Source organism: Polyangium sorediatum (assembly GCF_029946465.1).
GTDB lineage: Bacteria > Myxococcota_A > Polyangia > Polyangiales > Polyangiaceae > Polyangium > Polyangium fumosum.
On record NZ_JARZHI010000017.1, the window covers coordinates 114199 to 170413 of the forward strand.

General features: G+C 69.6%; 51 protein-coding genes (1 of these 51 cut by a window edge). 29 read left to right on the forward strand and 22 right to left on the reverse strand.

The window, feature by feature from the left end:
- A protein-coding gene (gene polA, locus QHF89_RS20635; RefSeq protein WP_136926981.1) for a DNA polymerase I crosses the window boundary here: on the forward strand, window positions 1-2478 show its 3' portion. Its footprint begins 219 nt before the window's first position; only the last 2478 of its 2697 coding nucleotides appear in the window; its start codon lies beyond the left edge, outside the window; the stop codon is at window positions 2476-2478.
- A gap of 197 nt (window positions 2479-2675) precedes the next feature.
- Here polA and rpsT read toward each other — a convergent pair whose 3' ends face one another.
- The 4 genes from rpsT to QHF89_RS20655 all read right to left on the reverse strand — a co-directional run bounded on the left by rpsT (window position 2676) and on the right by QHF89_RS20655 (window position 5324).
- Complete coding sequence (gene rpsT / locus QHF89_RS20640; protein WP_136926982.1) at window positions 2676-2945, reverse strand: 30S ribosomal protein S20; 270 nt, start codon at window positions 2943-2945, stop codon at window positions 2676-2678.
- 11 nt (window positions 2946-2956) lie between these two features.
- Entirely contained in the window at window positions 2957-3139 is a 183-nt protein-coding gene (locus QHF89_RS20645; protein ID WP_136926983.1) for a hypothetical protein, read from the reverse strand.
- Window positions 3140-3258: 119 nt separating this feature from the next.
- The gene (locus QHF89_RS20650) at window positions 3259-4740 is read right to left on the reverse strand and encodes a hypothetical protein (protein WP_136966510.1); all 1482 of its coding nucleotides are present in this window, start codon (window positions 4738-4740) and stop codon (window positions 3259-3261) included.
- Window positions 4737-5324 carry an RNA polymerase sigma factor gene (locus QHF89_RS20655; RefSeq protein WP_136926985.1) on the reverse strand — a complete coding sequence of 196 codons (588 nt, stop codon included), beginning with the start codon at window positions 5322-5324 and terminating at the stop codon, window positions 4737-4739. The genes QHF89_RS20650 and QHF89_RS20655 overlap by 4 nt, the downstream gene beginning before the upstream one ends.
- Window positions 5325-5742: 418 nt before the next feature.
- On the opposite strand from QHF89_RS20655, the gene QHF89_RS20660 reads away from it, so the two are divergent.
- The gene (locus tag QHF89_RS20660; RefSeq protein WP_284720731.1) at window positions 5743-7074 is read left to right on the forward strand and encodes a S41 family peptidase; all 1332 of its coding nucleotides are present in this window, start codon (window positions 5743-5745) and stop codon (window positions 7072-7074) included.
- Here the strand turns inward: QHF89_RS20660 and QHF89_RS20665 are convergent.
- The 5 genes from QHF89_RS20665 to QHF89_RS20685 all read right to left on the reverse strand — a co-directional run bounded on the left by QHF89_RS20665 (window position 7071) and on the right by QHF89_RS20685 (window position 13881).
- Complete coding sequence (locus QHF89_RS20665) at window positions 7071-8330, reverse strand: hypothetical protein (RefSeq protein ID WP_136966508.1); 1260 nt, start codon at window positions 8328-8330, stop codon at window positions 7071-7073. The two genes, QHF89_RS20660 and QHF89_RS20665, sit on opposite strands and share 4 nt — an antisense overlap.
- Window positions 8327-10042, reverse strand: coding sequence for a glycerol-3-phosphate dehydrogenase/oxidase (locus tag QHF89_RS20670; protein WP_136966507.1), 1716 nt, complete (start codon window positions 10040-10042; stop codon window positions 8327-8329). The genes QHF89_RS20665 and QHF89_RS20670 overlap by 4 nt, the downstream gene beginning before the upstream one ends.
- A gap of 67 nt (window positions 10043-10109) precedes the next feature.
- Complete coding sequence (locus QHF89_RS20675) at window positions 10110-10820, reverse strand: glycosyltransferase family 2 protein (protein WP_136926989.1); 711 nt, start codon at window positions 10818-10820, stop codon at window positions 10110-10112.
- 5 nt (window positions 10821-10825) lie between these two features.
- Window positions 10826-12154, reverse strand: a complete 1329-nt coding sequence (locus tag QHF89_RS20680; RefSeq protein ID WP_136966506.1) for a protoporphyrinogen/coproporphyrinogen oxidase — start codon at window positions 12152-12154, stop codon at window positions 10826-10828.
- A 95-nt stretch (window positions 12155-12249) separates the two neighbouring features.
- Entirely contained in the window at window positions 12250-13881 is a 1632-nt protein-coding gene (locus QHF89_RS20685; RefSeq protein WP_136966505.1) for an N-acyl-D-amino-acid deacylase family protein, read from the reverse strand.
- 32 nt (window positions 13882-13913) lie between these two features.
- On the opposite strand from QHF89_RS20685, the gene QHF89_RS20690 reads away from it, so the two are divergent.
- Window positions 13914-15083 (forward strand): hypothetical protein, encoded by a 1170-nt coding sequence (locus tag QHF89_RS20690; RefSeq protein ID WP_136966504.1) that lies wholly within the window; start codon window positions 13914-13916, stop codon window positions 15081-15083.
- A 137-nt stretch (window positions 15084-15220) separates the two neighbouring features.
- Window positions 15221-17209: an aconitase family protein gene (locus QHF89_RS20695; RefSeq protein WP_136966503.1), complete on the forward strand. Its 1989-nt coding sequence runs from the start codon at window positions 15221-15223 to the stop codon at window positions 17207-17209.
- Window positions 17210-17213: 4 nt separating this feature from the next.
- Here QHF89_RS20695 and QHF89_RS20700 read toward each other — a convergent pair whose 3' ends face one another.
- Window positions 17214-18488, reverse strand: coding sequence for a response regulator (locus tag QHF89_RS20700; protein WP_136966502.1), 1275 nt, complete (start codon window positions 18486-18488; stop codon window positions 17214-17216).
- A gap of 204 nt (window positions 18489-18692) precedes the next feature.
- Between QHF89_RS20700 and QHF89_RS20705 the strand changes: the two genes are divergently transcribed.
- The 5 genes from QHF89_RS20705 (at window position 18693) to QHF89_RS20725 (ending at window position 22132) form a co-directional block, all read left to right on the forward strand.
- Window positions 18693-18926, forward strand: coding sequence for a TIGR04563 family protein (locus QHF89_RS20705; protein ID WP_136926995.1), 234 nt, complete (start codon window positions 18693-18695; stop codon window positions 18924-18926).
- Window positions 18923-19831 (forward strand): alpha/beta fold hydrolase, encoded by a 909-nt coding sequence (locus tag QHF89_RS20710; protein ID WP_136966501.1) that lies wholly within the window; start codon window positions 18923-18925, stop codon window positions 19829-19831. The genes QHF89_RS20705 and QHF89_RS20710 overlap by 4 nt, the downstream gene beginning before the upstream one ends.
- The gene (locus QHF89_RS20715) at window positions 19828-20955 is read left to right on the forward strand and encodes a hypothetical protein (protein WP_136966500.1); all 1128 of its coding nucleotides are present in this window, start codon (window positions 19828-19830) and stop codon (window positions 20953-20955) included. Before QHF89_RS20710 ends, QHF89_RS20715 begins: the two co-directional genes overlap by 4 nt.
- Window positions 20956-21020: 65 nt before the next feature.
- Window positions 21021-21734 carry a sensor histidine kinase gene (locus QHF89_RS20720; RefSeq protein ID WP_136926998.1) on the forward strand — a complete coding sequence of 238 codons (714 nt, stop codon included), beginning with the start codon at window positions 21021-21023 and terminating at the stop codon, window positions 21732-21734.
- 11 nt (window positions 21735-21745) lie between these two features.
- On the forward strand, window positions 21746-22132 hold the full coding sequence (locus QHF89_RS20725) for a YbjN domain-containing protein (protein ID WP_136966499.1): 387 nt from the start codon (window positions 21746-21748) through the stop codon (window positions 22130-22132).
- An 8-nt stretch (window positions 22133-22140) separates the two neighbouring features.
- On the opposite strand, the gene QHF89_RS20730 is transcribed toward QHF89_RS20725, so the two are convergent.
- Window positions 22141-23376: a formylglycine-generating enzyme family protein gene (locus QHF89_RS20730; RefSeq protein WP_136966498.1), complete on the reverse strand. Its 1236-nt coding sequence runs from the start codon at window positions 23374-23376 to the stop codon at window positions 22141-22143.
- Window positions 23377-23449: 73 nt separating this feature from the next.
- Between QHF89_RS20730 and QHF89_RS20735 the strand changes: the two genes are divergently transcribed.
- Window positions 23450-24406 carry a prepilin peptidase gene (locus QHF89_RS20735; RefSeq protein ID WP_284720745.1) on the forward strand — a complete coding sequence of 319 codons (957 nt, stop codon included), beginning with the start codon at window positions 23450-23452 and terminating at the stop codon, window positions 24404-24406.
- A gap of 352 nt (window positions 24407-24758) precedes the next feature.
- On the opposite strand, the gene QHF89_RS20740 is transcribed toward QHF89_RS20735, so the two are convergent.
- On the reverse strand, window positions 24759-26933 hold the full coding sequence (locus tag QHF89_RS20740; RefSeq protein WP_136966497.1) for a prolyl oligopeptidase family serine peptidase: 2175 nt from the start codon (window positions 26931-26933) through the stop codon (window positions 24759-24761).
- A 309-nt stretch (window positions 26934-27242) separates the two neighbouring features.
- Here QHF89_RS20740 and QHF89_RS20745 point away from each other — a divergent pair, with 309 nt between their 5' ends.
- The 4 genes from QHF89_RS20745 (at window position 27243) to QHF89_RS20760 (ending at window position 31305) form a co-directional block, all read left to right on the forward strand.
- Window positions 27243-28898 (forward strand): S41 family peptidase, encoded by a 1656-nt coding sequence (locus QHF89_RS20745; RefSeq protein ID WP_136966496.1) that lies wholly within the window; start codon window positions 27243-27245, stop codon window positions 28896-28898.
- A gap of 376 nt (window positions 28899-29274) precedes the next feature.
- Window positions 29275-29730, forward strand: coding sequence for a hypothetical protein (locus tag QHF89_RS20750; RefSeq protein WP_136927004.1), 456 nt, complete (start codon window positions 29275-29277; stop codon window positions 29728-29730).
- Entirely contained in the window at window positions 29685-30182 is a 498-nt protein-coding gene (locus QHF89_RS20755) for a hypothetical protein (protein ID WP_284720732.1), read from the forward strand. Before QHF89_RS20750 ends, QHF89_RS20755 begins: the two co-directional genes overlap by 46 nt.
- A 61-nt stretch (window positions 30183-30243) precedes the next feature.
- The gene (locus tag QHF89_RS20760) at window positions 30244-31305 is read left to right on the forward strand and encodes an AraC-like ligand-binding domain-containing protein (protein WP_284720733.1); all 1062 of its coding nucleotides are present in this window, start codon (window positions 30244-30246) and stop codon (window positions 31303-31305) included.
- A gap of 64 nt (window positions 31306-31369) precedes the next feature.
- Here the strand turns inward: QHF89_RS20760 and QHF89_RS20765 are convergent, their stop codons facing one another.
- Both QHF89_RS20765 and QHF89_RS20770 read right to left on the reverse strand, forming a co-directional pair.
- Complete coding sequence (locus tag QHF89_RS20765) at window positions 31370-33508, reverse strand: LamG-like jellyroll fold domain-containing protein (RefSeq protein WP_284720734.1); 2139 nt, start codon at window positions 33506-33508, stop codon at window positions 31370-31372.
- Window positions 33509-33682: 174 nt separating this feature from the next.
- Window positions 33683-34720 (reverse strand): D-alanine--D-alanine ligase family protein, encoded by a 1038-nt coding sequence (locus QHF89_RS20770; protein ID WP_136966494.1) that lies wholly within the window; start codon window positions 34718-34720, stop codon window positions 33683-33685.
- Between the two features lie 69 nt (window positions 34721-34789).
- Between QHF89_RS20770 and QHF89_RS20775 the strand changes: the two genes are divergently transcribed.
- Together QHF89_RS20775 and QHF89_RS20780 are read left to right on the forward strand one after the other, a co-directional pair.
- Window positions 34790-35098 (forward strand): hypothetical protein, encoded by a 309-nt coding sequence (locus QHF89_RS20775; RefSeq protein ID WP_136927006.1) that lies wholly within the window; start codon window positions 34790-34792, stop codon window positions 35096-35098.
- Window positions 35099-35111: 13 nt separating this feature from the next.
- Window positions 35112-35810: a hypothetical protein gene (locus tag QHF89_RS20780; RefSeq protein WP_136966493.1), complete on the forward strand. Its 699-nt coding sequence runs from the start codon at window positions 35112-35114 to the stop codon at window positions 35808-35810.
- 5 nt (window positions 35811-35815) lie between these two features.
- Here QHF89_RS20780 and QHF89_RS20785 read toward each other — a convergent pair whose 3' ends face one another.
- On the reverse strand, window positions 35816-36373 hold the full coding sequence (locus tag QHF89_RS20785) for a phage holin family protein (RefSeq protein WP_136927008.1): 558 nt from the start codon (window positions 36371-36373) through the stop codon (window positions 35816-35818).
- A gap of 13 nt (window positions 36374-36386) precedes the next feature.
- Complete coding sequence (locus tag QHF89_RS20790) at window positions 36387-36659, reverse strand: hypothetical protein (RefSeq protein ID WP_136927009.1); 273 nt, start codon at window positions 36657-36659, stop codon at window positions 36387-36389.
- Window positions 36660-36794: 135 nt separating this feature from the next.
- Here QHF89_RS20790 and QHF89_RS20795 point away from each other — a divergent pair, with 135 nt between their 5' ends.
- Genes QHF89_RS20795 through QHF89_RS20805 form a run of 3 tightly spaced genes read left to right on the forward strand, consistent with a single transcriptional unit; the run spans window position 36795 to window position 39807 of the window.
- Window positions 36795-38243 carry a phosphomannomutase/phosphoglucomutase gene (locus tag QHF89_RS20795; RefSeq protein ID WP_284720735.1) on the forward strand — a complete coding sequence of 483 codons (1449 nt, stop codon included), beginning with the start codon at window positions 36795-36797 and terminating at the stop codon, window positions 38241-38243.
- On the forward strand, window positions 38240-39136 hold the full coding sequence (gene prmC, locus QHF89_RS20800; protein WP_136966492.1) for a peptide chain release factor N(5)-glutamine methyltransferase: 897 nt from the start codon (window positions 38240-38242) through the stop codon (window positions 39134-39136). The genes QHF89_RS20795 and prmC overlap by 4 nt, the downstream gene beginning before the upstream one ends.
- Window positions 39133-39807, forward strand: a complete 675-nt coding sequence (locus QHF89_RS20805) for a DUF4272 domain-containing protein (protein WP_136966491.1) — start codon at window positions 39133-39135, stop codon at window positions 39805-39807. The genes prmC and QHF89_RS20805 overlap by 4 nt, the downstream gene beginning before the upstream one ends.
- Before the next feature lie 17 nt (window positions 39808-39824).
- Here QHF89_RS20805 and QHF89_RS20810 read toward each other — a convergent pair whose 3' ends face one another.
- The gene (locus tag QHF89_RS20810; protein WP_136966490.1) at window positions 39825-40595 is read right to left on the reverse strand and encodes a hypothetical protein; all 771 of its coding nucleotides are present in this window, start codon (window positions 40593-40595) and stop codon (window positions 39825-39827) included.
- Window positions 40596-40625: 30 nt separating this feature from the next.
- On the opposite strand from QHF89_RS20810, the gene QHF89_RS20815 reads away from it, so the two are divergent.
- Window positions 40626-42980, forward strand: coding sequence for a radical SAM protein (locus QHF89_RS20815; protein ID WP_136966489.1), 2355 nt, complete (start codon window positions 40626-40628; stop codon window positions 42978-42980).
- Here the strand turns inward: QHF89_RS20815 and QHF89_RS20820 are convergent.
- Entirely contained in the window at window positions 42913-43767 is an 855-nt protein-coding gene (locus tag QHF89_RS20820; protein WP_284720736.1) for a ZIP family metal transporter, read from the reverse strand. The two genes, QHF89_RS20815 and QHF89_RS20820, sit on opposite strands and share 68 nt — an antisense overlap.
- Window positions 43768-43895: 128 nt before the next feature.
- On the opposite strand from QHF89_RS20820, the gene QHF89_RS20825 reads away from it, so the two are divergent.
- From QHF89_RS20825 to QHF89_RS20850, 6 genes are all read left to right on the forward strand, one after another.
- Entirely contained in the window at window positions 43896-44255 is a 360-nt protein-coding gene (locus QHF89_RS20825) for a hypothetical protein (protein ID WP_136966488.1), read from the forward strand.
- The gene (locus QHF89_RS20830) at window positions 44252-44614 is read left to right on the forward strand and encodes a hypothetical protein (protein ID WP_136927016.1); all 363 of its coding nucleotides are present in this window, start codon (window positions 44252-44254) and stop codon (window positions 44612-44614) included. The genes QHF89_RS20825 and QHF89_RS20830 overlap by 4 nt, the downstream gene beginning before the upstream one ends.
- A 78-nt stretch (window positions 44615-44692) precedes the next feature.
- Window positions 44693-45112, forward strand: coding sequence for an encapsulin-associated ferritin-like protein (locus tag QHF89_RS20835; RefSeq protein WP_136927017.1), 420 nt, complete (start codon window positions 44693-44695; stop codon window positions 45110-45112).
- Window positions 45113-45115: 3 nt separating this feature from the next.
- A complete protein-coding gene (locus QHF89_RS20840) occupies window positions 45116-45925 on the forward strand; it encodes a family 1 encapsulin nanocompartment shell protein (RefSeq protein WP_136966487.1) in 810 nt (269 codons plus the stop codon).
- 77 nt (window positions 45926-46002) lie between these two features.
- Entirely contained in the window at window positions 46003-46332 is a 330-nt protein-coding gene (locus QHF89_RS20845) for a hypothetical protein (RefSeq protein ID WP_136966486.1), read from the forward strand.
- A 20-nt stretch (window positions 46333-46352) separates the two neighbouring features.
- Complete coding sequence (locus QHF89_RS20850) at window positions 46353-47009, forward strand: hypothetical protein (protein ID WP_136966485.1); 657 nt, start codon at window positions 46353-46355, stop codon at window positions 47007-47009.
- Window positions 47010-47045: 36 nt separating this feature from the next.
- Here the strand turns inward: QHF89_RS20850 and ggt are convergent, their stop codons facing one another.
- Both ggt and lpxC read right to left on the reverse strand, forming a co-directional pair.
- A complete protein-coding gene (gene ggt / locus QHF89_RS20855; protein WP_284720737.1) occupies window positions 47046-48968 on the reverse strand; it encodes a gamma-glutamyltransferase in 1923 nt (640 codons plus the stop codon).
- An 82-nt stretch (window positions 48969-49050) separates the two neighbouring features.
- Window positions 49051-49884 carry a UDP-3-O-acyl-N-acetylglucosamine deacetylase gene (lpxC, locus tag QHF89_RS20860; RefSeq protein WP_136966484.1) on the reverse strand — a complete coding sequence of 278 codons (834 nt, stop codon included), beginning with the start codon at window positions 49882-49884 and terminating at the stop codon, window positions 49051-49053.
- A 145-nt stretch (window positions 49885-50029) separates the two neighbouring features.
- On the opposite strand from lpxC, the gene QHF89_RS20865 reads away from it, so the two are divergent.
- Together QHF89_RS20865 and QHF89_RS20870 are read left to right on the forward strand one after the other, a co-directional pair.
- Window positions 50030-50980 (forward strand): diacylglycerol/lipid kinase family protein, encoded by a 951-nt coding sequence (locus tag QHF89_RS20865; RefSeq protein WP_136966483.1) that lies wholly within the window; start codon window positions 50030-50032, stop codon window positions 50978-50980.
- A 63-nt stretch (window positions 50981-51043) separates the two neighbouring features.
- Window positions 51044-52255, forward strand: a complete 1212-nt coding sequence (locus QHF89_RS20870) for a ketopantoate reductase family protein (protein ID WP_136966482.1) — start codon at window positions 51044-51046, stop codon at window positions 52253-52255.
- Here QHF89_RS20870 and QHF89_RS20875 read toward each other — a convergent pair.
- Complete coding sequence (locus tag QHF89_RS20875) at window positions 52250-53848, reverse strand: dipeptidyl-peptidase 3 family protein (RefSeq protein ID WP_136966481.1); 1599 nt, start codon at window positions 53846-53848, stop codon at window positions 52250-52252. The genes QHF89_RS20870 and QHF89_RS20875 overlap by 6 nt on opposite strands.
- A 207-nt stretch (window positions 53849-54055) precedes the next feature.
- Window positions 54056-54187 carry a hypothetical protein gene (locus QHF89_RS20880; RefSeq protein WP_269749841.1) on the reverse strand — a complete coding sequence of 44 codons (132 nt, stop codon included), beginning with the start codon at window positions 54185-54187 and terminating at the stop codon, window positions 54056-54058.
- An 84-nt stretch (window positions 54188-54271) separates the two neighbouring features.
- Here QHF89_RS20880 and QHF89_RS20885 point away from each other — a divergent pair, with 84 nt between their 5' ends.
- Complete coding sequence (locus tag QHF89_RS20885) at window positions 54272-56188, forward strand: DUF4139 domain-containing protein (RefSeq protein ID WP_284720738.1); 1917 nt, start codon at window positions 54272-54274, stop codon at window positions 56186-56188.
- The last annotated feature ends 27 nt before the right edge of the window (window positions 56189-56215 follow it).

Genomic DNA, 56215 nt, shown 5'->3' on the forward strand with positions numbered 1-56215 from the left:
CCCGGGCGCACGTTCCGCGACGATCTCGACGAAAACTACAAGGCGCATCGCCCCCCGGCGCCGCCCGACCTTCACGTGCAGATGGCGCGCTGCAAGGAGATCGTCGAGGCGTACCGCATCCCGATCTACATCGCCGACGGCCTCGAGGCCGACGATCTGCTCGCGGTCGCGGTCGCGCGCGCGAAGGAGCGGGGCCTGCGGGTCGTGATCGTGAGCAGCGACAAGGACCTGATGCAGCTCGTCGACGCGGACCGCGTGATGCTCTGGGACGGGCGCGACAAGGTCTACGGTCCGGCCGAGGTCGAGGAGAAGTTCGGCGTGCCGCCCACGCAGCTCCGCGACCTGCTCGCGCTCGTGGGCGACACGAGCGACAACGTGCCCGGCGTGCCCGGCGTCGGCGTGAAGACCGCCGCGGACCTCTTGAAGGAGTTCGCCACGCTCGACGGGATCTACGCGGGCCTCGATCGCGTCAAGCGCCAGAAGATCCGCGACAACCTGCGCGAGCACGAGGCGGACGCGCGCCTGTCGCAGAAGCTCGTCAGCTTGCACATGGAGGCGCAGGTCGACTTCGACTTCGAGGCGCTTCGGTACGGCGGCGCGGACGTCGCGCGGCTCCGAGCGCTCTTCACGGAGCTCGGCTTCACGCGCTTCATCAAGGCCGTGCCCGCCGCGGCGCCCGTGGGCGGCAGCAGGCGCGCGATCGCCACGCGCGACGAGTTCGCTGCGTTCGCCGCAGAGGTGCAGAAGGCCGGCAAGCTCGCGATCGAGGTCCACGCGACCTCACGCGAGGCCATGCGCGCGCACGTCTGTGGCCTCGCGCTCGCCTACGAGCGTGGCCAGAGCGTCTACGTGCCGATCGGCCATCGCTATCTCGGCGTGCCCGCGCAGCTCGGCATGAGCGACGTCGCCGTGGTGCTCGGACCGATCCTGAGCGACCCTGCGATCGCGAAGCTCGGCCATGATCTGAAGTTCGTCGACGTCCTTTTGCGCCGCCACGGTCTGTCGCTCCGCGGCGCCACATTCGACACGATGCTCGCGAGTTACTTGCTCGACTCCGAGGCGTCGCACGAGCTCGCCGACGTGGCCGAGCGCGACGCCGGCGTGAAGATGCAGCCGTTCGAGGAGCTCGCGCCGAAGAAGCGCGGGCAAGCGCAGCGCGCGCTCGACGACGTCGAGATCGAGCTGGCGACGGGGTACGCCGCGGCTTTCCCGGAGGTCGCCCTCACGCTCGTCGAGCAGCAGACGCCGCGCCTTGAAGCCGCGCACCTCGGCGACCTCTTCACGAAGATCGAGCTGCCCCTCGCTTCGGTGCTCGCGCAGATGGAGTACACGGGCGTGCTCGTCGATCCGAAGGCGCTCGCCTCGCTCGGCGAGGAGATGGCGAAAGAGCTCGCGGTCCTCGAAAAACGCGCGCACGACGCCGCCGGCAAGGAGTGGAACCTCGCGTCGCCGCGGCAGCTCGAGACGATCCTCTTCGACGAGCTCAAGCTCCGCAGCCTGCGCAAGACGAAGACCGGCCGCTCGACGGACGCGGACGTGCTTGAGCAGCTCTCCGAGGATCACCCGCTGCCGGGCATCGTGCTCGAACATCGCGCGATCGCGAAGCTCAAGGGCACCTACGTCGACGCGCTGCCGAAGCTCGTGCACCCGGAGACCGGGCGCATCCACACGCGCTGGAGCCAGGCGGTCGCGGCCACGGGGCGCCTCTCGTCACAGGATCCGAACCTGCAGAACATCCCGATCCGGACCGAGCTCGGCCGCCACATCCGGCGGGCGTTCGTGGCGCCGCCGGGGTTCGTCGTGCTCTCCGCTGACTACTCGCAGATCGAGCTACGCGTACTCGCACATCTGTCGAAGGACCCGGTGCTCGTCGATGCCTTCCGCACGGGGCAGGACGTGCACACGCGCACGGCGATGGAGATCTTCAGCGTCGAGGCCTCGGAGGTGACGGTCGAGATGCGGAGGCGCAGCAAGACCATCAACTTCGGCGTGATCTACGGCATGGGCGAGGCCGCGCTCGCGAGGCGACTCGACATCCCGCGTGTCGAGGCCGCGCGCTTCATCAACGCCTACTTCCAGCGCTACCGCGGCGTGCACGAGTTCATGGAGCGCACGATGACGGAGGCGCGGCATACGCAGGTCGTGCAGACGATGCTTGGTCGTCGACGCATGGTCCCGGACGTACACAGCTCCGATCGTGGCCGCCGCGCGTACGCCGAGCGGATCGCGCAGAACACGCCGATCCAGGGTTCGAGCGCGGATCTCTTGAAGCTCGCGATGGTTCGTCTTGGCGAACCCGTCGTGCCGGGCGCGCGCATGGTGCTGACGGTGCACGACGAGCTCACGTTCGAGGTGCCCGCCGATCGCGTGGAGGAGGCGAAGGCGAAGGTGCGCGAGGTGATGGAGACGGTGTTCCCGCTCGATGTGCCGCTCGTGGTGGACGTGGGCGCGGGTCCGACCTGGGCCGACGCGCATTAACGAGCGCCCGCACCCCTGACCCCGTGTTCACCGCTTGGGGGCCATGCTCGGACAAGTCGAGCTTCGCCCCCAATCGCTCTGCTGGGAGACGGGAGGGGAGCCGAATACGGCGAACAAAATGCAACAAACCGCCGCACGCCTCGAAATTTCGAGGTGTGTAGCGGTCCGATGCGTGCTCGGCCGAGGCCGAGGATCAACTATGCGGCCTTCGTGGCCTTGTGCAGCGCGCGGGCGAGGCGGCCCTGCAGGCGCGAGGCGCGCTTGCGGGGGATCGTGCCCTTGTGCGCCGCGCCGTCGAGTGCGCCGATGGCCTCACGAACGGTCTTGGCGGCCTCCGCGGGGGTGGCCGTGATGGTCGCGCGCGCCTTCTTCAGCTCGGTGCGGAGGGCGGACTTGGCGGCGCGGTTACGAGCCGTCCTCTTGATGCGCTGGCGGTTGCGCTTGTCGGCAGATGCGTGATTGGCCATGGAGCAAATCCCTACTTCTTCGCTGCCGCGCTCGCCGCCGTGCGGGGGGCATCGGGCGCGTTCGGGTCGTAACCCTCGAGGTGGATCGGAAACTTCGGCGTGCCGTGCGCGCGGAGCTCGCGCTTGCGGGCCGTGCCTTCGCGCCGCGCCTTCCGCTTGCGGATGCGGCTGCTTTGCTGCGTTGCGGAGACCATGGGGGGGCGGAGTCTATTCGGAGGGTCTCGCCTGTCAAGACAAGACACACGTTTTCCGCACGATCCGTCGCGCCGGCCGAACCTCGAAAGCCCAGGCCCGGCCGGCGCGGTACGGCCGTTCAGGGCCGGATCGTCACACCGACGGTAAACGAGGGCTTCGAGAAGGCGCCGACGTTCGCGCCCTTCAGCGCTCCCTTGACGCACCCGCTCTGGCCGTTGCTCGCGGCCCAACCCGTCACGCTGACGTTCGTTACGGTGCCGCCCGACGAGAACGTGATCTGCGCGCGAGACACGTCGTCTGCGCCCGCGACGCACGCCTTCGCGCCCGGCATCACCGCGCCGACCGCGCTCGCGACCGAGCCCTGCGACGGCTGCTCCGGGATCGTCTGGTTGCCGCCCTTGTTGCCGCCGGCCGCCGGGACCATCTCGCCGGTCGCGTCGTTTTTCTCATTGGAACCACCCACGGCCTGCGCCATCGCGCCCGCAAGATCGCCGGGCTTCGCGCCGATCGTCGGGGCCGGACCGGCAGGCGCCGTCGCCGCCGGCGGCGTGTCCGCGCCGCCCGCAGGAGGCGTGGCCGCGGCGGCCTTCGAATCGGTTGCAGCGCCGCCGCCCGTCGGTTGCGCGGCCTTCTGCGCGTCCGCCGAGGGCTCCGTCGGCAACGAGTCCAACGACAAACCCGTCGACGCCGGCGGCGGTGCCTCGGCGATCTTCTGCTCGACAGCCTTCGGCGCCTCGGCTGCGACCTGGGGTTTGTCCTGCCCGACGTTCGCCGTGGTCGTGTCCTGCTTCGACGGCTGACCACGCATCACGATCGCGACGCCCGCGGCGATGCCGACGACCGCGACGAGGATGCCCCACGTCGCGCCGCTGCCCTTCTTTTCGGCCTTCTTGTCGCGCGCCTCGGCGAGGCTCTTCACGTTGCCCGCGCTCGCCGCCGCGACCTTCTCGTCACCCTCGAACGCGAGGTCGTGCGTCGCGGGCTTGGCCTTCTCCGCCGCCGCGATCTGCTCGGCCGTCGCCGTCTTGTTGATGAGGTTCAGGTCGACGACGCCCGAGTCTTCCTTGCCGGCCTCCGAGGGCCTCGGCGGCGGCGCGGAGGGCATCGGCGTGCGCGAGACGGGCGCAGGCGGCACCTCCGACGGCGGCCTGCTGATGGCTGCCGGCGGGATCGAGCTCGGGCCCGGGATGCTCGGGCGGGACGCACCCGCTTGGCTGGCCCGCGCGGCGAGCTCCTTGAGCGAAGGGCGCTTCGAGGTCGCGGCGCTCGTCGGCATGCTCTCCGGGGGCTTGACCGACGACGACCCGGGGTTCGAATCCTGCTGAGACATCGTTCTTTCTCCTGAAAGGAGAGGCCGCGCGGGGCTCTCCGAAGCAACCAAGCGTTCTGCCTCTCCCGCCTCGGGCGAGAGCGATGGCGGCGCGAGCAGCGCCGTGAGCGCCGCGTCGTCCGCGCGGGGAGCGGCTTGCGCAGCCGCGACGATCGAAGCCGCTCGTTCTTCCCAAGCCGCGTCGTCGAGTGTCGGCGCAGGCCAGGTACCGAGGAGCTTGTCGACCTTGGCACCGAGATCGGTCTTGTCGGTCTTGTCTTGGGGGCTCATGCCGCGTCCCCTCCAAACCCTTGCTTTTCGAGGTGCTCGCGCAGCTTGCGCCGCGCTTCGTGCACGCGCCACGCGACCGTGCCCTCGGGACAATCGAGCACCCGCGCGGCCTCTTCGTGGCCCATGCCGTCGATGCACACGAGGACCAGCGTGGTCCGGAGCGTGTCCGACAGCTTGTCGATGCCCTCGCACAGCGCCTTCGTGAGCTGACGCTCCTGCGCGCTCCGCGCCGGATCCGAGCCGTGTGACGAGCGGTGCTCCGCGAGGAGCGGCTCGATGCGCGGGTCGTCCGCGGGCACCGCGTCGCGCTTCGTCTTGCGAGCGCGGATGGCGTTGAGCGAGAGGTTGACGGCGATGCGGTAGAGCCAGGTGAAAGGCTCGCTGCGGCCGTCGAAGCGGTCGAGCGCTTGGTAGGCTCGGACGAAGGTTTCTTGCGTCACGTCCTCGGCCTCCGCGCCCGTACGCACGAGGTGGAACGCGAGGCGGAAGATGCGCCGCTGGTGACGCTGCACGAGCGTCCCGAACGCTTGCGCGTTCCCGGCGCGTGCCTGCTCCACGAGCTCACGATCCGTCGGTTTGCCCATCTTGGCTGGCTCGCTGGTGCGTGAAACGAAGGGAGGGCGCCCTGGGCGGGTCCCGCCACGGTCGGACCACGCACGACATCCGTGAGTCCGATGAGGAGCGCGAAGGTGTGATGTGCCCGAGGTCCGTGGCCGGGAGCGAGGGGTCGCCGAGAGGAAGGCCCCACGCCAGGCGCGGGCCGTGCCCTCGACGGTCTCCCCAATGAGCGCCCCGAGCCACGTTCAGGCGCGCGAACATAACCGAACATGGCCGGTTGGACAAAGCAACGCGCCGTTGCTTGGGACGAGCTTCTCCCTGGCACGCCTGGATTTTGCTCTCCCAGGCGGGGCGCGCCACGAACCTGGGTCCCTCGCCCGGCTTCTGGCCCCGTCCGCCATGCCCGTGATCCAGGCCGCGGGCTGCTATGGTCGGAGCATGCGCATGTCCGCTCCCCGATGGCTCCGGACCGCCGGCCTCGTGCTTGCCGCCTTCGCCGGCGGCGCGGTGACGAGCCAGGCCGTACACGCGAGGAACCAATCGAGTAGCCCGTACGACCCCTTCGACCAGCTCTCCTGGGTCCTCGTGCTCGTCGAGAACCACTACGTCGATCCAGCCCAGCGAAATAAAATTGTCGAAGGCGCGATCAAGGGGATGGTCGCCGAGCTCGATCCCCACTCGGCGTACATGACCCCGCAGGAGTACGCGCTCTTCCAGAGCGACACCGAAGGGAAATTCGGCGGTATCGGCGTCGAGGTCGACTTCCGCGACGAGCGCGTGATGGTGCTCGCGCCGATGGAAGGCTCGCCCGCCGCGCGCGCCGGCATGAAGCCGGGCGACGAGATCGTCGCGATCGAGGGCAAGCCCGTGCGCGGCGAGCGGCTCGAGAAGATCATCGGGCTGATGCGTGGTCCCGCGGGGTCACGCGTGCGCATCACGCTGCGCCGGCAAGGCGTCTCGGAGGCGATCCAGCTCGACCTCGCGCGCGAGGAGATCCACGTGGCGAGCGTGGTGGGCAAGCGGCTCGACAGCGACGTCGCGTACCTGAAACTGCGGCAATTTCAGGCCGGGACGCACGAGGAGCTTCTGCGCGTGACGGCGAAGCTACGCGCGGAGAGCACGCGGCCGCTGCGCGGCGTGTTGCTCGATATGCGCAACAACCCCGGCGGGCTCGTCGACGAGGCCGAGGCGATCGCCGACGAGATGCTCGACACGGGGGTCATCTACACGACGCGGCATCGAGGCAAGGTGATCGACGAGGTGAAGGCGAACAGCGGCGGCGCGCTCGCGGGCCTGCCGATCGTGACGCTCGTGAACGAGTACTCCGCGAGCTCGTCCGAGCTCGTCGCAGGCGCGCTGCAGGACAACCGGCGCGCGTCGGTGATCGGGTCGTCGACGTTCGGCAAAGGGAGCGTGCAGACGATCTTCGATCTGCCGGGCGGCGCAGGGATGCGGCTGACGACGATGCGGTACTACACGCCGAGCGGTCGATCGATCCAGGCGCAAGGGATCCAGCCCGATGTGCGCGTCGAGGCGAGCCGGCCGCTGCAACCGGGCGAGGTGGTGCGCGAGAGCGATCTCGACGGGCATCTGTCCGCCGAAGCAGGAGGCGGGACCGCGAACACGAACGTGGCGCGCGGGCCGATCGTGCGGGCGACCGCCGACGATACGGGGCCGGCGCGCGACGTGCCGGCGGACCCGACGAAGGGCTCCGATTTCGTGCTGGCGACAGGCTACAAGATGCTGATCGAGAAACTCGGCGCGGCGCCGCGTTAAACCGGCTGAGCAGCGGCGTGGCCCGCGCGCAGGCCCGAGGCGACCGCTTCGAGCAGGGTGCGCGGGCGAGCCGCGAGGACATCGCCCGCGGCGAAGACAAAAGGCGCGGCGCGGCCGCCGGGCGCGTGGATGCCGACAGCCTCGAGCGTGGAGGGCGCGGCGTCCTTGGGCCACGCGGTTTGATCGAGCTCGGGGCCGTGCATGGAGGCGACGACGTCGAGCGGGCCTCGCGCGAGCGCGAGCGCGACGGGCGCGTCGATCGAGAGCGCAAAGGGGATGGCGCCACGCGCAGGGAGATCGTCGCCGGCTCCGTGCTCGGGCGGCTCGTAGACGATGCCGCCGCCCGCGACGCCGCCCATCGCGATCACGGCGGCGTCCGCGGCGATCTTCGTGGTGTCGCGCGCACGCGTGAGGAGGAGCCGATCGCCGTCACGGACGAGCGATACGGCGCGATCGGCGATGCGCTGCACGCCGAGCCTGTCGAAGAACTTGCGTTGCGCCGCATCGAAGCGCAGGCCCGCGGCGGAGCCCACGCCGACGAGCGCTTCGCCGACGGAGACACGGGCACGCTCGGAGAGCTCTTCTGCACGGGCCGCGCGCGCGCCGAGCCAGGAGCCGAGCAGCACGGCGGAGGCGGGTTCGTCCGGGTGAAGCCGCGCGTCGGCCGTGAGCGCTTCGCGCAGGCGCTCGGCGAGCCAGCCGATCCGCGCAGGGTCGTCGTGCCGCGTCGCGAGGTCGCCGTCGGAGATGCGCGCCTCGTCCGCGAAGCGCAGGATCGATGCGTCGATGGCCTCGAAACGAAGGCCCGTGCGGCGCGCGAGCGGGTCGTCGGAGAGCGTCGCGGCGATGGCGTCGGCGTCCCAGCCGGCGCGCGGGGCGCGGGGCAGAAGGACACGTTTGCCGCGGAGCGCCCCGAGATCGAGCAGGCCCTTGTCTCGGCCGCGCGCAGGGCGCAGCCGGCCCGCGATCGTCGCGACGAACGGCGGCGGCGCCCGATCCGGGAGGTCCCAAATGCCGAGCGCGTTCGAAAATGCGACGACCTCTGGCGGCAACGTGTGGAGCTCGATGGGGCTTCCGAGCACGCGCGCGGCGTGGATGCGTTCTTCCCAGGGGACGTCGTCGACAGCGCCTCCGCCGAGCGAGCTCGCGCCCGCGCCGGCCGAGACGAGGACGATGTCGGCGCCGCTGTTTCGCGCGGCAAACGCAGCCGAGAGGCCGGCAACCCCCGCGCCGAGGACAAGGACGCGGCGGCTCACGCGGCCTCGCCTTCGTCGAGGTCGCGCACGTCGACGCCGAGCTCGGCGCGGACCGCCGCGATCGCCAGCGCTTCCTGCTGCGCCTGCTCGGGCCCGAGCGCGACGGCGCGCGTCTGCGCCTGGCGCGCGAGGAAACGCGCCGCTTGCTGGAGGCCCTCGCGCGGCGGGAGGTCGAGCTCCTGCGCCACGATCTGCCCGCACCGCGCGGCGCATCGCATGCCGCCGCACGCGCCCATGCCGAGCCGCGTCCGGCGCGCGACGTCGGAGACCGAGCGGGCCCATTCGGTCCGCACGACGTGCCGCACCTCGGCCTCGGTCACCGGCTCGCACGCGCAGACCGTCGCCGCCTCGCGCGGCCGCTCTTGCACACGCTCGGCGATGTGGAGCGAGCGCGAGCCGTGACGGAAGACGAGGCGACGCGCCGCGACCGGATCGATCTCCATGCGCGCGGCGAGCTCGATCGCGTCGACGGGCTTGTCGCCGCCGGGCAGCGGTCGCTCGTGCGTGGCGCAGCGCGCGCCGATGTCGAAGCGCGCCGCGAGGACGTCGGTCATCTCCTCGGCGAAGATGCGGTAGCTCGCGAGCTTGCCGCCGATCATCGAGTAGACGCCCGGCGCGTCGTGCGCGGCGTGGTCGATGATCTGGTGCTCGCGCGAGAGCCGATCCTCGTGCGGGCCGTAGGCGTAGAGCGTGGGCCGCACGCCGGCGTAGGTGCCGATCGCGCGCGCCGTGTGGATCTGCGGGAAGACACGCGCGACGCCTTGCACGAGGTAGCGCACCTCCTCGCTCGTCGCGCGGACCTCGTCGAGGTCGCCGTAAAAGTCGTCGTCGGTCGTGCCGACGATCGTCATGTTCTGCCAGGGCGCGACGAAGATCTGCCGGTCGTCGATGGTCTGCGCGGCGACGGCATAGTTCAAAAGCCGCCGGTCGTAGACGATGTGGATGCCCTTGCCGGGGCGGACGCGCGCGCGCGTCGGCGCGATGCGGCCGAGCGAGGCGGTGATCGGGGCCCACGCGCCCGTCGCGTTGATGACCGTGCCCGTGCGCAGCTTGCCCGTCCCGCCCTTGCGCCGATCGCGGTAGTGGACGGCGACGACCTCGCCCGTGTCTTCGCGCCGCTCGATGCGCTCGACCGTGCAGCCGACGAGGATGCGCGCGCCGCGTTCGCCCGCGTCCACGGCGTTCGCCGCGCAGAGCCGCGCGCCGTCGATGCCCCACTCGTCGAAGCTGATGCCGCCGACGATGTTGCCGCGCAGCCCCGGTTCGAGCTGCTGCATCTCCTCGGCCGTGAGTAACGCGTGTTTTTTGCCGCGCTTGAGCGGCTGGTAGCGGTCGTACGCCTCGAAGAAGGCGTCGATGAGGGCGAACATGATCTTCGCGCGGCCCTTGTTCTCGACGGGCATCAAGAACGGGACGCGGTGCAGCATGTGCGGCGCGATGCGCTGGATGTAGCCCGAGTCGCGGCACGAGGTCGCCGTCACGTTCGGGTCGTTCAGCATGTACCGCGGGCCGCCGTGAATGAGGCCGCTGTTGTTGCCGCTCGCGCCGAACGCGAGGTCGTTGCGTTCGATCAACGCGACGCGGAGGCCGCGCATCGACGCGTCGCGGGCGACGCCGGTCCCGTTCACGCCGCCGCCGATGACGACGAGGTCGACGTCGTGGTCGGATCGTCGAGGCTCTACCTTTGCGGAACTGTTGACGGGACGCGGCATGGTGCGCGTCATAGCACGCCGCGTCGCGGGTCGCAGAGGCGCGCGAGGGGCTCGCGCGGCCCGAGGACTAGCCCTTGATCCGGATCGCCCAGGTGAGCTTCGCGAGGCTCTTGAGCACGTTCGGCACGCGCTTGACGAGGTTGATCGAGGGGGGACGCTTTTCCTTCACGCGGACGGGGATCTCCTGGATCGAGAGGCCCGCGCGGTAGGCGCGGATCACGAACTCGCTCGCGAAGACGTCCTTCTCGACGACACACGCGCGCGCGATCGGCAGGAGCGCTCGCCGCGTGAACGCCTTGAGTCCATGTGTGTCCGTGCCCTGGAAGCCGAGCGTCACGCGGAGCAGGCCGTTGTAGAAAATGCTGGCCGCGTGCCGGGCGAGCGGTCGTTCGTCGGCCGAGCCGTCGAGGAGCTTGGAGCCGATCACCATGTCGACGGAGCCGGCGTCGAGCCGCTCGACGGCGCGGCGGTGGAAATCGGCGTCGCAGAGGTCGATTTCGTCGCAGATGATGATCTCGCCGCGCGCCTCCTCGACGATGCCGCGCCGGAGGGCGCCGCCGTAGTTCGGCTCGCCGAACGAGAAGAAGCGGACCTCGGGGTATTTCGCGGCGAGTTCGGCGGCGATCTCGACCGTGCGGTCGCGCGAGCCATTCTCGGCGAGGACGATCTCGTACGACCAATCGAAGGGGCGCAGCCGCTCGCGCAGGTCGACGACCGCGGCGTGCAGAATGGCCTCCTCGTTGTAGACCGGGATGACGATCGATATCCGGGGATCCATCGGGCTCAGGGCTCCTTCGCCGCCCCTCCGCCGAGGGAGGAGATCGCCTTCGCCGCGGCGTCACGGCCGAAACGCAGGGCGTCCTCCATCGACGAGTAATTCCATCCGCCGTAGCGGCCCGCGGTCACGATGCCGTTTCCTTCGAGGAACGGCAAGACAACCTCGAGCGAGTCGAAGTACGCGTGGTCGAAGATCACGTACGCGTGGTCGATGCGGCGGACCCGCGCGAAGCGGATCTGCTTCGGCGAATCGATGAGCCGCATCTCGGTGAGGCCCTCGGCGACGCGGGGCAAGAGCGCCGGGAGATCCGGCTCGCTGCGGTCCGCGAGCTCCACGTAGAGGCTCGCTTTGCCGGGCGGCGCCATTGCATCGGAGAAGTTCGAGTAACAACCGACCCGGTAAAACGGATACTTTTCCTCGGGCACGTACACCCAGTGGAGCGGCTCTCCGCAGGGGCCGTCGAGCGCGACGTCGAGGTAATACAGGTGCGTGCAGCGCAGGCGCCGCGCCGCTTCCACGACGTTCGCCGGCGCGCCCGCGAGGCGCTCGACGAGCACGGGCAAGGGCGCCGTGGAGACGAGCACGTCGTACGGGACGGTTTCGTCCTCGAAATGGAGCTCGCGCGCCTGAACATCGATCGACGCGGGCGCACGGCCAAGCTCGATCCGCGTCGGCAGGCTCTTCGCCATCCCCTCGGCGAGCTTGCCGATGCCGAGCCGCGGATAGACGAACCGCGCGTTGTACCCGAGCTCCCGGTCGTTCAGGCCCACCGCGCCCGCGAGCACGTCTTCGAGCTTCGGCAAAGGCACGAACCGCGAGCACCACGCGGCCGTGATCTCCCGCGGCGAGACGCCCCAGAGCCGCGTGTTGTAGGGGATCATGAAATGCTTGCTGAACCCCTCGCCGAAATGCTGGAGGCAAAACTCCTCGAAGTTCTTCGGCGCGGGTTTGTCGGGGTTGTGATGCGCCCGGACGAACCCGTGCAGGCATTCGTAGGCGACCTCGGGCGGCAGGCCGTAGGTGTTCGCCTGGAAGGGATACCGGGTGTAGGTGCCGTGCGACCAGATGCGCGAGCGACGCTCGACCTCGACCCAGTCCTCGCCGATCCAGCCGAGCGCGAGCGCGCGCAGATCCGGGTCGCGCAGGTGCAGGAGGTGGCCCGTCCGATCGAAGCGGTAGCCCTCGTCCTCCAGGGTGATCGCATGCCCGCCCGGCCGGCCGAGCCGCTCGAAGAGGCGATGCGACGCACCCGCGCGGCCGAGGTGGAACGACGCCGACATGCCAGTCAGGCCAGCGCCCAGGATCGCGACGGAGGTGCGGGGAGAACGAATCATCCGGTCGAGTCGGAAATCCCCGCCGCCAAACCGCAGGGAGCGCCGGACTCTAGCAGGCCTTCGTCGGACCGGGAGAGGCGTTCCGCACGATCCGGCTAGCGCCGGCGCAAGACGCGACCGCGCGGCCGGTCGAGCCGCATCGCGCCACGATCCACGACGACGTGGCCGCCGAGGACGACCTTGTCGATGCCGACGGGCGGCGCGTTCGGGCCGCCCTCGCCGACACGGAGCGGATCGAAGAGCACGAGATCGGCCGCATGGCCGGGCGCGAGGCGGCCGACGCCCGGCAGGCCCACGCGCTCGGCGGGGAAGGAGGTCATGCGGCGGACGGCCTCTTCGAGCGAGAAGAGGCCGAGATCGCGGCTGTAACGGCCGAGGACGCGCGGGAAGGTGCCGAAGGAGGCGGGGTTGTGGAAGCGGCCGCGGCGCGTGAGGATCGCGTCGGTTTCGAAGGCGCAGAGCCGGTGCGAGAGGACGGCGCGGAGGGGTTCTTCGTCGGTGTCGTCGCCGGAGTAGGTGCCGATGAGCACGCGCGCCGCGCCCGAGCTCTCGCGCGAGACGTGGACGTACGCGTCGAAGGGCGAGACGCCGAGGCGGCGCGCGATCGCGGCGATGTCGAGGCCTTCGAGCGGCTCGAGCGAGGCCTTGCCGCCGCCCCAGGTGACGGTGATGTCGGACCAGTCGAGGCCAAGCGCGAGGCGGAACATCGCAAACTCGCGACGGAGCCGCGCGAGGACCTTGGGGTCGCGGATGCGCTCCTCGAAATGGTCGAGCACCCACGCGGGCAGGATCGCGTTGATGGTTGTGTTGCCGACCGTGTACGGGAACGCGTCGAAGGCGACGTCGACGCCGGAAGCGACGGCCTCCTCGATGCGCCGGAGCACGGTGGGATAGGTGCGCCAGGTGCGGCGGCCGATGAAGATCTGGTGCGAGAGCTGGAGGCGCGCGCCGCCGCGCTTCGCCGCGGTGACGAGCTCGTCGACGGAGCGCACGTTGTGCGGCGCGCCGAGGAGCATCGGCTTGTAGAAGGGCGAGATCCACACGTAGGCGCGGCCGTGCACCGTGAAGATCGCGCCTTCCTCGGCGACGACGTTGCAGAGCGAGGCGAGCTCGTCCGATGGCGCGAAGACGCCCGGCTTGTAGGCGAGGCCCGCGGAGAGGCCAAAGGCGCCTTCCCGCAGCGCGTCGCGCGTGGCGCGCCGGAGCGCGTCGAGCTCGTCCGGCGCAGGCGCGCGGGGCGCGTTGCCCATCACCGACTGACGGATCGTCCCGTGCCCCGCGAGGAACGCCACGTTGAAGGCCACGCCGCGCGCCTCGATCGCGTCGAGCATCTCGGCCGTCGAGCGCCAGGCGTAGGGGAATGCGCGGTCGCGCAGGATCTCCGAGGAAACGTCGGCGAGGCGCGTGGAATCTTCCGTGACCGGCGCGAGCGAATGCCCGCAGTTGCCCACGACGAGCGAGGTCACGCCCTGGCGCAGCATCGGCGCGAGGATCTCGCCGTGGTCGTCGAGCGGCAGCAGCCAATCCGCATGCGAGTGGATGTCGACGAAGCCGGGCGCGACCACGAGGCCGCGGGCGTCGAGCGTCGCCTTGCCCGTGATCGCCCCGGGGACCGTCAGCGCTGCGACCTGGCCTTCCTTGATGCCGACGTCGGCCGCGAAGCGTGGCCTGCCCGTGCCATCGATGACGTCGCCGCCGCGGACCACGAGGTCGAATTCGTCGGTCATCTCGGGCAGGTTACCACGCTAGGATAGGCCTCGTGCTTGCCGTTGCCCTTGTCGTTTGCCTCGGCCTCGCGGCTGTCCTCGTGCTCGTTTTGCTGGGGCTCGGGCGCAAGCAGGACGCGGAGCGCGCAGAGCTCGATCGACGTTTCCTCGCGCTCGGTCAAGCCCTCGGCGCGGAGAGCGAAAGCGGCGCGCTGCGCGTGACCGCGCAGGGACAGCCGTTCGTGTTGCGGCTCCGCCATGGGCGTGGGGGAAGGGCGGAGATCGAGGTCGAGGCCACGGGGAGCGGCGCCGCGGCGCGGCTGCCGATCGTGATCCGGCGCGAGACGTCGGTCGACATGCTCGGCAAGAAGCTCCGGATCAACCGCGAGGTGCAGACGGGCGACGCCACCTTCGACGCCGCGGTGTACGTGGAGTCGGACGCGCCGGATGGAGACGTCGAGCGCGTGCTCGGCGAGGCGCGCGTGCGGCAACGTGTCCTCGCGCTGCTCGACGCCGGCTTCTCGTCCGTCGCGATCCACGATGGCGGCGGCAAGCTGCTCGCCGTGCGGGACGCGGGCGAACGCTTCGATGACGGCGCCCTGCGCACGGCGTGCGGCGAGCTCGGCGCGATCACGGAGGCCTTGCCGGCGCCGAGCGCGAGGCCCGGTCCGCCGGCGCTCTGGCTCGCCGGGCCGGTCGCGGCCGTGGTGTCCGTCGTGCTCGCGTTCGTCGGGTTTTACCTGCTGTCGTGGGCGCGCGGCGCGTACTACCCGCTCGGCAGCAGCGCGACGATCGTCGGCGCGGCGCTCGGGCTCGTCGCGTGGCTCTGCGCGCTCCCGCTCGTGGGCGTGCTCGTGCGCGGCCGCTCGGTGAGCTTCCGCCTGTTCGGCGCGTGCTTTTGTTTCTTGCTCCTCGCCATGCCGCTCTCCGGCGCGGGCACCGCGATCGCCATGAACGGCCGCATGGATGCGGCTCCGCCGACGTGCCTGCAGGCGCGCGTCTCCTCGAAAGGATCACGCACGTACAAGACGAGCACGTCGTACTTCGTGCACCTCGACGGCCTGCCGAGGGAGGCCGCGCCCGTCGAGCTGCCCGTGCAGCGCGAGCTCTACGCGTCGCTGCACGAGGGGCAGGATGTGTTCGTGGAGGTTGGGCGCGGCCGCTTTGGCTGGGCGTGGCTGAAGGGGATCCGGCTCGACGACATCGACTGCGGCGGGTGGTAGATGCTCTCGTGCCACGACGCGTCAAGGTGCGCGAAAAATTTGCGGAAAGACCGCATTGGATCCCGCCTCGGGATCGGGATAAATCACCGGCACGGCGCTGCAGTTCCCGTCTTTCGCCGAGGGAGGTCGAGAGGAACATGCCCATCCCCCGTCGCACATCGGTCCGCCCGAGCGGACGCACCCTGTACCTGACCGAGGATCCCGAGACGCTGCGCGCGCAGCTCGGCGGAGGTTCGATCGCGTTCGACCCCGAGCGCCACGCCCTCGTGAACAACATCTCGACCGACGAGCTCACGCCGGGCTGGGTTTGTTACTACTACGACGAGACGCTCGCCCGGTACTGCCTGGTCGGCCTGCGCGGCGGGCTCATCGAGCGCGACGCCATCAAGAACGGCGGCTTCGGCGTGATCGTCAGCGGCCGCTCGAAGGGCTGCGGCTCGTCGCGCGAGACGGCGCCGTACTCCGAGCGCGAGGCGGGCATCCAGATCGTCGTCGCCAAGAGCATCGAGAAGATCTACGGGCAGAACTGCCAGAACATCGGCCTGCTCACGACCACGGACTTCAGCGTGCTCGACCGCGTCCAGCGCGGCGAGGAGATCCCGATCTCCGAGTTCACGCGCGGGCTCGACCCCATCAGCCGCGACGTCGTCGAGTACGGGGGCCTGTTCACGTACAACAAGGCTCGCCTCGCCGGTGAAGTCTCGCCGCCGACGCTCGACACCCCGGCGCGGCCGATGACGCTCTGCGAGAAGATCCTCGCCTCGCGCGCGATCGTCGACGCGAGGACGGGCGCGATCGGCGTGAAGGCGGTCAAGCCCGGCGACTCGCTCTTCGTGCGCACCGACGTCCGCTTCTCGCACGAGTACGTCACGCCGATGGCGGAGTCGCTCTTCCGCGCAGGTTTCGGCCCCGACGCGAAGGTCGAGGCGCCGGAGAGCGTGTACGCGTTCCGCGATCACCTCACGTTCCTCGACCTCGTGATGTCCGAGGCCCACAAGAAGATGGGCCTCAAGGAGCAAGCCGCCTCGCTCGCCACGGTGCAGGAGGCGTTCACCCAAAAGCACCACGTCAAGCTCTACGGCGAGGTCGTACGCGACGGAAAAACCGTCGGATCCGAGGCGATTTGCCACAACAAGGTGATCGAGGAGATCGCCCTGCCCGGGCAGGTCGTGGCGGGCACGGACTCGCACACGTGCATGGCCGGCGCGCTCGGATGCTTCGCGTTCGGCGTCGGCTCGACCGACATGGCGAACGCCTGGCTCACGCGCGACATCCGCGTCGCCGTGCCCGAGTCGGCGCGCTTCAACCTGCACGGGAAGCTCCGCCCCGGCGTCACCGCCAAGGACGTGATGCTCTACCTGCTCTCGCAGCCGTTCTGGAAGAGCGGCGAGGGCATCGGCAAGGTGCTGGAGTTCGCGGGTGATGGCGTGCGCGCGATGGGGCTCGACGAGCGCGCGACGCTCACGAACATGGCCGTCGAAGCCGGCGGCTTCACGGGCATCATCGAGGCCGACGAGGTCGTCGTCGAGTACCTGGTCAAGCAACGTGGCCTCGACGCGGACACGGTGCGCGCGCAGATCGTGCGAGCCGACGAGGGCGCGACGTACATGGCTGTCTTCGACGTCGACCTCGGCGTGATCGAGCCGATGGTCGCGACCCCGGGCGACCCGCGCAACGGCGTGCCTCTGCGCTCGCTCGCCGAGGTCGCGGGCGGCGACGTGAAGATCCACGTGGCCTACGGCGGCTCGTGCACGGGCGGGAAGAAGGCGGACATGGACATGTACGCCGAGGTGCTCCGATCTGCGGTCGCGCAAGGCAAGCGCGTCGCCGACGGCGTGCACCTCTACATCCAGTTCGGCTCGCAGGACATCCGCCGTTATGCCGAGCAGAAGGGCTACATCGAGATCTTCGAGCGCGCGGGCGCCGAGCTCGTCGACCCTTCGTGCGGCGCGTGCATCAAGGCCGGGCCGGGCGTCTCGTTCACCGCGGACGAAGTCACGGTCTCTGCGATCAACCGCAACTTCCCCGGGCGATCGGGCCCCGGGAAGGTCTACCTCGCGAGCCCGCTCGTGGTCGCGGCGAGCGCGATCGCCGGGCGGATCGTCGAGCCTGCGGCGATCGCCTGAGCGCCTAGCTCCCGCCTCGTGACGACTTGATCACCTGCTCGACCTCGAGCCCGCGGAAGGTGCCTCGCATGGCCGCCTTCTCGGCGGAGAGGTCGGGCTTCGGCGTGGTGCGCATGCGCGTGGACGACCGCTCGGACGGCGGCTGCGACGGCGTGGGCGTCGTGCGTTGATCGAAGCTCGTCAGCGTGCTCGTGAGCTCCTCCGGGGCCGGCGCGGGCGCGACCTTTCCGCTCGTCGTGGTGCCCATGCGGATCCCGGCCGCCGTGTCGCCGAGCTTGAGCCCCGCGACCGACTCCGCGATCCGCGCCCCCGCGATCGTACTCGCGAGCCGCAGCCCCGCCGCCGTGTCGCGCAGGAACTTCCGCCCCGCGGCCGTATCTTCGAGCCGGAGCCCCGACGCCGTCTCGCCGAACCGGAGGCTCGCCGCCGCGCGCAGCCCTGCGATCGACTCCGTCAGCTTCAGGCTCGCCGCCGTCTCGCTGAAGAGCCGCTGGCTCGCCTCGATCTCGTGCGCCAGCCGATCGCTCGGCTCGGTCTCGTTGAACGCCGCGATGAGCAGCGCCCCGAGCTGCTGCGCGTCCGGCGGCGCCGGCAGCGGCTCCCGCGGCACGAAACCGAACTGTGTCCCTGACCACGTGAGCGCCGCTTTGAGGGCTTCGAGCGGGGAGATGCTCGCCTGATCGAGTGTCCCGCCGACGATCACGCCGGAGGCGATGGACATGGCGAGGCGGCTCGGGCTCGTGGTGCTGGAGAAACGCAGCTCGCCGCTCCGTTGTTCGAGCTCCAGGGCGCCGAGCACGCTCGCGATCGACATCTTCGTCGGGTCGCCGAGGACCGCGAAGGACTCGCCGTCGCTCGCGGGGGGCAGGATCGACTGGCCGCGTTCGAGCTCGCGGATTCGCTCGCCCATGGCGATCATGGCGTTCACCTGGGCCACGAGCTCGGCGGGGTCGATCGGGGCGGAGAGCACGACGTCGGCGCCGCTGGCGAGCACGGCGAGGCGCGTAGATTCGTCGTCCGACGTGGTCAGGACGACGAGCGGCGTGTAGGCGACGCGCGTATCGTGGCCGCGGATCACCGAGGCGAGCTCCAGCGCGTCGGCGTCGGGCAGATCCAGCGAGGCGACGATCACGTGGGGTTCGAGGGCGCAGGCGACGTTGAATCCGGCCCGCGCCGTGGCGGCCGAGACGACGTCATACGTATCGGACGGCAGCCCCTCGACGAGCGCCCGGTAAGCGGAGAGATCCGCATCCACGACGAGCACGAAATCGCCCGACATGAAGCGAACCTACCATGCCGGCTGACGCGAGCGGAGCGTCCGTGCGTGGACGGACGCAGGGTTCGGCGGAAGGTAAGATTTCAACGTTTTTGATGTGGGGAAGGCCACTGCGAGAGCGTGAGCTTGCTCCCGCGGCGCTTCCTCGTGCATCCCGCGTGCGCTAAGGTATTCCCTTGTAGCTCTAGCTCACGCCTTCGGGGAGCCATGAACGACAAAGACACGCTGGCGAAGAACAACGAGGCGTCGAAGACCGACAAAAGGAAGCAAAGTCTCTACTTTCCGGAGTCGATGCTCCAGGAGATCAAGGAAGAAGCGGCGCGGCTCGATCGGTCTTTGTCGTGGGTGGTCCAGCGCGCCTGGAAGCTCGCCCGGCTCGAAATCAAAAAGCTGCCGAGCGTGAACGAGGTCGGTGAAGGCGAAGAGGATCTCGGCGATTGACGACGAGCAGTTTGCCCCCTCCTTCGAGCGGGAGCGCCCCCCAGACCGCCTCGTTCGCCACGGCCCCCGACACGACGCGCCTCTTCGTGCGGCGAAGGCGGGGCCCCTCGGATCTCACGGTTCTGCTCTCCGACGGGATCGCCTGCGACGGCTTCATCTGGAAGTACCTGTGGGACGACCTCTCCTCCGTGGCCAGCGTCGCCCACTGGAACTACCGCGGCCACGGCCGTAGCAGCCTGCCCGCGGACCCCAAGTGCATCGAACTCGCCGACCACGCGCGCGACCTCGACGCGGTCCGGCGCGCCGTCGCCGACCCCGAGGTCGTGCTCGTCGGCCATTCGATGGGCTGCCAGGTCTCGCTCGAGGCCTACCGGCTCCGGCCCGAGAAGGTGCGCGCGCTCGTTCTGATCTGCGGCGCGCCGGGGCGCATCACCCACACGTTCAAGGGTACCGACGTGCTCGCGCAGATGCTGCCGAAGCTCATCGCACGCGTCGACGCCCACCCCGAGATCGTGCGGGCGCTGTGGGGAAGGGTGCCGGCCGAGGCAGCCCTGCGCCTGGCGATGCTGACGGGTGAAATCGATCGGTCGATCCGTCCCGAGGACGTGATGCCGTACCTCAAGCACATGGTCGACATCGACGTGTCCATGTTCCTGCGGATGCTCCGGTCCGCCGGGGATCATTCGGCTTCGGACCTCTTGCCGAAGGTGAACGTGCCTGTGCTCGTGGTCGCGGGGGATCGCGATACCTTCACGCCGCCCCGGTACGCCGAGGAGATGGCCGCCGCGCTGCCGCACGGAGAGCTGCTCATGGTGAACGGCGGCTCCCACGCCGTGCCCATCGAGCGCCCCGATCTCGTGCGCGACAGGATCCAGCGTTTCCTGCGCGAACGCGTGCTCGCGTGAATCCCTTTCCACTCGGGGGCTACGCTCGGACAAGCCGGGCTGCGCCCCCAAACCCCCCAGGCGGCGCGCTCTCGCGGATCGCCGCGGCGGCGCTCGTCCTCGGGGCTTGTGCGCGGGAAGGACAACCGCAGCCCACGGAGGGCGATCCGCAGGCCCCTGCGAAGGCCACGCCGTCTGCCGTGACCGCCACGAGCGTGACGCCCGCCGCGAGCGCCGCTCCGAGGCCCGCGCCGAAGGAGCTCGACGTCGAGGCTGATCCCGTGCGCCGCGAGCTTCTGCACGCCCCGATCAAGTCGGTCGCGCTCGTCGGCTGGAGCCGGCCGGGGATGTTTGGCGTCACGCTCGAACGGCGAGACCCGCCCCGCTTGGCGCCCGCGCTGCTCCTGCTCGCCCTCGCGGAGCACCCCGTCGCGTACCGCGGCAGCCTCGCGTTCGAGCGGCTCGCGCGGGCGCTCGGCATGCGCGTGGTCCCTGCGGCCGTGCTCCGGCGCATCGGCACGGGCGAGCTCGGCGCCCTCTTCGCGGGCCAGCGGGATCTCCGCGACTACCTCTCGCTTCACGCCGCCGTGCAGAACGACGGCACCGTCGACGCCTTGATGTTCGCCCCCGGCCGCGGCGACGGCCCCGGCGCGTGGGCCTTGCCAGCCGGCCACAACGTCACGCTCGACCACTCCCTCGAAGCCGAGACCTGGGCCCGCTGGGCCGCCGCGCCCGACCCGCTCCCCGGCGAACGCACCGCGCTCCTCGCCGACTACGTCGAGACCCTCGTCCTCGACTACCTCACCGGCCATGTCCTGCGCCGCGCGGTCCACTTCGACGACGTCGCTGGGGAGATCCACCTCACCGACAATGCCGCTGCGTTCCCGTCGAAGGTCGATCCTCGCGCGCTCGACGTCCTGCTCTCGCGCCTCCGCCCCGTCGCGCGTTTCCCGCGCGGCTTGCAGCAGGCCCTCCTCGCGCTCGACCGGGACCACGCGCGGGACTTGCTCGCGTCCGGCCCGTTCGAGACCTGGCTCGTCTCGCCGCGCACCCTCGTGGACCTCGACGAGCGCAGAAAGAGCCTCCTCACCCTGATCTCGGCCCGCGTCGCCGAGCGCGGAGAGCCCGCGGTCCTCTCCTTGTAAGATTTTTCCGGGATCTTTCACCGTTTCCGTGCCCAAAACGAGGTTTCGCGGTATCCTGGCCGACCATGTCCGACCCGGGCGGTGATGCATCTCTCGAGGAGTTGATGGCCGTGATGGCCCACGACCTCAACAACCCCATCGCCGCGCTGATCACGAACCTGAGTTTCGTCGAAAGCTCGCTCGCGCCGGGGACGGGCACGGAGGCGGTCGAGGCGCTGGGCGACGCGCAGATGCTTTGCGATGTCTTGCGGCGCCTCACCGGCAACCTCGACCTCGTGGCGCGTCGAGGCGGGCCTCCTTCGGGCGCGGCCGCGGCGTGTGACCTCGTCCTGTTCGGGCGGGAGGCGCTCGGCCGGCTCGGCAAGCAGGCTGCGGCGGCGGAGGTCGATCTCGTCTTGGATCCGGCGCTCCGGCACGGCGAGGTCATGGTGCGGTGTGATCGTGGGCTCTGCGCGCGGGCGATCGACAACCTCATCGCGTTCGGGATCGAGCGCGCGGCGCCGCGGACGGCGCTCGTCCTTTCGGCGGCGCGCGACGGGGCCGAGGCGCGCGTCGAGGTCCGTTACACGCCGCGCTCGTACCACACGGTGGATCCGCCGCCCACGGGCGCGCCGCCGGCGCAACGCCGGAGGTACATCCAGGCGACGTATGGCCGGGGGCTCTCGATCTACTGCGTCCGCGTCGCGGCGACGTTGCTCGGCGGCCGGCTCGACACGACGCACGAGGAGGATGGCCGGGCGCGGCTCTGTCTCGTCGCATCTTGCCCGGAAGAACGCTAGGCTCCGTCGCGATGGACGTCGAGACGGTCCGCGGTTGGCTCGAGAGGCTCGATTACGAGGTCAAGGACGAAGGTCCGAAGACGCTGCGCGTCTTCCCGCGGCGGCCCGGCAACGAGTCGCTGCCCCCTTACTTCATCCAGTGCAGCGAGCACTGGCTCATGCTCTCGCTCCTGCCCGTCCTCTCCTCGCGCATCCAGCCCTCACCGGAGCTGCCGCGCCGGCTCCTGCTCCTGAACCGCGACATGCGCATCGCGAAGTTCGCCCAGGGCAACCAGAGCGAAGTCGTGCTTTGCGCGGAGCTACCGACCGAATCGCTCGATTTTCAGGAGTTCGCCGACGTGACCGAGCGGCTGGTGAAGTATTTTCACCACTATCACGATTACCTCGCGTCGCCCTGACGCGGCCTTCACTTCTGCGTGATCACGACGCGCCCGTCGTCGCGGTAGGTCACGTTCCCTGATTCGCCGCGACAATCCCAGCACGTCGCCCAGAACAGCCGTTTGCGCACGTATCCATTGAAGCCGAGCGCGATCGGGCCTTTTTCATCCTTCAGCACGAGCGTCGAGGCGATGCGGTATCGATCCCCCGGCAATCGATAAAACGCGACGACGAACGAATCTTTCGCGGCGCGCCCCGCGAGCACCACGATTTGCTCGCCGGGCACCGGGTTCCAGAGCAGCGGCGACGTCGTCAGCACCGTGTTCTGCGGCGCCGCGCCCGCGTCGCCCCGGGCGAGCACCACGTTCACGTCGTCGGGCTCCTTGAAGTACGTGATCTCCCGGTCGAGCGTCGAGAGCGCCGGCACCGAGGCGAACATCTCCGCGAGCTCCTTCGCCGGCAGCTCCACGCGCCGGTAGGTCTGCTCCCATTGCGGCGACGGGATCGAGGCCGCGTTCGGGGCGCCGCGGCAGCAACGGAAACCGAGATCCTGCGCGCTCGCGCCCGGGTCGATCGCCGTCCGATGCGCGCACCGATGATCCGGCCCGACGGCGCTGCCCTGCGCCCCGCGCACGGCCGCCGCGCGTGGCTGCATGTCCTCGATCGGCAGCACCTCGCTCGCCGTCCACTCCCGGTACGCCGCGCCCATCCCGAGCACGCCGAAGCCCGACGCGCACGAGGCTGGCTCCTTCGCGCACTTCGCATCCCACGAGGCGCTCCCCGCGTACGTCGTCCCCTCGGGCCCCTTGCAGGCGCGCTCCCATTCGAGCTCCGTGCAGAGCCGCCCCCCGGCTTGCTCGCAGAGCTCGGCTGCCTTCGCGCGCGACACGCCCGTGAGCGGCGGCTTCGTCGGGTCGTTCGGGTAGAGGTACCGATCGATCGCGTAGTCGCCGAGCTTCACCTCCAGCTCGGCGGGCTCGAGCACGGGATCACGCCCCTTGTCGCCGGGGGTCGAGCCGGCGACGAGGGCGCCGCCGGGGATGTCGACGCGCTCGCTCTTCGCGGCCTCGGCCTTCGAGGCGCCAGCGTCCGGATCGGCCTGGTTCTCAGCGGCTTCGAGCACCTTGCCCTTCGGCGAGAGCACGACGGGCGGCCCGCCGTCCGCGCTGCCCGTGGAGGAGCCGCTTCCGCCCGAGGTGCAGCCCGCGAGCGCGGCGAGGGCGCAGAGGAGCGCGAAGGAGGTCTCGTTTCCCGGAAATTTCATGCGAGGACGCCGGTTTATGCCAGACACGGCGCGCCCCGGCAAAGCCTCGCGCTATGCTGCGCCTCCCGTGCTGATGCTCGGCGACCTGCCCCCCTCGTTCCTGTACGGCTTCGCGCTGGTCTTCGGCCTGCTCTGGGGCAGCTTCCTGAACGTCGTGATTTACCGCGTTCCGCGCGGGATGAGCGTCGTCCGCCCCGCCTCGCGTTGCCCCGCGTGCGAGACCCCGATCCGCCCCTGGGACAACATCCCCGTCCTCGGATGGCTCTTCCTGCGCGGCAAGGCGCGTTGCTGCGGCGCTCCGGTCTCGCCGCGGTACCCGCTCGTCGAGGCGATCGGGGGCCTGCTCTCCCTGGCGATCGTGCACGTGATCCTCACGCCGCTCGACCCTACGACCTCGCTCGCGCGCGCCGGGGCCATCTACATCGCCGACCTCGCGCTCGTGCTTGGCCTCGTCGCGGCGGCGTTCATCGACCTCGAGCACATGATCCTGCCCGACGAGATCACGCTCGGCGGCGCGGTGCTCGGCCTCGCCACGGCCTCGCTGCGCGACCTCTCGTTCGTGGACTCGCTGATCGGCGCGGCCGTGGGGTTTGCCGTCGTGTGGCTGCCGTTCATCGTGATCTACCCGCGCTTGCGGGGCGGGGCGGGGATGGGCCTCGGCGACGCGAAGCTCTTGATGCTTTCGGGCGCGTGGTTCGGCTGGGGCGGCGCGCTCGTGGTGCTCTGCGCGGGCGCGGTGCAGGGGACGTTCGCGGCGATCGGCGTGCTCGCGGTGCGCGGCAAGATCGAGGAGCCGGAGGCGGTGCGGCTCGAGCGCGAGGAGATCCAGAAGGAGCTCGCGGCGATGACGCCGGAGGAGCGCGCCGAGGCTGAAAAAGAGCTCGCCGCGGACCCGCTCGCGGAGGAGGCGGGCGAGGGGCTCGGACAGGCGCGCGTCGCGTTCGGGCCTTTCTTGGCGCTCGCGACGCTGGAATACCTTTTCTTCGGCCGCGCGGCCGTCGAGGCGTTTTTCGGATGGGCCGGGAGCTGATCCTCCTCGTGCTCGTGGCGCTCGCGGGGTGCGGCGGCTCGCCGGTCCCGCTGCCCGAGGTGGGCCCGCATGTGCGCGAGGCGCCGGTGCTCGTGCCGTACCCGCCGCCGGCGGCGCGCGTGGAGGTCGTGCCGGTGCGCCCGGGCAAAAAGGAAGTCTGGATCGACGGCGAGTGGACGTGGGAGCGGCGGCGCTGGGTGTGGCGGCGGGGTCACTGGGAGGTACCGCCGCCGAACAGTTATTGGGCGCCGCCGGTGACGGTGCGACAAGCGGACGGGTCGCTCGGGTTTTTCGGGGGCGGGTGGCGGACGAAGGGCAGCGGCGTGCCGATCGTGGAGAAGACGCCGTCGGGTCAACCCGCGCCTTCTGCGTCCACCGCGCCCGCTGCACCTGCTGCGTCCGCCGCGCCCGCCGCGTCCGCCGCACCTGCTGCGTCCGCCGCGCCAGCGTCGAGCGGCGCGACGCCGAGCGCCCAGCAATAAAAGCTCAATTCATCCACGTCCTGCTCGACGAGCGCCGTCAGCGTCGTGCCGCCGCCGTGGCCCGACGCCCGGAGCGGCAGCAAGAAATACGGCCCGCCGAGCGTGTTTTCCGCCTGAAGCCGCGCGACCATTTTGAGCGGATCGTAGGGCGGCGCGATCCGGTCGTTGAGCGCCGGGACGAACGTGATCACGGGATACCGGCGATCGGATCGCACGTTGTGGTACGGCGAATACCCGGCGAGATACGCGCCCTCGACGGGATCGTCGGGCGAGCCGTATTCGACGGTCGCCGAGCTCATGAAGCCGAATTTGGGAAATTGCAGCATGTCGAGCGTGGGCGCGCGGCAGAACACGGCGCCGAACGCCTCGGGGGCTTGCAGGGCGGTGACGGCGACGAGCACCCCGCCGTTGCTGTTGCCGCGCGAGGCGAGCCGGGCAGGTGTCGTGTAGCCTTCCGCCACGAGGAAGCGGGCTGCGGCGATGTAATCGTCGAACGCGTTTTGCCGCCGCGTCTTGATGGCGGCCTCGTGCCACGCGCGACCGTACTCGCCTCCGCCTCGAATGTTGGCGAAGGCGAGCACGCCGCCGAGCTTCAGCCAGGCGGCGGTGACCGCCGAAAAGCGCGGCTGGAGCGAGATGTTGAATCCCCCGTACGCGCTTAGCCGCACCGGCATTCGTCCGTCGCGTGGCAGGTCCTTGTGGTGGATGACGAACATCGACACCCGCGTGCCGTCGGCCGATGAATACCACACCTGGTTGGTCGCGAACGCTGACGGATCGAGCCCGACGTCGGGCACGTGGTACGGCGTCAAACGGTCGGTCGCATAAGCATACCGATAATGCGAGGGCGGCTGCACGTACGACTCGAAGCTCACCCACACCTCGTCGCCGGTCCAGGCGCCGCTGACGCCGCTGACGACGCCGTCCCCCTCGTTGCGATTGACCGAGCCGAGCGCCGGCAGCACGAGCTCGCGGAGGTAGGCGCCGTCTTCGGCGTGGATATGGACGCGATGGGAAGCCGCATGGTTATACACGGCATAAAGCCGGCCACCCACGCCGACGACGGTTTGCAGCGTGTCCTCGTTTTCGGGCAGGATCGTCCGCCACTCCGTCGGCGCCGCGAGCGACGCGATGCACGCTCGTCCGCGTGGCGCGTCGAGATCAGTATGAATGAGCAGTGAATCGCCGATCACCTGCACCTGGTGGAGCGACCGCATCACGGGGGCCACCGGCAAGAGCACGTCGTCCGCGAGGCGCAGCAGCGAGACGACGTTGGCATGCACGAAGTCCCATTTCGAGAGCACGGCAAAACGGCCGCACTCGCTCACCTTGACGGAGCACCAGTACTCCTTGTTGTGGTCGTCCCCGAAGACCCGGCGTGCCGGCGTGCTCGACCCGATCCGGTGCTCGTAAATGGCGTTCCAGTGCGCCTCGTCGCCCGCGGGCACCTCGCCCGGCGCAGGACACGCCGAATAAAAGAAGCCGGCTCCGTCGGGTCGCCACGCCAGCGACGCGTGGTCCGTGCCGCGGGGCCGATCGGGCAAGAGGTGCCCCGTCTCGACGTCGAGCACGTGAATCACCGCGCCGTGCGTGCCGCCCACGGCCTTCCCGAACGCGACCCGCGTGCCATCGGGCGAGGGCACCGCGAAGACGAGCGCCTCGTCGTTCGCCCACGTATTCGGATCGAGCACGGTTTCCAGCGGCGCGCCTTTCTCGCGCCGCATCAGGAGCTTGAGCTTTTCGTCCTCCGCATCCGCTTGCCAGAGGAACTCACGTCCGTTTGGCCCCGTGCGAATCGGAGGCGACAGCCGCGCATACCGCGCGGAGCGCGTCACGGCGGCCCGTAGCCAGTCGCGCCCCGGCACCCCGTCGAGCACGCCGCGCGTGACGGCCTCCTGCGCGGCGATGAAACCTTGCGTCTCGGCGTCGTCGAGCCGCTCCATCCAGGCGTACGGATCGTCGAAACGCCTCCCGTGCAGCGTGAAGCCGCTCTCCGGATCACGCCGCGTCGGGGGAAAGGGCAGCGCTTCATTCAGCTCTTTCATGCAGGTGGCCGCTTCATACCATCACGCGCCTCGCACGGGTTCGTCCGCTTCTCCGAGAGTGCTAGCGTGGGCGAATGAAACGTCTTCCTGGACCCCTGCTGTGCGTTTTCCTCGTCGCGTGTGGCGGTTTGGAGCCGAGCCCCGTGGCCGCCCCGACCCCCGCGCCCGCCTCGGCCTCGACAATCCGGAGCTCCAGCACGATACAAGCGTGGACACACCCTCCGAGGGGAGCTTTTATGTCGCCTCGACTCCTTCACTTGAAGGGAAGCAAGTTTCATGAAACGGACTGTCCTTTTTACGGCTGGCACAATGGCTGCCGCCTTCCTGTCGATTCAAGGCTGCTCTAGCGATCCGGCCGCGGGCCCTGGGCCCTCCGACGGGACCCCGGATGGAGGCGTCCCCGACAGCGGGTTGCCCGACGGCGGAGAGCCCGACGGCTCGCCGCCCGCGGGTGACTGTGATGCGCAAGGCGCGACACGCTGTGACGACGGAAAGGTCTCCACGTGCGAGCTCATCGGCGGCTCGCTGAACTGGAGCGGTGCCGCATACTGCCCCGACAATCAGATCTGCAAGGGGAGCGCGTGCGAACCGGCGACCGAGAAGCAGCAGAAGCAGGCCGCCGCTGTCGACCAGTACGCCGACGACCTCCGTGATTACACCGGCTACGACCAGGGGCTCGACTTCCCGGCGATGAAGAAGGAGGCGCGCCGCATTCTCTTCCTCGGCGACGAGTCCGACTACGCGCTCGCGAAGGCGGTGCGGCACGTGTTCCGAGGCGTGCCTCAGGGTCACACGTCCATCGGCTTCGGCCCGAACGACTGGTCGGCGTGCATGACGCGCGAGGCGAACGTCCCTCTGCGCGGTACCTCCTGGTACGGCGTCTGCGCGCGCGCGGCTGGCGACGCGTCGATCATCACGTTCGCGGCAGACAACAACCCGATGGGCCTCAAGCCGGGCGACCAGGTCGTCAAGGTGACCACCGCGAACGGCGATGTATGGCAGAGCCCCGGCTTCCTCGACCGCATTGGCCAAGAGCCGATCTGCGACGGCTCGCTGCCGTCGAAGAGCGCGCGCGACGACTACGCGGCGTCGAACCTCTTCGCGCTCCTCAACACGGGCGCGACGATCGATGTGATCGCCTCTGACGGGACCACGAAGACCATCACCGTGCCCGAGCGGACGGCCAACTATATCTCCTGCTTCGACGCCCTCCGCCGCCCGTCGCGGACCAAGCTGTTCGAGTCCTCGCAGCGCGCCGACGGCGTCGTCGTGATGATCGTGCCGACGCTCGGAAACCACGCCGATCATCCCTTCCCCCAAGATTTCACTGTCGAAAACTACCGAACGTGGGTCGCCGAGGGCATCGACCTGATCCGTAACGAGCTCCTCAAGTACAGCGACATCAAGGGGCTCGTTTGGGACATCCGCGGCAACGGCGGCGGCTCGCAAGAGCTTGGCATCGCCTTGATAGGAAGCGACTTGCTGGGCTCGACGGAAGGCGCGTTCGCCAACTGCTACGCGCGCGTGCCTGCCTCGGACCCGCCGGCCTTCACGACAAGCGAGGTGGAGTATCCGTTCCCCTACCAGGCCTTCGCCGACGAGCCGCTGCCGTCGGTCGGCTTCACCGGCAAGCAGGTCCTCCTCGTCGACGGCACCGCGTACAGCGCTGCCGACTGGATGGTCCAGGCCGCGAAGAAAGCGGGAGTCATGATCGTGGGCCACGCCTCGGCTGGGGCCTACGGCTACTCGACGGGCGACTCCTACGTGACGAAGCACATCGCACCTGCCGAGGGCGTACACGCCGGGATCCTCTCGTTCATCTCCGGCGCGCACTGCGTGGACACGGCGACCGGCGAGTCGATGGAAGGCGCCGCGCCCATCGACGTGGTGGTCGACTTCAAGGCGTCGGATCTCGCGGCCGGGATCGACACACAGCTCGAAGCTGCTGCTGCTCTCGCCAAGTGAGCTCGTTCTTCGTGCGCATCACCGCCTGAGCTCGGCGAGGAGCCCGAAGGTGACCTCGGAGGTCGGTTCGGACCTTTACGTGCTGGCCTGCCGGAAACAGCGCATCACGCGCCCTCCTGCTGCCTCCCCACCTTGTGCGGCAAGAACCAATCCGACCGATACCGCTCCATCGCCGTCTGCACCAGCCGCTCGACCAGCCCCTCGAACGTCATCCCCGCGGCATACGCCGATTTCGTGAAGCACGAGCGGTCCGGGCAGCTCTTTCATGCAGGTGGCCGCTTCATCCCAACACGCGCCTCACACGGGTTCGCCCGCTTCTCTGCCGGTGCAGCCGCCGCCGTGCAGGGGACCCGCGCGAGAGTGCTACCGTGGGCGGATGAAACTTCATTTTGGCCCCCTCCTGGGAGGTTTCCTCGTCGCGTGTGGCGGTTCGGAGCCGAGCCCCGTGGCCGCCCCGACCCCCGCGCCCGCCTCGGCCTCGACAAGCATGCCCATCGAGGAGGCGCGCCCGGCGCCGGCGAGCCCCGACCCTGTCGCCGCGTGCACGATGACGAAGGCCCTGTCCGCGTCCTGTGCTCCGTGCGTCACGTCTCGTTGCTGTTCTCCGCCTGTGGCCTTCAGCGCCAGCACGGCCCAGGCGCTCGGGTGCCGCATGGGATGCCGCAAGCCGCTTCCCGCCGGGATGCCCGTGCTTGAAGACAGCGACCGCGCTGTGATGATCAAGACCTGCCTCGCCAGGTGCGGCGAGCATTTCGAGCCCTCCGATGAGGCTACGCGACTCGACGCTTGCATCGCCGAGCGCTGCAACCCCGAGTGCCTCGTCGGCGGGTGAGGCGCGGGCCTCCCGCGAAGGGCACAGTCGCTCGCGCGAAGGGCACAGTCGCTCGCGTGATGGGCACAGTCGCTCGCGCGAAGGACAACGAGGCTCGCGTGATGGGCACAGTCGCTCGCGTGATGGGCACAGTCGCTCGCGCGAAGGACAACGAGGCTCGCGCGAAGGGCACAGTCGCTCGCGCGAAGGGCACAGTCGCTCGCGCGAAGGACAACGAGGCTCACGCGAAGGACAACGAGGCTCACGCGAAGGGCGACGAGGCTCGCGCGAAGGGCGACGAGGCTCGCGCGAAGGGCGACGAGGCTCGCGCGAAGGGCGACGAGGCTCGCGCGAAGGGCGACGAGGCTCGCGTAAAGGACAACGAGACTCGCGCGAAGGACAACGAGGCTCGCGCGATGGGCACAGTCGCTCGCGCGAAGCTCGAACCCGACCTCCGAGCTCGGTTCACGTAAGATCGCATCCGTCTCCATGACCAGCGATGCCGCTTCGTCGGGCCCTAGCCCCTACAAGCTCGTGGAAACGCGCCATCTTGACGAGGCGCGCGCCATCTTCCGCCAGGCGTACGGTGAGTCGCAGCTCGATGCCGTGGACCCAAAGCGGTTCGCGTGGCGGGCCAGCTTCGCCGGCACGGGCCCCGTCGCCTTCAGCCGCGGGGGGAGCAGCGGTGGGACCATCATGCGCGTCGTGCCCGCGAGCTACGTCGTAGTCTTACTCACCGACAAAAGCGGGCACGCGGCTTCGCACAAGGCCGCAGCCGACATCACGCAGGAAGGCGGCGCGGTCGTGTTCACGTCAGGACACCCCCTCGTCTTGAAGTTGGCGGATGGCGTCCGCTCGGTCACCTTGCGCATCGACCCCGCCTACCTGCAGGCCGAGCTGGAGGCGCTCACGGGCCGGACCGTGCACAGGCCGCCGCTGTTCGCGCTCTCCATGGACACCCAAGCCGGCTACGGCGAATCCCTCCGGCAAATGGGCCTCTTCCTGGGACGAGAGCTCGAGAAGGGATCCGTGATGTTCCAGGATCCGCGGCTCACAGCTCCTCTCGGCGAGACCCTCGTGTGCGCGCTCCTCCTGGGCCAGGCGCACGACTATGCCCATCTGCTCCAAATCCCCACGCCGAGCGCCGGCATAGGCGCGGTCCGCAGGGTCGAGGAATACGTCGAGGCCGCCGGGCCCCGCCCGGTGTCGATGCGCGAGCTCTGCGGGATCACCGACGCGAGCGGGCGCTCGATCGACAAGGCGTTCCGCGCCCATCGGGGCTCCACGCTGGCCGCCACGCTCGCGAGATCACGGCCGCCGAGCGCAAACGAGGCAGGCGCGGTGGGCGCGCGCATCTCCCTGCTCACGCCGCGCGAGCGCGAGGTGTGCGCGCTCGTGGCGCGAGGGCTGCTCAACAAGCAGGTCGCGGCCGAGCTCGGCATCTCCGAGGGGATTGTGGAGAAGCACCGGGCCCGGGCCATGAAGAAGCTGGCGGTGGGCAGCGCCGCCGAGCTGGGCGGGCTGTGGGCGCGGATGGGGAATGAGGCCGGGGAGGCTCCTCTCCCGCGGGGTGCGAGCCCGGCCTCGGGTGGATGAACCGCTCAGAAGCAGGCGTTGTCGTTGGTAGAGCGGGACGCCGGCGGCTCACGCAGCCAGGCGATTACTGGCACATCCCCGCTCCGACGGCCACGACGGCATCTTGGCACGCGGCCAACTGGGTGTTGGAGATGTTGTCGACAGTCTGCAAGCCGTAGGAGACCGACACGGCTCCACATTGTTGGGGGCTCCCGAACTCGGGATTGGGGGTCTGACTCCACATTCCCGTGCGGATGGCGCCGCCGTTGGAGTCGTACCACTGCGCAACACCACGCAGATAGACCATGTCCGGCGGGTAGGAGAAGCAGTCGTCGAACTGGTTGGTGGCGACGACCTCCTGCCATGCGGGCAGCGCCTCGCACGGGCAGGGCGGCGTCTCGCAGTTCGTCCCCGTCCAGCCGGCCGCGCAGGTGCAGGTGTAGCTGTTCACCCCGTCCACGCAGGTGCCGCCGTTCTGGCAGGGGTTGGGCGAGCAGTCCTCCGGCTCGCAGGTCAGGCTGAACATATCCGAGGCCGTCAAGGCTGCTTGGTACCAACGAACGTCGTCGATGGTGCCTGCGAAGTATGTATTCGAGGCCGTCGACGCCGCGATACGCTTGGCCCCGACCTGGATGGGATCCATCTCGAGGTCGGTGTCTGCGATGTTGTCGGCGGTGATCGCCACCGTGCCGTCGGCCACGCCGTCGACGAAGATGCGGAGCAGCAGCGCGGACGTGTCACGAACGTAGGCCACATGATGGAACTGGCCGTCGTTGATCGTCGTCGTCCCCGTCACGGTGTGGGTCACGTTGGAAGCCCCGCGAATCGACCCCACGAGTTTGCCCGTCGCCGAGACCCGCAGATCGATGTAGGCCGGCGAAAGCAGCGGGAGGCACAACCCGCCGCAATCATAGAGGCTGACGATGGCCTGGTCGGCGCCGGTCGCGCTCGTGCTGATCCAGGCCGAGACCGTCAGGGGGCCGGTGCCCGGATAGGCGCCGGTGGAGTTGAACGTCACGCGCCCGTTGGTGCCGTCGAGCGAGAACCCCTGGTTCAGCACGGCGGGGGTGTACGTCACGCCGCCAGAGATCGTGCCGTTCGCGCTGCCGGCCGAGTCGGTCGTGTTCCCGTCCGCTTTCCACCAATGCTGCGGCCCGGTCCCGGAGTAGCTCAGCCGCTCGCCGGTGCAGACCCCGCTCTGGCAGGATTCGGTGGTGCAGGTGTCGCCGTCGTTGCATGCAGTGCCATCGGTCGCCACCGGGTTCGAGCAGAGGCCGGTCATGATGTCGCACGTGCCGGGCACGTGACACTGATCGAGCGCCGTGCAGGTGACGCCGGTGCACAGGGTCAGCTCGCACGCGGTGCCGAAGTAGCCCGCGGGGCAGTCGCAGGTGTAGCTGCTCGGGGTCTGGGAGCAGACTTTGCCGGTCGTGCAGAGGCCCGGAGCGCAGTGGCACTTGCCGTCCGCGCCGGCAGCATGGATGCCGGCGATCTGCGCGTCCGTGAGCACGTCATCCCAGACAGCCGGCTCGTCGATGAGGCCCGTGAAGAAACGACCCCCGACCGTGTCCTCGCTGCCGATGGTCAGGGGCCTGTTGCTGTCGAGCAAGACACCGTTGAAGGCATTCGTGGCGGTCGTGTCGAGGACGCCGTTGATGTAGAGCTTCACCACACTGACGTTGCGGGTGACGGCCACGTGCGTCCACGTGTTGGGGGAAATCGTGCCGCTGCTGGCAACCGAGAAGTTGGTGCCGTTGTTCATGCCAAACCCCAGCCTGCCGTTGCTGATGGTCATGGCGTACCCCGTCCCGCCAGCACCGCGGTTCTTGCTGACGATGACCTGCAGCGGGGTGACGTTGGTGGGGTTGATCCAGGCTTCGATCGACAACGTGCTGGGGAAGGTCAGCGCGGCAGCGTCGGGGATCTGGACGTCGTTGGCGCCATTGAAGACGAAGGCCTGGCCAACCTGGCCGGTGGCGAAGGTGACCCCGCTGCCCAGCGTCCCGTTGAGCGCACCATACACGTCGTCGGCGTTGCCCGCGCCCGCCCAGAAGCCCGTGGGCTGGGGGTGGTCCCCGTAGCAGGACTCGAGGGGCTGCGCGGCCTCGCCGATGGGGTCGTCGGTGCGGCCGTCCATCGTGTCCGGTGTACTGCTGCAGCCGCCGGCGAGCAGCGCGACAGGCACGGCGAAGCTGAACGTCGCGAAGAAGCGAATGTGTCTCATGCAGGTTTCCTTTTCGGCCGGGGCGAGCGTGGCGAAGTGGATCGCCATGCGGGCCGGCTCGAGCGGCCGGAAAGTAACGCAAGGGAACATTCGGTGGAGGGGTGGGTTTCCACCCCTTGCAAGGCGGGCCGAAGTATGGGGGATGGAGCGCTGCGCGTGATGCCCAGCGAGGTATCAGCCGCCGTCGCTCCGACGCCCCACCTTGTGCGGCAAGAACCAATCCGACCGATACCGCTCCATCGCCGTCCGCACCAGCCGCTCGACCAGCCCCTCGAACGTCATCCCCGCGGCATACGCTGATTTCGTGAAGCACGAAATATAATCGAGGTCCGGGTAAATGCCCGGCAGCGGGTTGACCTCCAGCACGTACGGTTTTCCCGCGCCGTCGAGCCGCAGGTCCACCCGCGCCCAGTCGCGAATCCCGAGCACCTCGCACGTCCCGATCACGAGCGACTCGATGTCCCGCTGAAGCCCGCTGTCGACCTTCGCCGGGCAGAGCATGTGCTTCGTGCTGTGCCACGTGAACTTCGCCTCGTAGCCATACACCCGCCGCGGGCTCCGCGGAATGGCGGTGAAATCAATCTCCACGAGCGGCAGCACCTCGAACGAGCCCCGATTGCCGATCACCGCGGCCGTGAACTCCCGGCCCGGCAAGAACTCCTCGACGAGCAGCGGCTGGCGATATCGATCGAGGTACGTGCTCACGAGGGCCGCGAGCGCCGCGTCGTCGTCGACCACGTTGGCATCGTAAATCCCCTTGCCCGCCCCCTCCGCCACCGGCTTTGCGATCACCGGATACGCGAGGCCGAGCGCGCGATCGAGCGGCCGATGCATCACCGCCGCGCGGGGCGTCGGAATGCCCGCACGGTCGAGGATACATTTCGTGTACCACTTGTCGTGCGTGATCCCGAGCGTCACCGGGTCGCTGCCCACATACGGCCATTGCAACCATTCGAAGAGGGCAGGGGCCTGGGCTTCCCGGCCGGTCCCGTAGATCCCCTCGGAGAGGTTGAAGATCAGGTCCGGCCGGCGCTCCGCGGCGATTTCCTTCGGCGAGAGCGTCGTGGTGTCCCACACGCGCACGGTGCCGAGCCGCTCGAGCGCCCGGACGACCGCGTCCCGAAGCTCCGGGCTGTCGAGCTCGGCCAGGTCCTCGTCGCCGAGGTGCGAGGTGTCCTTCGGGGTCAGCGAGATGCAAAGGGCGAGGTCCATGGCGACCCGCACTCATATCATCGCGCGCCCTGCTCCTGCTCGTCCGCGTCCTGCGCTATCTTCCGCGCCGTGAACCGGAAGGCCTTCGAGACGAACCCTCGCTTGCTCCTCGTACTCCCGCTCGCCCTCTCGCTCCTCGCCGGCTGCAAGCGCGGCGTCGAGTGCACGACCGAGATCACCGCCGGCACCGGGACGTTCAAGGGCACGGCGCGCGGCGAGGGCGACGAGAAGGGGCCGGTCATGAAGGCCGCCCTCCGCGACGCCTGCCAGCGCATGTGCGTCGACACGAAGGCCGCCATGATCGACGCCTGCGTCACGCGCTGCACCGTCGACGTCGGCGCGACGAAGATCGGCGCCCGTACCTCCTGCAACGACTGAAGCCCAAAGCCCCATGATGCTCGCCTGGTCCTTCTCCGCGCGCACGCTCGAAGAGATCGAGCGCCTCCTCCGCGCCCTCGGCAAACACCGCTACGTCCGCGAGGTCGATCATCGCATCCACTGGACCGTCGATCGCGCCCTCGCCGACCTCCCCGCCTTCGCCCCGCACGCCCAAGCCTTCGCCGCGCGGCGCAGCCGGGAGAAGGGGCTCGAGATCGCGTCCCGTGATCCCTCGCTCTGGCGATCGGCCACCGCGGACGACGTCTGCGCCGTCTTCCGCGCCTTCTGGACCCCGGGCGAGACCGCCGAGCGCTACAAACAAGCCCTCCGCGCGGCCCTCGCCGAGACGGGCTTGCCGCCTGCGACCCACACGCCGTTCGAGGCCTCCGCCGACGAGCCTCCGCACCCCGAGCTCGTCCTGCTCGACTGGGAGCTCTTCCCCGTCGACGAGCTCGACGCCGATCGGCATCGCGGCGCGCTCGAAGCGATGGAAGAAGCGGGCGAAGAGGTCTCTGCCTCCGCGCCCGTCTTCCAGGAAGGCCCGGTCCTCGCCGCACCGGAGCTGCTCGACGGCGCCCCGGGCGGCGAGCTTGGCGAGGATTTTTTCGTGTGGTCCGATGGGCCCTACAGCTACTCGGACTACGTCTTCCGCGGCGCTGCGAAGGTCGCGAAACTCGCCGAGCCGCCGGTCGGCTACAACGACTTCGAGTAGGGCGACTACGGCCCGATCATCGGCCGCGATCGGCCCGGCTCGCCCGGGAGCGTCACGCCGGGCAGCTCCGCCTTGTGCACGCCCTCCTCGATCGGCGACTCCGTCGCGCTGATCGGCATCGTCGCGCTCGCCCGACCCGAGCGCATCGCGCGCACCGCGCCGAAGAAGGCGACCACGAACAGCACACCCGCGAGGATCGCCAGCCTGCCCGCGACCGAGGGGATGATCGCCCCGAGCCCGATCATCACCGCGATCACCGCGATCACGGTGGCCGCGGCCCCGCAGGTGAAGGCCACGACGCCCCACACCACGCGCGGCACCATCTCGCTCACGGTGCGCTGCGCTTCGAGCTTCCCGAGCGCGATGCCGTCGCGCACGAGCTCCGTCGCCACGTCGATCGTGTCCCGCGCGACGGCGGCGATCGCCTCTCCGGTCGACATCCCCTCGCCGGCCGGCCGCCGCGCGATCGGCGGCAGCGCGCGCTCCGTGATCTCGGGTGGCGTCTTCGGCGAGACGCGCAGGCGCGCGTGCCCGTTCCCGTTGGATGGTCGCTCCTGGTTCATGGCTCGTTCTCCTTCACAGCGAGCGCCACACGAGGCGCCGACGCCGACGCACCACGGCCGTCACGATCCCGAGCAGCAAGAGCCCACCGATCGTGACCGCGGCGCGCACGATGTTCTTGCGCATCGAACCGGCGCTCGATTTCAGCATCGACGAGACACGACTGAGATCCGCGACGAGGCGCTCCTTCGCCAGCTCCAGCCTGTGCTCGAGCGCTCGCCGCTGTTGATCCACGGGCATCATCGTCGTGCCCGTCGCCCTCAGATCCTGGTCGCTGAGACGGTTCACGCCCGGCCGAACGTGCAATCCGCGTTCCCCACACGTGCCGCGGCTGTGTGCAGCGAGCGGCCCCGGCCACAGGCGAACTTTGGGGTTTCGTTCCCTCGCCCGACGTGCCAAATCGGCCGGCGAGTACGCATCCTCATGAAGATCCCGCGCCACATCTTCCGCGAGTACGACATCCGCGGCGTCGCCGATCGAGACCTCTCGGACGACCTCGCCCGCGAGCTCGGCCGCGCCTTCGCGTTCGTCCTTCGTAAGGACGTTGTCAGCGCTCGGGGCTCCGGATCGCCTTCGGCGTCCTCTGCCCCGAACCCCACACCGCGCGTCGCCGTCGCGCGTGACGGCCGCCTGTCGAGCGATCGCCTCTTCGCGGCGCTCTCCGAGGGCCTGCTCGCGGGCGGCGCCGACGTCGTGTTCGTCGGCGTGGGCCCGACGCCGATGCTCTACTTCGCCGCGCATCACCTGGAGACGCACGGCGCGATCATGATCACCGCGAGCCACAACCCCGCGCCCGACAACGGCTTCAAGATGATGCGCGGCAAGAGCTCGTTCTACGGCGCCGACATCCAGGCCCTCGCCGACCTCATCGAGCAGGGCGTCGCCCTCGCCGAGCCGCCCGCCACGCGCGGCAAGCTCAGCGAGACCAGCGTCGTGGACCCGTACATCGAGTCCGTGCGTCGATCGAGCCGCCTCGCCCGCACCGACGTCCGCTTCGTCATCGACGCCGGCAACGGCGCGGCGGGTCCGCTCGGCGTCGCGACCCTCTCGGCGCTCGGGCTCTCGCCCGAAGCCCTTTATTGCGACATCGACGGCACCTTCCCGAACCACCACCCCGACCCCACGGTACCGGCGAACCTCGCCGCGCTGCGCGATCGCGTGCTCGCCACGGGCGCCACGTTTGGCGTCGCGTGGGACGGCGACGGCGATCGCGTGGGAGCGATCGACGAGACGGGCGAGGTGATCTGGGGGGACAAGCTGCTCCTGCTCTACGCCCGCGCCCTGCTCCGCGAACATCCCGGCGCCACCATCCTCGGCGAGGTGAAGTGCTCCGAGACGCTCTACGCCGACATCGAGAAGCACGGCGGGCGGCCGCTCGTGTGGAAGACGGGGCACTCGCTCATCAAGACGAAGATGAAGGAAGAACACGCGCTCCTCGCCGGCGAGATGAGCGGCCACATGTTCTTCGCCGACCGCTGGCCGGGCTTCGACGACGCGGTCTACGCCACGGTGCGCCTCGTGGAGATCGTCGCCTCCGAGGGCAAGACGCTGCGCGAGCTGCTCGCCGACGTGCCGCCGACCTTCGCCACGCCGGAGATCCGCGTCGATTGCCCCGACGCGCTCAAGTTTTCCGTCGTCGCGGACGTCGTCGCGCACTACCGCGGCAAGCGGCCCGTGCTCGACATCGACGGCGGGCGCTTCGACTTCGGCGAGGGCGCGTGGGGCCTCTGCCGCGCGTCGAACACGCAGCCCGTGCTCGTGCTCCGCTTCGAGGCGGCCACGCCCGAGCGGCGCGACGAGATCCGGCGTGAGGTCGAGGGCGTGGTCGCAGACGCGATCCGCCGCGCGGCCGAGGCAGGCGGCCGCCCGTGACGGCGACGCGCGGCGAGGCGCCGGGCGAGGCGTGGACGATCCGCCGCGTGCTCGCGTGGGCGGTGGACGACCTCAAGAAGCGAGGCTTTTCCTCGGCGCGCCTCGATGCCGAGCTCTTGCTCTGCCACGTCCTTCGTATCGATCGCATCAAGCTCCTCGTCGACGCCGAGCGCCCGCTCGACAAGGCCGAGCTCGCGCGGTACCGCGAGCTCTTCCTGCGCCGCCGGAGCGGCGAGCCGATCGCGTACCTGCTCGGCGTGCGCGAGTTCTACGGCAGGCCTTTCCGTGTCGATCGACGTGTCCTCGTCCCGCGCCCCGACACCGAGACGCTCGTCGAGGTCGCGCTCGCGCGCACGCGTCACCTCGACCTCGCGGCGCGCGTGCTCGACCTTTGCACGGGCTCGGGCTGCGTCGCGATCTCGCTCGCGCGCGAGCGCCCGACCACGTGTGTGCTCGGCCTCGACCTCTCGCCCGACGCGGCCACGGTCGCGCGGGAGAACGTCGTGCGCCTCGGCGCCACGAACTGCGCGATCGGCGTCTCCGACCTCTTCTCTGCGCTCGAAGGCCGCAACGCCGTGTTCGACCTCATCACGGCGAACCCGCCGTACATCCCGGAGGCCGAGATCGACACGCTCATGGTGGACGTGCGCGGGTTCGAGCCGCGGCTCGCGCTCTCGGGCGGCGCGGATGGGCTCGTGATCCTTCGGCGCATCGCGGAGGAGGCGCCGCGTCACCTCGCCCCGGGCGGCGTGCTCGCGGTCGAGGTCATGGCCGGCCAGGCGCCGGACGTGAGCGCGCTCTTCGCGGCGCAGGGGTTCTCCGCGATCGAAGTCCAAAAAGACCTCGGCGGGCACGAGCGTATTGTCTCCGCGGTCTGGGCGGGGAAACCATGAAGGCGCCGGGGGGCCGCGCGCCGGGGGATTCGCCCGTGGATGGCGAGGCGCTGCGCATGATCCGCCAGCGCTCGCTCTTCATGGCGCGGCGGCTCGGGTATCCGGTCGACGTGAGCTTGCCTCTGCTCACGGACCGCGGGGTTTTACGGGACAAGGACGAGGTCGTCGACCGCATGCTCGCGCTCGACGCGGTGATCGCGTGCGCCTCCGGCATGCCGCCCGAAATCGCCTCCGATTGGGTCTCCGAAATCGGCATCACGGGCTCGCTCTCCCCCTCGGAGGCGCGTGTCCTCGAAGGGCGCGCCGAGGACGTGCCCGCGGGCCTGCTCGACCGCATGGAGGCGCTCTGGGCGCTCGGCTGGGCCTCCTCGCTCTTCCGGGCCCTCGATTACGCGCGCATTTGTGGCCCCGAGCTCGCCATGATCTTCGGCGAGCTCGACGACGCCCGCGACGTGCGCGCCTTGCGCAAGCGCAGCCGATTGCGCCGTCACGAGGAGGTCCTCTCCGCCTGCGACCTCGCCCGCTGCTTGCACCGCGGCGTCGAGATCGCCGCGCGCAAGCGAATGAGCTTGCCGGGCAAGGTCCAGCCGAACGTCATCCTGGAGCGACGCAAGGCGCTCGAATGGCTGCTCGGCGAGGAAGAGTGGGACGAGGTGTTCGTGGGGGCGTGAATCCGCGCCGCCGCGGATCACTTGTGCCGCGGATAAAGCGCCGTCCGCCACCCGAGCACGAACGCGCCGCCGCGGATCGAGTTTCCGTACATGTAATCGTACGCCAGGTACGGCCCCATTCCGAGCTTCGACCCGAACCGGAATCCCTCGTAAAACACCCCGAGCCCGAGCGCCGAGGTCAGACCTCCGTCGACGAGCAACGTGTCCTGATCGTCGGCCGGCGTCACGATCGCCGTCCCTACGCCCGTCTCCGCCATCAGCCCGAGATCACGCAGCGACCCGCCGAGCGTGTAGAGCGGGAAGATCTCGGTGTGAAACCCGACCATCCCGCTGAAAAACACCTTGTCGCCCGCGTCGAGCCCGATCGCCCCGAAGGTCAGGCCGAACGTCAAGAAGTCCCGCAGCGCCGCGCCCGCCCACGCGCGTGCGCTGAAGCCCGCGCCGATCCCGGTGTCCGTGTAGTAGCGCAGGAGCCCGATCTTCGTCGGGTCGTTCGGGAACCCCGAGGCGCTGCCGAGCGACGCGCCGATCGCGAGCCCGAACGTGAAGCTGCTCCGACGCTCCGACGTCACTGCGCGTAACGTCGGGTCGTTCTGGTCTTCCATGCCGCTCGTCCCGAGCGTCCGGATCCCGGCCTCTTCCTTCTTCGCCTCGGCTTGCGCCTCCGTCGTGCTCCGGCCGCCGCGCGGCCCTTGCTGCGCGTTCGACGGCGAAGCCCACGACAGGATCGTGCAGGTGAGGGCGACGGACAGAGCGGCCACTTTTTTCGGGGAAACAACCTTCGCCATGCGGAGCCCTTCCCTTATACGATACGGCGGATGTCTCGCATCGCGATCGTCTTCCCTCCGATCCGCGTCTCGCGCGACTTCATCGACTACCCGTACTTCGCGGACCTCGGCGCCCTCCAGGCCGCCGCCGTCCTGCGCGCGTCGGGCTTCGAGGTCGACCTCGTCGACGCGCTCGCGATGGAGGGCGCGACGCTCGCGAGCCACGACGACGACGCGGGCTACGTGCGGCTCGGCGCCTCGCTCGACAAGGTCCTCGCGCGGGTTTCGGCCGAGGCCGACGCCGTCCTCGTCGCGTACACGCCGTTTCATCGGCCGCCCTCGCGCGACGATCTGCTTGGGAAGCTCCTCGCTGGTCTCGCCGCGCATCGTCCGGATCGTCCCATGGTCTTGGCAGACCTCTACCAGAGCGGCCAGCACGTCGTCGACGTCCCGTCGAGCGAGATCCTCGCCGCCTACCCCGAGGTCTCCGTCTTGATCCGGTACGAGGCCGAAGGCGTACTCGCGCGGGTTTTTTCCGATCTCGAACGACAAGGCCGGCCCCAGGAGCCCTTCGCCCTCGTCCCCGAGGAGCCGCCCCGTCTCGACGACCTGCCCTTGCCCGCGTGGGACCTCGTCGATCTGCCGGCCTACTTCGCCTTCCACGAGGCCACGATCCGCGGCCTCGGCCGGCCTCACTGGGCCTTCCCGATCGACGGAACGAGCGCGCCGATCCTCACGAGCCGCGGCTGCCCCTACCGCTGCGTCCACTGCTCCTCGAACCCCACGGCCCGCAAAGACGGCGAGCTCGTGGCGCCGAAGACCCAGCGCCGCTACGCCCCCGCCTACCTCGACCGCCTCCTCGGCGACCTCGCCGCGCGTGGCGTGCGCCGCGTGCACCTGCTCGACGAGCTCGTCAACGTGAACGAGCGGCACTTCGACGCCGTGCTCGACCTGCTCGAAAAGCACGATCTGCGCTTCGAGATCCCGAACGGCGTGCGCGCTGACTACGTCCTTCCGCGCCACGTCGAGGCCATGAAGGATCGGATGACCACGCTCAGCGTGAGCGCCGAGAGCGGCGTGCAGCGCGTCGTCGACGAGGTGGTCGACAAACAGCTCGACCTTGGCGCCATCAAGGAAGCGGCGAAGCTCGCGCAGGCGGCCGCGCTCCCGATGCTCGTGCACTTCATGATCGGCCTGCCCGGCGAGACGAAGCGCGACATCAACGGCACGCTCGCCTTCGCGCTCGACCTCTTCGAGGAGACGGGCGCGTTCCCGAGCGTCCAGTTCGCCACGCCCCTGCCCGGCACGCGCCTCGGCGCCGAGGCCAAGAAAAAAGGCCGCGCGCTGCCCGTCGTGAACGACTGGGGCCCGCGCTTCCAGCAAGCGCCGACGATCGAGACCGACGCCTTCACCGAGGACGACCTTCGCCGCTTCAAGTGGACGTTCGATCAGCGCATCGGCGCCTCGCAGGGCCCGAAGAAGGTGATCATGAACGTCACCTACAAGTGCAACAATCGCTGCACCTTCTGCGCGACCGGCACGCGCACGCAGTTCGACGGCGACCTCGACAGGCAGCGCGAGCTGCTCGTGAAGTACCGCAAGCTCGGCGTCACGCTCCTCGACTTCGACGGCGGCGAACCCACGCTCAACCCGAACCTCGTCCGCCTCGTCGGCTTCGCCCGCCGCATCGGCTACGAGCGCGTCAACGTCACCACGAACGCGCGCATGTCGAGCTACGAGGACTACGCGAAGAAGCTCGTCCACTCCGGCGTCACCTCGATCCTCACGAGCATCCACGGCCCCGACGCGCAGACGCACGCGCAGAACGTGGGCGTCGCCGAGGCCTTCGATCAGACCGTCGCCGGCGTGAAACACTTCGTCCGCCTCGCGCCGCCCGGCGTCGAGCTCGGGGCCAACATCACGCTCACGAAGTCGAACCACAAGAAGCTCCACGACGTCGCCGCGCTCGTCTTCGATCTCGGCCTGCGCTGGTTCAACATCCAGTTCCTCACGCCCTTCGGCCGCGCCACGAGCTCGGTCTGCCCCGACACGAGTGTCGCCGCGGAGGAGACGAAACGCGTCATCGACGACTTCCGCGATCGCATGAAGATCCAGGTCATCAACCTGCCCTTCTGCTTCATGCCCGGCTACGAGGCGTTCCTCCTCGGCGACATGCTCAAGCTCGAACGGCACATGCTCTTCGTGAACAACGAGGAGGTGAACCTCTTCGAGTATCTGCGCGAGCGGCGCGTGAAAAAGGCTGTCTGCGAGACGTGCCCGCACGAGGTCTTTTGCGGCGGATTCTACGAGCTCGAGCAGGTCCCCGAGCCGACGTGGCTCATCCGGCCCGAGGATCTCGTCCGTCCGATCGGAGCGGATGTTCCGCGACCGTTCGCGCGCCCGTGACGAGCCCCTTCGCGACGACCGCGGCGACGAGCACCACGAGGCCGAGCACCCGCAAAGGCCAGCCGAGGTAGAGCACCCAGCCGTCGTGCTCCAGGCTCACGAGCGCGAGCGCGAGCCCCACGAGCCCTGCCACGATCTCCGTCACCCGGCTCCGCGCGCCCTCCTCGCCCACCTTCGGCGCGTGCGAGAGCGCGTGCAGCAAGAGCCCCGCCACCGCCGCCACGAGCCACGGCCGGATCGACGCGATGCGCGCCGCGCCCACGAGGTCGAGCGACATCGCCCCGACCGTGGTCGAGAGCGCGCAGCCGACGAGCGAGAGCGCCGCGACGACCTTGCTCTTTGGCCTCGCCACGTGGTCGAGCGCCTGGATCGCCACCACCATCGCGAGCGGCACCGTGTGCCCCGCGATCGCGAGCACGATCGTCGGGTGAAGCTCGCCCGCGCGCGAGAGCGAGGCGACGGCCGTGCCCTCGCCGGCCTGATGCAGGAGCACCGCGGCGTAGCCCATGACGAGCGTGGGACCGTCCGCGTGCCCGTTCCGCTGGGGCATGAGCCGTTCGATCAAAAACGGCACGAGGAAGCCGGCCGCCGCAGCTCCGAGCGCTAGCCAGCCGGCCTCGGCGATGGCCTCGGGCAAGAGGTGCAGGAGCGCGACCGCGGCCGACGCGACCATCGCGAACGTCCCGAGCCCCGGCATGACGCGTTGCCCGTGGTCACGCCAGATCGCGGCGATGCCGCCGAGCAGGACGGCGAGCGCGAGGACGGCGAGCCCGGCGGGGAGGGACACGGCGCGCGTCGTAGCATGAATTCGTGCCGGTCCGATCGAGAGCCTTCTCCTCTCGCGGTGTGTCTCGGACGCGTGTACTGTCGGGCCCGTTCGTCGAAGGAGCGCCAAGCGGCGCGAGGGAGGATGGGATGGACCCCGCAGAACGCGGCTTTTTGTCAGTGATCGGCGGCCTCGCCACGGGGGTGCATGTCCTCGTGGCCATCGCCGTACTCGTGCTCGGGCTCGTCGTTGTGCGGCCGGTGAACCAGAATGCAGGGTTCGTCTTCGCGGGCGCTGGGGGCGTGCGGCTTTTTGGCCTCGTGCTCGACTTCATCGTCGACGCGATCATGGCGAACGCCGGCTTTGACGCGATCATGATGTGGAACGCGCTCAACAGCGTGATCTCGATCGGCACGAGCGTGGTGTTCTTCGGCGGGATCGCGTTTGGAGCGTACACGCTCGCGGAGACGCGGCCGCAGCAGAAGGGCGGTGGGGCATGGGCGGGATGAGCGGCGTCGGAGCGGGCTTGCTCAGTCTCGCGAGCGTCGCCGTGCTGACGCTGCTCGGGGTCGGCCTCGTCACCGTGGGGCTCGGCACCGTGAAGAAGGTGCATGGCCCTGCGGGGTTCTGCCTCGCGGGCGCGGGGGCGCTCATCGCGTTTGCCTCGATCTTGCGGCAGCTCTTGAGCTTCGCGTTGAGCTTCGCCGGCATGAGGCTCGGGACGATGTTCACGCTCACGCAGGTCCTCACGATGGGCATGCACGTCCTCGCGGCCGTGCTCCTGCCGGTGTCGATCTTCCTGCTCGCGACGGCGATCAAGCAGGGGGCCGGGCAGATCCAGACGCAGGGGACGCGCATCCACTACTGATCGCCGGCCGCGTTTGCCTGCGCGGCCTTTGCCCTCGACGCTCCGCAACGCGCGCCCCGACTTCGGCATCCGAAGGGTATGGGCAGCGAGACCTACCACGAGCCGTACGACGTCCTGTCGCCCGCGGCTCGCGACATGCACCGAGCGCTCTGGTCCCTCATCGAGGAGCTCGAGGCCATCGATTGGTACGCGCAGCGCGCCGAGGTCACGAACGACGCGGAGCTCAAAGCCGTCCTCTTGCACAACCGTGCCGAGGAGATCGAGCACGCGATGATGAACCTCGAATGGATCCGCCGGCAGGATCCCTTATTCGACAAGAATATCCGCACCTACTTGCTGAAGGACGTCCCGATCACCGAGATCGAGGCGAGCGAAGAGAGAAAACAAGCGGGTGAAGCGCAAGGGGCGAGGGCGGGGGCGTCCCCACCGCCTGCGCCCTCGCCGCCGCGCGCCGGCGCGGGTCGTGGGCTCGGCATTGCCAGCTTGAGGAGGAGGTGAATCGTGGCCCTGGATCTGCTTCGTCGTGACCTCGCTCCGATCCTGCCCGAGGCCTTCGCGCTCATCGACGCGGAGGCGCGGCGCGTGCTCCAGTTGAGCCTCGCGGCGCGCAAGCTCGTCGATTTCCGCGGCCCGTTCGGCTGGGGATATGCGTCGGTCAATACGGGCCGGCTCCGCCCGCTCGGCGAGGGCCCCGTGCCCGGCGTGTCCATCGGCCAACGCACGTCGCAGCCGCTCCTCGAATTGCGCACGCCCATCTCGCTCGACCTCGCGGACCTCGACGCGGCGGCGCGCGCCGCCGTCGATCTCGACATGTCCGCGGTCGTGCAGGCGGCCGAGCGGATCGCGCGGGTCGAGGACGGCGCCATTTTTCATGGATATGCCGAGGGGGACATCCACGGCATCGTGCAAAAGAGCCCGCACGCGCCGGTGCGCATTCCGAACGTCACCGCGTTCCCGGCCGCGGTCGTGCAGGCGCAGGAGGTCCTCCGGTCGGCCGGCGTCACGGGCCCTTATGTGCTCGTGGCCGGCTCGCGTGAATACGACGAGCTCGCGGCGGGCTCGGACGACGGGTATCCGATCTTGAAGCGTATCGAGCGACAGATCATCGATCACCCGGTCGTGTGGGCGCCTGCGCTCTCGGGCGCGGTGCTGCTCTCCGTGCGCGGCGGCGATTTCGAGCTCACGGTCGGGCAGGATCTCTCGATCGGCTACGCGTACCACGAAAAACAGCGGGTCGAGCTCTTCCTGACCGAGTCGTTCACGTTCCGCGTGCTCGAACCGCAGGCGGCCGTGGTTCTCCGCCGCGGCTAGATCCGGCCGGCCCTTCCGTTTGCCCTCGCCCTCGTGTACGGTGCGCTGCCGCTCGAACGGCAGGACCACCGGCCCTCATGAAAAACCCCTCCTTGCGCGCCGTCGCCGCGCTCGTCCTCGCCTTGCCCATGCTCGCCCTCGGGTGCTCGAAGGAAGCGCAGGCCAAGGTGATGCTCGAAAAGTACGAGGCGGTGTTCCGGGTCTGCAAGGAAGAGACGGAGAAGGCGAAGCTCTCGCCCGGGGAGCAGCGATGCTCGCTCGTGGCGAGCATCGCTGTGGATCTCGGCCTCGAAGAATCGGGGCTCGAAGAGCCGAAGCGGCGCGAATTGCTCGCGGCCTGGCTCAAAGAAAAAGGGTTCGTGGCCCATTACTTGCCGCATTCGATGCGGCCCAAGGAAGAGCGCTGAAGGCGCGAGAAAGGTTTGTCATGTCCGAGGAAGGGATCGACGATCCGCGCAGCGTCCTGTCGCTCGCCGCGAACGAGCTCGGCGCGGGGCAATTCGAGGAGGCGCTCGCGCGCGTGAAGGCGCTCCAGCCCTCGCTTGCGGGCACGCCCGACCTGCTCGCGCCCTCGCGCGCGCTCGAAGCGCGGGCGCTGGCGAGCCTCGGGCGGGAGGAGGAGGCGCTCGTGGTGCTGGAGCAGGCGCAAAAGGATGCCGAGGCGGCGAACCTGCCTGCGCACGTCGAGGGCCTCGGGCGGCTGCGGGCCGGGCTCGCGCAGGCGTTCGAGATGGAGCGGCTCGCGTCGATGTCACCGGAGGATCTGGAGCGACAAACCGAGGATCCGGCCCAGCGCGCCGTGCTTTATTCGAACAAGATCGTCGCGGCGCTCGCCGTGGGCGACGTCGAAGGGGCGCGTGAGCTCTTGCCGCGCGCCCGCGCGGCTGCCGAGCAGGCCGAGGATCCGGCTGCGCTCCTGCCCGTCCTGCTCGCGACGACGCAGCTCTGCGTGGCGACGAACGACGTGCCGACGGCGAAACGCGCGCTCGAAGCGGCCCGCAAGGTCGCCGAGGCGAGCGAGCCGGACGCGATCCCGCTGATCGACGAAATGGCGGGGTATCTCCTGCGAGATCCCGAGGCCTGAGGCGCACGGGATCCCGCAGACGCCTGATTCAGCCCCTCACTTCGATTCCACCACCATCGCGCTCCCGCCATTGCGGCGCACCGGCTCCGCGACGGCCGTCATCGTGCCATCCGCGTGCCATTGAATCGCCGTCGCCGCGCCGATGAGGCCCGCATCCGAAAACGCGTGGCCCTTGGCCTGGAGCGCCGTCGCCTCGGGCGAGCTCATGAAGAGCGGCTCGGCGCTGCTCGTCGCGTTGGGCGCGTTTCGTTGCGACACACGCGGCGCGGCCAGCGCCTCGTCGATCGGCATCTTGAAATCGATGTGATTCACGAGGATCTGCATGACCGTGGTGATGATCGTCGCGCCGCCGGGCGAGCCGACCGCCAGGACGGGCACGCCATTCGAGAGCACGATCGTCGGGCTCATGCTGCTGCGCGGCCGCTTGCCCGGCTCCAGCACGTTCGGGTGCGGCGTGTCCGCCGTGGCGGGGATGTTGAAATCGGTCAGCTCGTTGTTCAGCAGGAACCCGCGCCCCGGCACGACCATGCCATTGCCGCCCTCGTATTCGATGGTGCAGGTGTAGGAGACCAGGTTCCCGAACGAATCCGCCACCGTGATGTGCGTGGTCTCCGGATCGAGCTCGGCGGGCGATTCCCCCGCATGGAACCCGGCGGGCGGCTTCGGCTTCGCGCCGCTCGGATCCACCTGATGCGCGAACGGATTGCCCGCGGGCTTCGCCTCGATCGAGGCCATCGTCGGGTCGATGAGGGCCCGCCGCTCGGCCGTGTACGCCGCGGAGAGCATTCCCTCCACGGGCACGTTCACGAACTCGGGATCCCCCATGAACGTGTTGCGATCCGCATACGCGAGCCGCGAAGCTTCGAGCCAGTGATGCAAAAAATCCGTTTTGCTCATCGAGACCGAATCGAAGCCGTCGAGCAGGTTCAGCGTGATGCCCGTGGTGAGCCCGCCGCTCGAAGGCAACCCGACGCCGAGGATCGTGAGCCCGCGATAGGTCGTTTGCACGGCGGGGCGCACGCGCGCCTCGTACGCGGAGAGGTCCGAGACGGTCATGAAGCCCGGGCGCGGCACGATCGTCGCGTCGGCCGTGAACGGCGGGTTCGTCACGGTCGCGACGATGTCCTTGCCGATGTCGCCATCGTAAAAGATCGCCGGGCCATTCTTGGCGAGGAGCTCGTACGTCGCGGCGAGGTCCGGGTTCGTGAAGATCGTGCCCACGGGGAAGGGATCACCGGCCGCGTTCAAGAAGAGCGCGCGTGTGCTCTGGATCTGACGGAAGCGGTCGATGTTGCGCGTGGTCTGATCGAAGAACGTCGGGTCGACATCAAAACCCTTCTTGGCCACGAAGATCGCGAGTTTCAACGCGTCGGCGAGCGGCAGCTTCCCATAACGACGCAGCGCCTCGTCCCAGCCGCGCAAGGTGCCGGGCACGCCGACGGAGAGGCCGCTCGTGAGCAGATCGTTGAATGCAATGGGCGCGCCGTCCTGGTAATACGCCGTGTGCTTCATTCCCTGCGGCGTTGTCTCGCGGTGGTCGATCACCACGGCTTGTTTCTTGTCGGCGAGCCATACGAGCATGAACCCACCGCCGCCGACGCCGCACGAGAACGGATCGGTCACGCCGAGCATGGCGGCCGCCGCGACGGCCGCGTCGATCGCATTGCCGCCGGCCCTGAGCGCCTCGATCGCGGCCCACGTCCCGCGGTGATCCACGGTCGCCGCGGCGCCGCCTTTCCCGACGGCGGTCGGCACGAACGTCGTGGGCGGCACCGGATCGGGCGGGGGCTCCGCGTCGGCCGGGCTATCGGGCCCCGCGTCCATCGGCTCGTGCCCCGCGTCGCCACCGGCGCCGCCGCCGCCCGCGTCCGGATTCGTGGTGGGAGGGGGCGGCTGCGAATCGAGCGAGCAGCCGAGGAGCGTGGCCGCAAGAAGGAGAGCGAGATTCGTGTGACGCATGGCGTCGAGGAGAACACGGCCACGGGGACGAATCCATCGGGAAAGGACGCATTCGCGAGCCCGGGAAGGACGCGGACCTCGGTCACCCCCCTTCCGAGAGCCGCTGTGCCAGCCGTACGTGCAGCGCGTGCCCTGCCTTGAACGCGAGATAATGCGCCCGCGGCAGCGGATCCAGGAGCGCCAGGTCGCCCATGAAATCCAGGAGCTTATGGCGCGCGGGCTCGTCCGGGAAGCGCAGCGGCCCGTTCAGCCATTTCGTTCCATCACAAACGATCGCCGCGTCGAGGCTCCCGCCTGCAAGCAGCCCCCGCGCCTGCATCGCCTCCACGTCCGCGAGGACGCCGAACGTCCGCGCCGGCGCCACCTCCGCGAAAAACCGCTCGGGCGAGGCCAGGAGCGAGGCCCATTGCTCTCCGATCGGCGCCGCGTCGAACACGATTCCACAGGAAAACCGCAATTCCGGCGCGGGGATCGCCGCGACGAACGCCCCGCCGTTCGAAGGCACCCAGATCGGCGTTTCGAGCACCGTTTCGAGCCGCGGCGCGTAGGCCGCCGAGAGCCCCACCCGCGCGATCGCCTCGGCCCACGGCAGCGCCGAGCCGTCGAGGATCGGCACCTCGGGCCCCGTGATCTCGATGCGCGCGTCGTCCACGCCCATCCTCGCGAGCGCCGCCAGCAAATGCTCCGGCGTCCGCACCGAGGCCCCTTCATTCGCGAGCATCGTCGATCGTGTCGTATCGGTGACGAACGCCGCGCGGGCCCGGATCACGGGCTCGCCCGGCAGATCCATCCGCACGAAGAAGCGCCCCTCGCCAGGGCCCACGGGGCGGATTCGCACCTCGACGGGCTTGCCCGTGTGCAGGCCCCGCCCCGGGATCACCACGTCATCGGCCAGTGTTTTTCGCGGGTCGACCATTGTTCGTTCGGCGGCTCGTGTCTTCGGCGCGTCCTTCGCGAGCGCGCGGCAGGCGCGAAAAACATTTCGCGGCGCGCATGAGAGTGGAGAACGAGGCCGGTTCGATCTTGTGGCGCGCGGTCATGTCATGGCAAGGGTTAGGTCGATGAAGCCGCTTCTCATCGTGAACCCCCAGTCGGCGGGAGGAAAGACGGGCGCGCTCTTCGAGAAGATGCGCGGGCCGATCGAGCGTCACCTCGGGCACGTCGACGTCGTGTTCACCGAGCGCTCCCGGCACGCGGTCGACATCGCGCGCGACGCGGCGAGCGAGGGGCGGGGGATGGTGATCTCGGTCGGCGGCGACGGCTCGATCCACGAGGTCGTCTGCGGCCTCATGGAGGCGCGCGACGCCGGCAAGAAGCTCCCCAAGTTTGGCATCATCGGCGCCGGCACCGGCGGCGACTATCGGCGCACGCTCGGCTTCGAGAACCGCCTCGACCGTTATTGCGAGGCCATCGCCGAGGGCAAGACGCGCGCGGTGGACATCGGCCGATTCTCGTACGCGACGCATACGGGCGAGCGGAAAAGTTCTTACTTCGTGAACATCCTCTCCGTCGGCATGAGCGGCCTCGTCGATCAGCTCGTGGCCGAGTCGACGCGCACGCTCGGCGGCACGATGGCGTATTTCACGTCCTCGGTGAAAGGCCTCGCGCGGAGCGTCGTGGGCCGCGTCAAATGCACGATATGGCGGGAGGACGGCTCCCGCGAAGAGACGATCGAGACGCGCTGCTTCGCGATCTGCAACGGCCGGTACTTCGGCAGCGGCATGCAGGTCGCGCCGATGGCGCACCCGGACGACGGGCTCTTCGACGTCGTCGACCTCGGCGCCGCCTCGCGTCTGCGGTTTTTTATGGTGTCCTCGCGCATGTACACCGGCACGCACGTGCACTCGCTCGACGTGAAGCACTACCGCTGCGAGCGCATCCAATTGGAACTTTTGAACGAGGACGTCGCGGATCGTTTCCTGCTCGACGTCGACGGCGAGCCGCTCGGCCGCTTGCCGCTGGAGGTCGAGATGGTGCCCGGCGCCATCGAGGTCCTCGTCCCGAAACAATAATGCGTTGCGGCATTGCGGAATTGGCTCGCGCGGCTCCGCAATCGATGTAGAATCGAAAGTCCCATGAGCCAAGACGGCGTCTCGAGCGGCGCGCGATCCTCCGGGCCGCGCTTTCTTGTCGTTGGATGTGGCGGAATTGGTGGCCTCGTGGCCGCGCACCTGTTCGCGGGTGGGCACGACGTCACGGCGCTGACCACGAATGCACGGATCGCAGACGCGATCAATACGAAGGGCCTGCGCGTCCTCGGTGAAAACAGCCCCGGCGTCGTGCGCGGGCGGGCGGTCACCGAGCTCGGGCCGGGCACCGAGCCGTTTGATTACATCCTGCTCGCCACGCAGCCGCCGCAGGTGGAAGAGGCCGCGCGCGGCGTGCTGCCGCACCTCGCGGAGACGGGCGCGATGGTGACGTTCCAGAACGGCCTCTGCGAGCCGCGGCTCGCGCGGATCGCGGGCCCGGAGCGCGTGCTCGGCGGCGTCGTCGCGTGGGGCGCGTCCATGGCCGAGCCCGGCGTGTACGAACGCACGTCGCCCGGGGGTTTCGTGCTCGGCCGCATGGATGGGCAGCCGGACGACCGGCTCTATCCGCTGGCGAAGGCGCTCGGATCGATCGGCGAGACGATCCTCACGGACAACCTGGCCGGCGCGCGCTGGTCGAAGCTCGCGATCAACTGCTCGATCTCCTCGCTCGGCGCGCTCGGCGGCGACCGGCTCGGCGTGCTTTTGCGCCATCGCTTCATTCGTCGCCTCACGCTGGAGATCATGACCGAGGTCGTGCTCGTGGCGCGCGCCTCGGGCGTGAAGCTGCAAAAGGTCTCGGGCACGCTCGACCTCGACTGGATCGCGCTCTCCGACGCCGACCGTGTGGCCGTCGCCTCGCCCTCGCTCTTCGCCAAGCACGCCATTTTGCTCGCGGTCGGCACGCGCTTCCGCAAGATGCGCTCGTCGATGCTCGCCGCGATGGAGCGCGGCCGCCCGCCCGCCGTGGATTTCTTGAACGGGGAAATCACGAGCCGCGGCCTCGCGCTCGGCATCGCGACGCCCATCAATGCGGCCATCCAGGCCGAGGTGCACGCGCTCGCCGCGAACCGGACGCCGCCCTCGCTCGCGGTTTGCCGCGCGCTCTACGAGCGGACGCGTTCGCTCGTGAATGCGCCGTTTTCCATCCCGCCGCCCCCTGCGGAGGCGGATCCGGCCGCGCTCGACCCGGAAATCCCGCCTCCGCCGCGCAAGGCGACGACGACCCGCGCCACGTCCCCCTCGTCGCTCGAACTATGACGTGACGCCGAGCAACCGCTCGGCCGCCGGATAGATCGGACGGATGTCCACGGGGATATCGCCGAGCTTGCCGAGGGCGCGCGCGAGCGGCTCGCTCATCACGCCGTATTTCGACAGCATGGCCCGCGCGCCGTCCTTGTCGCCGCGGGCCTGCACGAGGAGGATTTCACGCAGCAGATCACGGATCGCGCCGGGCACCTTGTGGTGATCGATCGAAAAAAGTCCGCTCGTGGCATCCTCGCGGATCACGCCTTTCTCCATCAGCCAATGCAGCTGCAGCGCCGTTCCTTTGCCGTGCGCCTCCTCGATACCGAAGCGGGTCGCCCGGAACATACCGGCGAGGAAGGTCGAGAAGAGCGCCGAGCGCCCCTCGGCTGGCAGCACGCCGCGATCCATCAAGAAGAGAATGTTGTAGATCCCCATCACGTCCGCCTTCGCCTCCTCGAACGGCGAATGCAGCTCCGAAAGTCGGAGCCGCACCTCGGTCGAGGCGCCGTCCACGACGATCCGGCCCGGGCCGAGCCCGTGCGAGAGCTCGTGCAAGAGCGTGTGATGGAAGAATGCGTCGGCCGAGAGGCGCGAGAGCTCCTCGGGCGCGAGGACACGCGCCGCGATCGGCTTCAAGATCCCCTCGAACTTCGCCTTCATCACGTTGCGGAGCAGGACGTTTTTGCTCCCCTTCGCCTCGCGCACGCGCTCGTCGTTCGGCAAATTGAACGCGAGCGTCTGCACGCCGGCCCTCGTGTCGCCGGCCGAATACACGAGGTCCGCCACGCGGATCGGCGAATCGGTGCCGCGGTTCGGGTTCTTGTGCTCGTCCGGGATCGGCAGGTTCTGCTCCATCGCGGGCAGCTCCGACTTCAATCGCGCGAGCGTGCCGCTCGCCGAGGGGTCGATCACGGTCACGAACGAGGTGAACGCGGCCTTGTACCCGAAGAGCCGGTCCTCGTAGGTCTCATACGGGCCGATCGTGACCTCCACGCGGCTCTCCATGTCCATCCAGGCGAGGTCACTCTCGTAGTACTCGTCCGCCCCGAGCGCTTTCACGACAGCGCCGAGGTACCGCGCGAGCCCGGCGTCTTTCGCCGTCGCCGCGGCCTTCTGAAGCTCCGCGACGATGGGCCCGAGGAAGGATCGGAACGCCGTCGAATACGGAATCGTGACGAGCCCGTTTTCTTCACGCCGAACGAGCGTGTAGAGGCTCCGGAGCGCGTCGGCCTCGGCCGGATGCGCGGCGATCCACGCCTCGAACTCGTCCCTCGTCATGTCGACCGGGTAATACCCGGCGCCGGGCGGCCTCGGCAGGTCGCCGACGAACGGCTCCTGATCGAGCCGATCCCAGGGACCGGCCGACAGATCGAAATAGGCGAGCGCGTCCTTCGCGAGCGGTGACGTGACCTTGGCCAGCTCCGCGCGCATCTCCGGCGCCTCCGCGAACGATTGCCGCAGGAAGATCGCGTCGATGGGCAGGGACGCGCGGACGAGGTGCAGGAGAACCTCGCGCTCGTCCGGCGTGAGCGCGTCGAGGTCGGCGTCGATGGGCGTGGGCACGAAGCGCGCGAGGCGCGCCGAGACGTCGGGCAGAATGTGCATGGCTCTGGCGGGGGATGTAGCCGGCTCAGGGGGCCTTGGCGAGGACCATTACCGGGGGCTGGTGCTGCGCCTCGCACTCCGATCCGAGCGCGCTCGTCTCCTCGGAATGGTCCCCGACCGCCTCGGCGAGGCAGGGGTTGTCCGCATCGCCGCCGACCCACGGCCCGGGGTCGAAATGGGCGACGGCGCGGCGCGTTCAGCCATTGGCTAGCGCGACGGCGGCGGGTTTTGCCGCACCGCGCAGCCGCAGCCCGGATCGGCCGCGGGGGGCGGCGCCCGGTGCGAGCAGCCGGCGAGGAGGGCCGAGAGCACGACGAGAGCGACGAGGAAGGGACGCATGGATGCATCGTTTCCGAGCCGATGCGGGAGGTCAAGCGCCCGCGCTTTTCTCGGGGTGCGCTTCGGCGATAGCCTGCGCTTCGCATGGGACGAAACCTTGGGCCCCGCATCCGCCGCGTGGTCCTCTCCAAGGAGGGCCTCGCCCACGTCGAGCGGCGCGGCAGCGCAGACGGCAGCTTCGAACTGCCCTTCGGCCGCGCCGAGCTCGGCGAGGTGCTCCGGTCGCTCGTCGTCTGGGTCGAGCGCGGCGAGGGTCGAACGACCGCGCTCGCCTTCGATGCGCCCGAAGACCCGGACGCCGTGCTCGCCGAGAAGAAGCTGCGCTTCGAACCCGGGACGACGCTGCGCGGCATCGTGCACGCCGCGCGAGGTCGGCGCGTGCGGGTCGCGGGGAGCGACGGGCCGATCGAGGGCGAGGTGCTCGGCTTCGAGGAGTCGACGGGCGGGCAAGGCCCACGCAGGTGGCTGCTCCTGCGCACGGGCGCGGGGCAGATCGAGGTCGTCGACATGGCGTCCGTCCGGCAGATCGAGCTCGCGGATCCCGCGCTGCAAGGCAGCCTCGACGTGCTCGTGAACCGCGGTCGTACGTCCGCGGGCGGAGACGGTCGCGCCGTGCGTGTGGTCCTCGCCGGCCGCGTGGAGGACGTGCGCGTGCTCTACGTCGTGCCCGCGGCGCCCTTCCAGCTCTCGTATCGGCTCGCGCTCGCGGGCGCGGAGGCGCGGCTCTTCGCGTTCGCGCTCGTGCAGAACCCGCTCGAAGAGGACCTCGAAGACGTGGAGCTCGTGCTCTCGTCCGCGCAAGCCGCCGCCGCGTCGAGCGACTCGTACGCGCGTGCAGATCGGCAACGCGACGACGAGACCGAGAACGCCACGAAGCTCGAGCGCACGCGCCGGGCGCACGGCCAGCCGGCCACGATTCGCGCCGCCGCGCCGCTTGGCACGCTCGTCGCGCTCGCCGGACGCGCGCCGGAGCGCATCGACGAAGCCGATACGATGGACACCGAGCAGGCCGCGGCCGAGCTCGCCGCCGCGGCCGCCGCCGAGCCGCGGGAGTGGACCGCCGAGGGCCCCGTCTCCATCCCGCGCCGCGGCGCTGCGATGGTCCCCGTGCTCGCGACGAGCGTCCGCGTGCGCAAGGAGCGCATCTTCCGCGAGGGCGCAGGGCCGAGCCCCGACCTCGTGCTCTGCTTCGACAACGACACCGGCGTTCGCCTCGAAGAGGGCCGATGCGCGGTCTACGACGAGGGCCGCTACGTCGGCGAGTCTGCGATCGGCGCTGCGACGCGCGGCGCGCCCGTGCGCGTCTCGTTCACGAAGGACCCCGGCGTTCGTTGCCACCGCACGAGCCGCAAGGACACGACCTTCGCGGGCCTCGCCTTCGAGGCGGGCGGCCTCATCGAGCAGCGGCGCGTCGAGGAGCGCCACGTGTACTGCGTGCGCAGCGATCATTCGACCGCCGTGGACGTCGTCGTCGAGGTCCCGCGCAAGGACGGCCGCACGCTCACCGGCGAGGGCATCACGCCCATCGTGGAGACGCCGCGCGCCATGCGCTTCCGCGTCGAGGTCCCGCCGCGCGGCGAGGCGAAGATGGAGGTGTGCGAGGCGTGGACCGAGACGACACGCCTCGCCTACGAGTCGATCGAGCCTGGGCAGATCGAGACCTGGCGTGCGTCCGGGCGGGTCGACGCAGCGCAGCTCGACATCCTCTCCGAGCTTTCCCGCAATGTCGAGGAAGCGAGCCGGTTCGAGGCCGAGCGGGTGCGGCTCGACCGCGACCTCGTCGACATCTTCACCCGGCACGGAAAGATCGCCGAGCAGCTCGCGGTGCTGCGTGACGCGGGCCCGGAGGGGGCGCTGCGGGCGCGGTACGTCAGCGAGCTCGACGCCATGCAGCAACGCATCAATCCGATGGAAGCGGAGATGCGGCGGCTCCGGGACGAGGCCGACACGCGCCGCCGCGCCGCGGAGCGAGCGCTCGCCAGCCTCGCGCGAAGCTCGTAACGCGGCATCGACCTCGGCGGCGTGGCC

What these genes read in the sequence shown, in the direction of transcription:
- rpsT (WP_136926982.1), bottom strand. Translation starts at nt 2,945, where the DNA reads ATGGCCAATCACGCATCTGCCGACAAGCGCAACCGCCAGCGCATCAAG.
- QHF89_RS20645 (WP_136926983.1), bottom strand. Translation starts at nt 3,139, where the DNA reads ATGGTCTCCGCAACGCAGCAAAGCAGCCGCATCCGCAAGCGGAAGGCG.
- QHF89_RS20650 (WP_136966510.1), bottom strand. Translation starts at nt 4,740, where the DNA reads ATGAGCCCCCAAGACAAGACCGACAAGACCGATCTCGGTGCCAAGGTC.
- QHF89_RS20655 (WP_136926985.1), bottom strand. Translation starts at nt 5,324, where the DNA reads ATGGGCAAACCGACGGATCGTGAGCTCGTGGAGCAGGCACGCGCCGGG.
- QHF89_RS20660 (WP_284720731.1), top strand. Translation starts at nt 5,743, where the DNA reads ATGTCCGCTCCCCGATGGCTCCGGACCGCCGGCCTCGTGCTTGCCGCC.
- QHF89_RS20670 (WP_136966507.1), bottom strand. Translation starts at nt 10,042, where the DNA reads ATGCCGCGTCCCGTCAACAGTTCCGCAAAGGTAGAGCCTCGACGATCC.
- QHF89_RS20675 (WP_136926989.1), bottom strand. Translation starts at nt 10,820, where the DNA reads ATGGATCCCCGGATATCGATCGTCATCCCGGTCTACAACGAGGAGGCC.
- QHF89_RS20680 (WP_136966506.1), bottom strand. Translation starts at nt 12,154, where the DNA reads ATGATTCGTTCTCCCCGCACCTCCGTCGCGATCCTGGGCGCTGGCCTG.
- QHF89_RS20685 (WP_136966505.1), bottom strand. Translation starts at nt 13,881, where the DNA reads ATGACCGACGAATTCGACCTCGTGGTCCGCGGCGGCGACGTCATCGAT.
- QHF89_RS20695 (WP_136966503.1), top strand. Translation starts at nt 15,221, where the DNA reads ATGCCCATCCCCCGTCGCACATCGGTCCGCCCGAGCGGACGCACCCTG.
- QHF89_RS20700 (WP_136966502.1), bottom strand. Translation starts at nt 18,488, where the DNA reads ATGTCGGGCGATTTCGTGCTCGTCGTGGATGCGGATCTCTCCGCTTAC.
- QHF89_RS20705 (WP_136926995.1), top strand. Translation starts at nt 18,693, where the DNA reads ATGAACGACAAAGACACGCTGGCGAAGAACAACGAGGCGTCGAAGACC.
- QHF89_RS20720 (WP_136926998.1), top strand. Translation starts at nt 21,021, where the DNA reads ATGTCCGACCCGGGCGGTGATGCATCTCTCGAGGAGTTGATGGCCGTG.
- QHF89_RS20725 (WP_136966499.1), top strand. Translation starts at nt 21,746, where the DNA reads ATGGACGTCGAGACGGTCCGCGGTTGGCTCGAGAGGCTCGATTACGAG.
- QHF89_RS20730 (WP_136966498.1), bottom strand. Translation starts at nt 23,376, where the DNA reads ATGAAATTTCCGGGAAACGAGACCTCCTTCGCGCTCCTCTGCGCCCTC.
- QHF89_RS20735 (WP_284720745.1), top strand. Translation starts at nt 23,450, where the DNA reads ATGCTCGGCGACCTGCCCCCCTCGTTCCTGTACGGCTTCGCGCTGGTC.
- QHF89_RS20740 (WP_136966497.1), bottom strand. Translation starts at nt 26,933, where the DNA reads ATGAAAGAGCTGAATGAAGCGCTGCCCTTTCCCCCGACGCGGCGTGAT.
- QHF89_RS20745 (WP_136966496.1), top strand. Translation starts at nt 27,243, where the DNA reads ATGGCTGCCGCCTTCCTGTCGATTCAAGGCTGCTCTAGCGATCCGGCC.
- QHF89_RS20750 (WP_136927004.1), top strand. Translation starts at nt 29,275, where the DNA reads ATGAAACTTCATTTTGGCCCCCTCCTGGGAGGTTTCCTCGTCGCGTGT.
- QHF89_RS20765 (WP_284720734.1), bottom strand. Translation starts at nt 33,508, where the DNA reads ATGAGACACATTCGCTTCTTCGCGACGTTCAGCTTCGCCGTGCCTGTC.
- QHF89_RS20770 (WP_136966494.1), bottom strand. Translation starts at nt 34,720, where the DNA reads ATGGACCTCGCCCTTTGCATCTCGCTGACCCCGAAGGACACCTCGCAC.
- QHF89_RS20780 (WP_136966493.1), top strand. Translation starts at nt 35,112, where the DNA reads ATGATGCTCGCCTGGTCCTTCTCCGCGCGCACGCTCGAAGAGATCGAG.
- QHF89_RS20785 (WP_136927008.1), bottom strand. Translation starts at nt 36,373, where the DNA reads ATGAACCAGGAGCGACCATCCAACGGGAACGGGCACGCGCGCCTGCGC.
- QHF89_RS20795 (WP_284720735.1), top strand. Translation starts at nt 36,795, where the DNA reads ATGAAGATCCCGCGCCACATCTTCCGCGAGTACGACATCCGCGGCGTC.
- QHF89_RS20805 (WP_136966491.1), top strand. Translation starts at nt 39,133, where the DNA reads ATGAAGGCGCCGGGGGGCCGCGCGCCGGGGGATTCGCCCGTGGATGGC.
- QHF89_RS20810 (WP_136966490.1), bottom strand. Translation starts at nt 40,595, where the DNA reads ATGGCGAAGGTTGTTTCCCCGAAAAAAGTGGCCGCTCTGTCCGTCGCC.
- QHF89_RS20815 (WP_136966489.1), top strand. Translation starts at nt 40,626, where the DNA reads ATGTCTCGCATCGCGATCGTCTTCCCTCCGATCCGCGTCTCGCGCGAC.
- QHF89_RS20825 (WP_136966488.1), top strand. Translation starts at nt 43,896, where the DNA reads ATGGACCCCGCAGAACGCGGCTTTTTGTCAGTGATCGGCGGCCTCGCC.
- QHF89_RS20830 (WP_136927016.1), top strand. Translation starts at nt 44,252, where the DNA reads ATGAGCGGCGTCGGAGCGGGCTTGCTCAGTCTCGCGAGCGTCGCCGTG.
- QHF89_RS20835 (WP_136927017.1), top strand. Translation starts at nt 44,693, where the DNA reads ATGGGCAGCGAGACCTACCACGAGCCGTACGACGTCCTGTCGCCCGCG.
- QHF89_RS20845 (WP_136966486.1), top strand. Translation starts at nt 46,003, where the DNA reads ATGAAAAACCCCTCCTTGCGCGCCGTCGCCGCGCTCGTCCTCGCCTTG.
- QHF89_RS20850 (WP_136966485.1), top strand. Translation starts at nt 46,353, where the DNA reads ATGTCCGAGGAAGGGATCGACGATCCGCGCAGCGTCCTGTCGCTCGCC.
- ggt (WP_284720737.1), bottom strand. Translation starts at nt 48,968, where the DNA reads ATGCGTCACACGAATCTCGCTCTCCTTCTTGCGGCCACGCTCCTCGGC.
- lpxC (WP_136966484.1), bottom strand. Translation starts at nt 49,884, where the DNA reads ATGGTCGACCCGCGAAAAACACTGGCCGATGACGTGGTGATCCCGGGG.
- QHF89_RS20865 (WP_136966483.1), top strand. Translation starts at nt 50,030, where the DNA reads ATGAAGCCGCTTCTCATCGTGAACCCCCAGTCGGCGGGAGGAAAGACG.
- QHF89_RS20870 (WP_136966482.1), top strand. Translation starts at nt 51,044, where the DNA reads ATGAGCCAAGACGGCGTCTCGAGCGGCGCGCGATCCTCCGGGCCGCGC.
- QHF89_RS20875 (WP_136966481.1), bottom strand. Translation starts at nt 53,848, where the DNA reads ATGCACATTCTGCCCGACGTCTCGGCGCGCCTCGCGCGCTTCGTGCCC.
- QHF89_RS20880 (WP_269749841.1), bottom strand. Translation starts at nt 54,187, where the DNA reads ATGCGTCCCTTCCTCGTCGCTCTCGTCGTGCTCTCGGCCCTCCTCGCC.
- QHF89_RS20885 (WP_284720738.1), top strand. Translation starts at nt 54,272, where the DNA reads ATGGGACGAAACCTTGGGCCCCGCATCCGCCGCGTGGTCCTCTCCAAG.